The 57,671-nt window shown below is 43.8% G+C and carries 53 protein-coding genes (1 of these 53 running past the window's edge); 20 read left to right on the top strand and 33 right to left on the bottom strand.

Annotation, left to right across the window (positions count from 1 at the left end):
* Positions 1–348: the 5' end (the start) of a ZIP family metal transporter gene (locus GLV98_RS13320; RefSeq protein WP_160916339.1), read on the bottom strand. 363 nt of this gene lie to the left of the window's left edge; only the first 348 of its 711 coding nucleotides appear in the window; it begins with the start codon at positions 346–348; its stop codon lies off the left edge, out of view.
* Between the two features lie 287 nt (positions 349–635).
* Here GLV98_RS13320 and GLV98_RS13315 point away from each other — a divergent pair, with 287 nt between their 5' ends.
* Positions 636–1,433: a CsxC family protein gene (locus GLV98_RS13315; RefSeq protein ID WP_202410056.1), complete on the top strand. Its 798-nt coding sequence runs from the start codon at positions 636–638 to the stop codon at positions 1,431–1,433.
* 51 nt (positions 1,434–1,484) lie between these two features.
* Here GLV98_RS13315 and GLV98_RS13310 read toward each other — a convergent pair whose 3' ends face one another.
* The 3 genes from GLV98_RS13310 to GLV98_RS13300 all read right to left on the bottom strand — a co-directional run bounded on the left by GLV98_RS13310 (position 1,485) and on the right by GLV98_RS13300 (position 4,631).
* The gene (locus GLV98_RS13310) at positions 1,485–2,882 is read right to left on the bottom strand and encodes a hypothetical protein (protein ID WP_160916001.1); all 1,398 of its coding nucleotides are present in this window, start codon (positions 2,880–2,882) and stop codon (positions 1,485–1,487) included.
* A gap of 66 nt (positions 2,883–2,948) precedes the next feature.
* Complete coding sequence (locus GLV98_RS13305) at positions 2,949–3,683, bottom strand: CsxC family protein (protein ID WP_160915999.1); 735 nt, start codon at positions 3,681–3,683, stop codon at positions 2,949–2,951.
* 186 nt (positions 3,684–3,869) lie between these two features.
* Positions 3,870–4,631: a CsxC family protein gene (locus GLV98_RS13300; protein WP_160915997.1), complete on the bottom strand. Its 762-nt coding sequence runs from the start codon at positions 4,629–4,631 to the stop codon at positions 3,870–3,872.
* 772 nt (positions 4,632–5,403) lie between these two features.
* Between GLV98_RS13300 and GLV98_RS13295 the strand changes: the two genes are divergently transcribed.
* Both GLV98_RS13295 and GLV98_RS13290 read left to right on the top strand, forming a co-directional pair.
* A complete protein-coding gene (locus tag GLV98_RS13295; RefSeq protein WP_160915995.1) occupies positions 5,404–6,594 on the top strand; it encodes a ParM/StbA family protein in 1,191 nt (396 codons plus the stop codon).
* An 11-nt stretch (positions 6,595–6,605) separates the two neighbouring features.
* A complete protein-coding gene (locus tag GLV98_RS13290; protein ID WP_160915993.1) occupies positions 6,606–6,974 on the top strand; it encodes a hypothetical protein in 369 nt (122 codons plus the stop codon).
* A gap of 110 nt (positions 6,975–7,084) precedes the next feature.
* On the opposite strand, the gene GLV98_RS13285 is transcribed toward GLV98_RS13290, so the two are convergent.
* Positions 7,085–7,642 carry a CotY/CotZ family spore coat protein gene (locus tag GLV98_RS13285; RefSeq protein ID WP_237417142.1) on the bottom strand — a complete coding sequence of 186 codons (558 nt, stop codon included), beginning with the start codon at positions 7,640–7,642 and terminating at the stop codon, positions 7,085–7,087.
* A 243-nt stretch (positions 7,643–7,885) separates the two neighbouring features.
* On the opposite strand from GLV98_RS13285, the gene GLV98_RS13280 reads away from it, so the two are divergent.
* Positions 7,886–8,311, top strand: coding sequence for a hypothetical protein (locus GLV98_RS13280; protein ID WP_160915991.1), 426 nt, complete (start codon positions 7,886–7,888; stop codon positions 8,309–8,311).
* A gap of 116 nt (positions 8,312–8,427) precedes the next feature.
* Entirely contained in the window at positions 8,428–8,928 is a 501-nt protein-coding gene (locus tag GLV98_RS13275; RefSeq protein WP_160915989.1) for a hypothetical protein, read from the top strand.
* A gap of 160 nt (positions 8,929–9,088) precedes the next feature.
* On the opposite strand, the gene GLV98_RS13270 is transcribed toward GLV98_RS13275, so the two are convergent.
* From GLV98_RS13270 to GLV98_RS13255, 4 genes are all read right to left on the bottom strand, one after another.
* The gene (locus GLV98_RS13270; protein WP_237417141.1) at positions 9,089–9,637 is read right to left on the bottom strand and encodes a CBO0543 family protein; all 549 of its coding nucleotides are present in this window, start codon (positions 9,635–9,637) and stop codon (positions 9,089–9,091) included.
* A 193-nt stretch (positions 9,638–9,830) separates the two neighbouring features.
* The gene (locus GLV98_RS13265) at positions 9,831–11,012 is read right to left on the bottom strand and encodes an NAD(P)/FAD-dependent oxidoreductase (protein WP_160915987.1); all 1,182 of its coding nucleotides are present in this window, start codon (positions 11,010–11,012) and stop codon (positions 9,831–9,833) included.
* 17 nt (positions 11,013–11,029) lie between these two features.
* On the bottom strand, positions 11,030–11,461 hold the full coding sequence (locus GLV98_RS13260; RefSeq protein WP_160915985.1) for a DUF1641 domain-containing protein: 432 nt from the start codon (positions 11,459–11,461) through the stop codon (positions 11,030–11,032).
* Positions 11,462–11,828: 367 nt separating this feature from the next.
* Positions 11,829–12,746 carry an aldo/keto reductase gene (locus tag GLV98_RS13255; protein WP_160915983.1) on the bottom strand — a complete coding sequence of 306 codons (918 nt, stop codon included), beginning with the start codon at positions 12,744–12,746 and terminating at the stop codon, positions 11,829–11,831.
* 196 nt (positions 12,747–12,942) lie between these two features.
* On the opposite strand from GLV98_RS13255, the gene GLV98_RS13250 reads away from it, so the two are divergent.
* Positions 12,943–14,139 (top strand): cytochrome P450 family protein, encoded by a 1,197-nt coding sequence (locus tag GLV98_RS13250; protein WP_160915981.1) that lies wholly within the window; start codon positions 12,943–12,945, stop codon positions 14,137–14,139.
* 26 nt (positions 14,140–14,165) lie between these two features.
* Here GLV98_RS13250 and GLV98_RS13245 read toward each other — a convergent pair whose 3' ends face one another.
* Complete coding sequence (locus GLV98_RS13245; protein WP_160915979.1) at positions 14,166–14,897, bottom strand: TspO/MBR family protein; 732 nt, start codon at positions 14,895–14,897, stop codon at positions 14,166–14,168.
* A 174-nt stretch (positions 14,898–15,071) separates the two neighbouring features.
* On the opposite strand from GLV98_RS13245, the gene GLV98_RS13240 reads away from it, so the two are divergent.
* Positions 15,072–15,962, top strand: coding sequence for a fructose bisphosphate aldolase (locus GLV98_RS13240; protein WP_160915977.1), 891 nt, complete (start codon positions 15,072–15,074; stop codon positions 15,960–15,962).
* 39 nt (positions 15,963–16,001) lie between these two features.
* On the opposite strand, the gene GLV98_RS13235 is transcribed toward GLV98_RS13240, so the two are convergent.
* The 5 genes from GLV98_RS13235 to GLV98_RS13215 form a co-directional block, all read right to left on the bottom strand.
* Positions 16,002–18,302 (bottom strand): heavy metal translocating P-type ATPase, encoded by a 2,301-nt coding sequence (locus GLV98_RS13235; protein ID WP_237417140.1) that lies wholly within the window; start codon positions 18,300–18,302, stop codon positions 16,002–16,004.
* Between the two features lie 339 nt (positions 18,303–18,641).
* Positions 18,642–19,013 carry an ArsR/SmtB family transcription factor gene (locus GLV98_RS13230; protein WP_237417139.1) on the bottom strand — a complete coding sequence of 124 codons (372 nt, stop codon included), beginning with the start codon at positions 19,011–19,013 and terminating at the stop codon, positions 18,642–18,644.
* A gap of 174 nt (positions 19,014–19,187) precedes the next feature.
* Positions 19,188–20,207, bottom strand: coding sequence for a DUF3231 family protein (locus tag GLV98_RS13225; protein ID WP_160915971.1), 1,020 nt, complete (start codon positions 20,205–20,207; stop codon positions 19,188–19,190).
* A gap of 166 nt (positions 20,208–20,373) precedes the next feature.
* Positions 20,374–22,182 carry a YhgE/Pip domain-containing protein gene (locus tag GLV98_RS13220; RefSeq protein WP_160915969.1) on the bottom strand — a complete coding sequence of 603 codons (1,809 nt, stop codon included), beginning with the start codon at positions 22,180–22,182 and terminating at the stop codon, positions 20,374–20,376.
* 2 nt (positions 22,183–22,184) lie between these two features.
* Positions 22,185–24,185, bottom strand: coding sequence for an efflux RND transporter permease subunit (locus GLV98_RS13215; protein ID WP_160915967.1), 2,001 nt, complete (start codon positions 24,183–24,185; stop codon positions 22,185–22,187).
* Between the two features lie 215 nt (positions 24,186–24,400).
* On the opposite strand from GLV98_RS13215, the gene GLV98_RS13210 reads away from it, so the two are divergent.
* The 4 genes from GLV98_RS13210 (at position 24,401) to GLV98_RS13195 (ending at position 27,934) form a co-directional block, all read left to right on the top strand.
* Complete coding sequence (locus GLV98_RS13210) at positions 24,401–24,967, top strand: TetR/AcrR family transcriptional regulator (RefSeq protein ID WP_160915965.1); 567 nt, start codon at positions 24,401–24,403, stop codon at positions 24,965–24,967.
* A gap of 384 nt (positions 24,968–25,351) precedes the next feature.
* Positions 25,352–26,092, top strand: a complete 741-nt coding sequence (locus tag GLV98_RS13205) for a metal ABC transporter ATP-binding protein (RefSeq protein ID WP_160915963.1) — start codon at positions 25,352–25,354, stop codon at positions 26,090–26,092.
* Positions 26,093–26,095: 3 nt separating this feature from the next.
* Positions 26,096–26,953: a metal ABC transporter permease gene (locus tag GLV98_RS13200; RefSeq protein WP_160915961.1), complete on the top strand. Its 858-nt coding sequence runs from the start codon at positions 26,096–26,098 to the stop codon at positions 26,951–26,953.
* 39 nt (positions 26,954–26,992) lie between these two features.
* Positions 26,993–27,934, top strand: coding sequence for a metal ABC transporter solute-binding protein, Zn/Mn family (locus tag GLV98_RS13195; RefSeq protein ID WP_202410061.1), 942 nt, complete (start codon positions 26,993–26,995; stop codon positions 27,932–27,934).
* Between the two features lie 167 nt (positions 27,935–28,101).
* Here the strand turns inward: GLV98_RS13195 and GLV98_RS13190 are convergent, their stop codons facing one another.
* Positions 28,102–28,452 carry a hypothetical protein gene (locus GLV98_RS13190; protein ID WP_160915957.1) on the bottom strand — a complete coding sequence of 117 codons (351 nt, stop codon included), beginning with the start codon at positions 28,450–28,452 and terminating at the stop codon, positions 28,102–28,104.
* Positions 28,453–28,598: 146 nt separating this feature from the next.
* On the opposite strand from GLV98_RS13190, the gene GLV98_RS13185 reads away from it, so the two are divergent.
* Complete coding sequence (locus tag GLV98_RS13185) at positions 28,599–29,093, top strand: GNAT family N-acetyltransferase (protein WP_160915955.1); 495 nt, start codon at positions 28,599–28,601, stop codon at positions 29,091–29,093.
* A gap of 18 nt (positions 29,094–29,111) precedes the next feature.
* Here the strand turns inward: GLV98_RS13185 and GLV98_RS13180 are convergent, their stop codons facing one another.
* The 6 genes from GLV98_RS13180 to GLV98_RS13155 form a co-directional block, all read right to left on the bottom strand.
* Positions 29,112–29,507: a VOC family protein gene (locus GLV98_RS13180; RefSeq protein ID WP_160915953.1), complete on the bottom strand. Its 396-nt coding sequence runs from the start codon at positions 29,505–29,507 to the stop codon at positions 29,112–29,114.
* Positions 29,508–30,177: 670 nt separating this feature from the next.
* On the bottom strand, positions 30,178–32,100 hold the full coding sequence (locus GLV98_RS13175; protein WP_160915951.1) for an LTA synthase family protein: 1,923 nt from the start codon (positions 32,098–32,100) through the stop codon (positions 30,178–30,180).
* A gap of 274 nt (positions 32,101–32,374) precedes the next feature.
* The gene (locus GLV98_RS13170) at positions 32,375–33,388 is read right to left on the bottom strand and encodes an ABC transporter permease subunit (protein ID WP_160915949.1); all 1,014 of its coding nucleotides are present in this window, start codon (positions 33,386–33,388) and stop codon (positions 32,375–32,377) included.
* Positions 33,389–34,258 (bottom strand): ABC transporter permease subunit, encoded by an 870-nt coding sequence (locus GLV98_RS13165; protein ID WP_160915947.1) that lies wholly within the window; start codon positions 34,256–34,258, stop codon positions 33,389–33,391.
* Between the two features lie 193 nt (positions 34,259–34,451).
* Positions 34,452–36,071, bottom strand: coding sequence for an FAD-dependent monooxygenase (locus GLV98_RS13160; protein WP_160915945.1), 1,620 nt, complete (start codon positions 36,069–36,071; stop codon positions 34,452–34,454).
* 240 nt (positions 36,072–36,311) lie between these two features.
* Positions 36,312–36,962 (bottom strand): SDR family oxidoreductase, encoded by a 651-nt coding sequence (locus GLV98_RS13155; RefSeq protein WP_160915942.1) that lies wholly within the window; start codon positions 36,960–36,962, stop codon positions 36,312–36,314.
* A gap of 215 nt (positions 36,963–37,177) precedes the next feature.
* Here GLV98_RS13155 and GLV98_RS13150 point away from each other — a divergent pair, with 215 nt between their 5' ends.
* Positions 37,178–38,017, top strand: coding sequence for a general stress protein (locus GLV98_RS13150; RefSeq protein ID WP_160915941.1), 840 nt, complete (start codon positions 37,178–37,180; stop codon positions 38,015–38,017).
* Positions 38,018–38,112: 95 nt separating this feature from the next.
* A complete protein-coding gene (locus tag GLV98_RS13145; protein ID WP_160915939.1) occupies positions 38,113–38,874 on the top strand; it encodes a sporulation protein in 762 nt (253 codons plus the stop codon).
* Positions 38,875–38,947: 73 nt separating this feature from the next.
* Here GLV98_RS13145 and GLV98_RS13140 read toward each other — a convergent pair whose 3' ends face one another.
* Positions 38,948–39,337: a YbaN family protein gene (locus tag GLV98_RS13140; protein ID WP_160915937.1), complete on the bottom strand. Its 390-nt coding sequence runs from the start codon at positions 39,335–39,337 to the stop codon at positions 38,948–38,950.
* A gap of 251 nt (positions 39,338–39,588) precedes the next feature.
* Here GLV98_RS13140 and GLV98_RS13135 point away from each other — a divergent pair, with 251 nt between their 5' ends.
* Complete coding sequence (locus GLV98_RS13135) at positions 39,589–39,786, top strand: hypothetical protein (RefSeq protein WP_160915935.1); 198 nt, start codon at positions 39,589–39,591, stop codon at positions 39,784–39,786.
* Between the two features lie 59 nt (positions 39,787–39,845).
* On the opposite strand, the gene GLV98_RS13130 is transcribed toward GLV98_RS13135, so the two are convergent.
* Both GLV98_RS13130 and GLV98_RS13125 read right to left on the bottom strand, forming a co-directional pair.
* On the bottom strand, positions 39,846–40,364 hold the full coding sequence (locus tag GLV98_RS13130) for a DUF1456 family protein (protein ID WP_160915933.1): 519 nt from the start codon (positions 40,362–40,364) through the stop codon (positions 39,846–39,848).
* A gap of 234 nt (positions 40,365–40,598) precedes the next feature.
* On the bottom strand, positions 40,599–41,783 hold the full coding sequence (locus tag GLV98_RS13125; RefSeq protein WP_202410054.1) for an alanyl-tRNA editing protein: 1,185 nt from the start codon (positions 41,781–41,783) through the stop codon (positions 40,599–40,601).
* Between the two features lie 511 nt (positions 41,784–42,294).
* Between GLV98_RS13125 and GLV98_RS13120 the strand changes: the two genes are divergently transcribed.
* A complete protein-coding gene (locus GLV98_RS13120) occupies positions 42,295–43,809 on the top strand; it encodes a BCCT family transporter (protein WP_160915931.1) in 1,515 nt (504 codons plus the stop codon).
* 167 nt (positions 43,810–43,976) lie between these two features.
* On the opposite strand, the gene GLV98_RS13115 is transcribed toward GLV98_RS13120, so the two are convergent.
* The gene (locus GLV98_RS13115; RefSeq protein ID WP_160915929.1) at positions 43,977–44,288 is read right to left on the bottom strand and encodes a hypothetical protein; all 312 of its coding nucleotides are present in this window, start codon (positions 44,286–44,288) and stop codon (positions 43,977–43,979) included.
* Between the two features lie 120 nt (positions 44,289–44,408).
* Positions 44,409–45,371 (bottom strand): ATP-dependent 6-phosphofructokinase, encoded by a 963-nt coding sequence (locus GLV98_RS13110; RefSeq protein WP_160916331.1) that lies wholly within the window; start codon positions 45,369–45,371, stop codon positions 44,409–44,411.
* A gap of 193 nt (positions 45,372–45,564) precedes the next feature.
* Between GLV98_RS13110 and GLV98_RS20290 the strand changes: the two genes are divergently transcribed.
* Entirely contained in the window at positions 45,565–45,687 is a 123-nt protein-coding gene (locus tag GLV98_RS20290; RefSeq protein ID WP_160915927.1) for a YfhE family protein, read from the top strand.
* Positions 45,688–45,807: 120 nt separating this feature from the next.
* Here the strand turns inward: GLV98_RS20290 and GLV98_RS13100 are convergent, their stop codons facing one another.
* The 4 genes from GLV98_RS13100 to GLV98_RS13085 all read right to left on the bottom strand — a co-directional run bounded on the left by GLV98_RS13100 (position 45,808) and on the right by GLV98_RS13085 (position 51,367).
* A complete protein-coding gene (locus GLV98_RS13100; RefSeq protein WP_160916328.1) occupies positions 45,808–46,389 on the bottom strand; it encodes a 2OG-Fe(II) oxygenase in 582 nt (193 codons plus the stop codon).
* A gap of 387 nt (positions 46,390–46,776) precedes the next feature.
* Positions 46,777–47,565 (bottom strand): cupin domain-containing protein, encoded by a 789-nt coding sequence (locus GLV98_RS13095; RefSeq protein WP_160915925.1) that lies wholly within the window; start codon positions 47,563–47,565, stop codon positions 46,777–46,779.
* Between the two features lie 239 nt (positions 47,566–47,804).
* Positions 47,805–49,952, bottom strand: coding sequence for a type IA DNA topoisomerase (locus GLV98_RS13090; RefSeq protein ID WP_160915923.1), 2,148 nt, complete (start codon positions 49,950–49,952; stop codon positions 47,805–47,807).
* A 248-nt stretch (positions 49,953–50,200) separates the two neighbouring features.
* Entirely contained in the window at positions 50,201–51,367 is a 1,167-nt protein-coding gene (locus GLV98_RS13085) for an iron-containing alcohol dehydrogenase (RefSeq protein WP_160915921.1), read from the bottom strand.
* A 287-nt stretch (positions 51,368–51,654) separates the two neighbouring features.
* Between GLV98_RS13085 and GLV98_RS13080 the strand changes: the two genes are divergently transcribed.
* The 3 genes from GLV98_RS13080 to GLV98_RS13070 all read left to right on the top strand — a co-directional run bounded on the left by GLV98_RS13080 (position 51,655) and on the right by GLV98_RS13070 (position 54,649).
* Complete coding sequence (locus tag GLV98_RS13080; RefSeq protein WP_160915919.1) at positions 51,655–53,070, top strand: hypothetical protein; 1,416 nt, start codon at positions 51,655–51,657, stop codon at positions 53,068–53,070.
* Between the two features lie 227 nt (positions 53,071–53,297).
* Positions 53,298–54,122: an alpha/beta fold hydrolase gene (locus GLV98_RS13075; protein WP_160915916.1), complete on the top strand. Its 825-nt coding sequence runs from the start codon at positions 53,298–53,300 to the stop codon at positions 54,120–54,122.
* An 80-nt stretch (positions 54,123–54,202) separates the two neighbouring features.
* Positions 54,203–54,649 (top strand): staygreen family protein, encoded by a 447-nt coding sequence (locus GLV98_RS13070; protein ID WP_160915914.1) that lies wholly within the window; start codon positions 54,203–54,205, stop codon positions 54,647–54,649.
* Between the two features lie 95 nt (positions 54,650–54,744).
* Here the strand turns inward: GLV98_RS13070 and rlmD are convergent, their stop codons facing one another.
* Together rlmD and GLV98_RS13060 are read right to left on the bottom strand one after the other, a co-directional pair.
* Positions 54,745–56,205, bottom strand: a complete 1,461-nt coding sequence (rlmD, locus tag GLV98_RS13065) for a 23S rRNA (uracil(1939)-C(5))-methyltransferase RlmD (RefSeq protein WP_160915912.1) — start codon at positions 56,203–56,205, stop codon at positions 54,745–54,747.
* A 110-nt stretch (positions 56,206–56,315) separates the two neighbouring features.
* Complete coding sequence (locus GLV98_RS13060) at positions 56,316–57,500, bottom strand: MFS transporter (protein WP_160915910.1); 1,185 nt, start codon at positions 57,498–57,500, stop codon at positions 56,316–56,318.
* Between the last annotated feature and the right edge of the window lie 171 nt (positions 57,501–57,671).

The raw sequence follows: 57,671 nt of genomic DNA, 5'->3' as shown, positions 1-57,671 counted from the left end.
CAAGCTTGCCCCAACGGATAACCCTTCAGGAATGTTGTGGAGAGTCATAGCCGCAACAAACATAAGCGCCTCTTGAGGAAGTTTCACATCACTTCGTTCATGATCAAGGTCGATGTGAGGAATGATGTATTCCAATACATTCAATAACAGTGCTCCCACAAGAACGCCACAACACAGCACATACAAATTGGTGAGCTTAAGCGAAGCAGGAATTAATCCATACGTTGAAGCGGCCACCATGATCCCCGCTGTATAGGCAAGAATGCTGTCCATCCGCCTGTGGGATATGGAACGTATGAATAATACAGGAAGGGCTCCGACACTAGTCGCAAACGCGGACATCACCATCACCCACAAACTCCATTCCACAGCATCCCCCCCTGTCAGAGCCAAAGCTCACCGTTTCTTTTTTTACCATATGACCAAGCTGCCCGAATTAGACGCCCCAAATAGGCCGGTCCATACTTCCCCAAAGCTTCCGCTCATAGATTTTGAGGGAAAGCACCTATTTTTAAAGCCTATCGTCACTCGTCCATTCACCTTCCTTCATAGAGACATATAGTATTAATGAGTCAAAAGGAACTTGTCTGAAAGAAAGGTAGACTTTTGACAAAAATATAGAAGGAGTGAACAATATGAGGAAAAACACAGGATGCGGAAATGGGTATGGACACGGTAAAAAATGTCCACCTCTATCCAGCGATGTAGCCAAATCAAAGAGTCTCTTCACTGCATCAGAAGAGTTTTCTTCGGATGATACAGAAGAAACAATCATTCTTGGTGATGTGTTGATTCAGTCTCTTACTGAGGCGGACTTCGAACTACCATCGTATGCTAGAGCCATTAAAAACATCGAGAAAAACGTTTCCTTGACGCAGTGTAAAGCGATTCCTGTCGTCGGAAACCCTGGGTACGTGAAATTGTTTGTTGAAGGGGTTGTACACAAAAACATCCAGTATGTGGAAGATGGGTATGGATATGTTAAAGATTACAGCATCGATATCCCGTTCAAAGCCTACGATCAGGTTGAACTTGCAAACGACGTCCAGTATCCATTCGACTTCCCATACAGCGTGAAAGACAACGTCCTCCAACGCCGTGAACTTGCCAAAGACGGCATGGGCGCTGACCGTTGCGAATTCGGTTCTTTGACGTTCGAAATCTACAACCAGCCAATCAAATGTAAGCTGCTTGCTTCTGCTGTAAACCAGTGGGACATCGTGCATCATTTTGATAACTGGGGACGTTTCAACAAAGTAACGGAAAAAATGGACATCAACCTTGTCATCAAGTTGACCCAGAAACAACAAGATCTCGGATTCCCATCAGTTCCGCCAAATGGCGATAACGGTGGAGAAGAAGATGCTCAGGCTGCAACAACTCAACAACAAGAAACAGTTTACAGCCGCTTCCGAAAAATCATCGGTCAATAACAAATAAGAGATGCTCCTTGACGGGGCATCTCTTTTTTCTTGTGAAAAGAATTATATGTGTACATACTGCTTTTGTAAAAGGTCATAGACGATTTGAGCGGACCCTTGAATGTAGAGTTTCCCATCCTTGATAGAGGCATCACTGTGACTGACGAAACGCACACTTTGCTCTTCTACTTCTACCGGAGCAACGAAAGTTTCAACGAACTCATAATGTACGTTTCCTAACTCTTCGCAGTCAAAAGTGTATTCTTTTCGATCTGAGCAAGGGAGCTGCGGCTCTTTCTTCCAATACACACATACTGTCTCTTCCCACGGCACCGTCTGTTTAAGCTGCTGCAATGATTCTCCATTGTCATAAACGACCTCCACCACGAGTACGCCACTAAGAAAAACATAGGAAGATGGCAGAACAACGGTTTCCTTTTGAGAGTGAATAGATAATCCAATATCAATGATTTCGCATAGATCATCAGGAATGTTCAAGTTTTCCATCAGATTCACTTCGACCTTTTGAGTAGATAATAAGACAGGGACTTTCACAGTCATGTTCCATGCCGTGTGTGAAGATTCTTCTTCCTCTTCACAAAAGTCTTCCAAAGATGAAGAACTACTCTCGCTCTCTTCCTGTTCTAGCTCACAAAAAGACTCTTCCTCCATACAGTTGTGTTCTTCATCGAAAGAAGTTGCGATAAGCTCTGATGATTCTTCTTCATCATAGGACCATTCAATTCTTTCTGACCAAGAACTGGATTCATCCAGCATGGAGCAAACCTCATGAAATAGGTCTTCAGATGAGCCTTTGGCTATTACCTTTTCATCTGATTTTTCTTCCTCCAGAAACATGGAAGATTCGTCATCCAAAACGATATTCTTTTGAGCCTGGTAGTGATCTTTAAAACCTTGACGATCGTCCGAGGACTCCCCCATGGAAGAAACGATATCCGTCAAAATCGAATAGTTAAAATCCTCGTCTTCCATTTCTTGAGAGTCATTCATGGAACTCCAGTCTGGGCAGGGTTCCTCTTTTAATAACGCTAGTAATTCTGGCAAGAACGGGTTGTTTTTCCTCCATCCCCTTCTGGTTCCCACCTGAGGACGATCCAATGATTCATCAAAGAAATCTTCCTCTTTACGGGGATCTTCGATTATGGACATCGAGTCTTTCCGGAACGAAGACATTCGCTTCCGGTTCTCTGCTAACACATGTTCTTCTGTTTCATTATCCAAAATTTTTGAAGGTGGGGAAATGACGGGTCGAGGCATTTCTCCACCTGAGTCGTAAGGAGAATAGATGTCATGGTGATCTTCTGAAACAGACGGATTTTCCTCAAATTGAAAATCATAGGAATGATTTTCTTTTCTACGCTCTTCCTTTGCTTTCTGTGGTTTCGGATGTGACCGCTTCGTCCAGCGTGTTTGATTAAACTTGATTTCATCCCTCTTCATATTACTCAGAAAGGTGCTTGCCCTTCAGCATCCTTTCTCCCCTCCTTTCTGTCCTATACTTGTCACTCAGCAATCATCATTGGAAGCTGAAGCTACGCGGATTTGTTGATCCTGGAGAACTTTAAGGCAAATGTCGAGCACCATTTTTTCTTCGACCTGCGTGAAGTAGCCTTCATTGAATGGTGAAGATCCTGGAAGTGGTTGGCGATCGATCGCTTCATCCCATTCAATGATTTTACTAGCAAGCAATTCACAATAAGGAAGCTCGTTGTAATATTGGCTGCTCTCCTGGTGATATTGAGAAAGATCACTGCTCAACAATTCATCCTTTTCAGGGAATCCGGAAGGTAAGGATTGAGATACGGCAAAATCAAATTCTTCCCGCTTATTATTTTTCGGCATGACTGGCATGGATAAGAAATCTTTGATTTCAATGATCGTATCGAATGGAATATCCACCGTGAACGAATGGAGATCTGAAGCGACCGTCGTATCTGTGCTCATTTCGATTTCGTTCGATGGGCTTGCATATTGGATATTTTTACGGACGAATCCTTTAAGGAACAATTTTTTTGTAGGGAGAAGCAATCGACATTGAGTTAACGCGACTCTTTTCTTAATATCTTTAATTTCAAGAACAGGCTCTGGGAAAGTGATGGTTTCATTTATGTTCAGCTGGACATTGAGTTCGGCGAGAACGACTGGCACCTTTGTGACGATCTTGCCAATACTTACATGAGGCTTACACGGCTTGCAATACCCTTTTTCACACTCATAGGAATCGTTATGTTTATCAGACATTCGATGGCCTCCTAAACGAAAGATATCCCCATGGTATGTAGAAGAACTGACAATGTCTGGGCTCTTATCTCGATTTTGAGATACGTTCAAGCCAACACGCTCATGAAAGATGAACCATCAGACGCCTATGGAATAAAATAAAAAACACGATCCCTTCTATAAGGAACCGTGTTTTTGTCTTATCGATTAGCCATTCAATTCGACTTGTTGTTTTTGCAAAACTTTGACGCGGAATCTGACCATCATTTTTTCAACGATGTGGTGGAAGTAGCCTTCGTCAACCGGACTGTATGATTGACGGTCTGTTGCTTCATCCCACTCGATGATGTCACTTGCGATAAGCTCACAGTATGGGAGCTCGTTGTACGCTTGTGTGCTCTCCTGGTGATACTGAGAAAGATCGCTAGATAGAAGTTGATCTTTTTCAGGGAATCCTTCACCGAGGTCTTGAGCACGGAAGAAGTCGAATTCTCTTCTTGTGTTCGCTACAGGGAGCTGGACCAAACCTTCAAGATCTACTGTCGTCATGCAGTCGAAGTGGACCTTAGTTGTCAATGACTTCATATCAGATGAGATACATTCTCCGGAAGCACCATAAACCGGGCTCGCATATTGAATGTTTTTGCGGACATATCCTTTGATGAACAATGGGAATTCTCCATCTGTGAATAAGTCGTCGGTTCCTGTTGAAGTACGGGTCATCAAACGACACTGAGTGATTACCACTCTTTTCTTAATGTCCTTGATTTCTAGTACAGGGTGCGGGAACTTGATATTTGCTACAAGGTGAGTTGTAACATCATACGCGCCCAATTCCACAGGAACTTTGATAGTAAGTTCATCTGCAGGGTTTACTGGAGTATCCACAGGACCTCCGTTTGTGCAATTGTCAACTGAGGCTGACGCATTAAGGTTTACACAATTATCGTGACAATTATCTTTTTTCATCACTTTTTCCTCCTTTATATTAACCTCACTGTATTCTATGCAATCTACTCTATTAAGCATGGTCAGATGAAGGAGTATAAACGTGGAATTTGACCAAGTCCTCCATTTTTAATAGAAACTTTTCCTTTTCTATCAATTAAACAAAAGCTCCCTATTCTTGAAGACTCAGTTTCAGAGATGTTTTCGGGGTTCGTTGCCGTGTTGGGCGTCAGGGGTGGCTAGGAAGCTACTCGCTTTCCTGTGGGGATGACGGCAAGCCTCCTCGAGCTTCGGTCTGTGGGGTCTCGCCAGCCAATCCATTCCCACGGGAGTCTCGCAGCTTCCTAACCACCCCATTCGATGTAGAGAGACGAACCCCTTTACCAAGGTGGGGAACGTGTTCACCCCGACCCAAAAACATACATAAAGTGCTCTGTCAGGCCTTTCTCGCTGAGAATCACCACTGAAGAGGACTTTATATGATTCACTTCGATTAAGCATCCTAGCGGAGTTGCCGAGAAGTGGTTTCGAGAAACTGATATAGCCTAGGGGCGGAGGGGAATGGGGAGACTCCTGCGGGAAGAGAGTGCTTGGTGAGACCCCACAGGACGCGGAGTCCGAGGAGGCTCACCGCGCTCCCGCGGAAAGCGAGTCACTCCCCGCAGCCCCACCCACTCAACAAAAGTCTCGAAACGGAGTCTTACACAACCCTGCCATATACTTTAATAAGGGAAATGGGTATTCGCACAGGGACGGCCTCTTCTACATAGGTTGTAGAATGAGGAGGTAGAAAATGAACAGAAATAATTTTCTTGCCGTAGATGTCGGAAATAGCTGGTACAAAGCTTTGGTATCCGATCAAGGAGAAACATTTGATTATCAGATGCCAAACGCGATCGCCTTGTTTGATGAAGAATTTTACGAAAAACCGTACGATGAGGAAGATGTGGAGCTTGAAGAAAATTTGATTGTTGAAATCAAAAGCCCTTCGATCCAGGATCGACGTGAGATTTTTTATATCGGTAAGTCAGCGATGCAGCAGAAAAACGTCAGCTTAACATCATTCAATAATCAAAAAGTTGACGAAGAGCGCACCTACATTCTGCTTTTTGCTACCGCTGCGTATCATGCCTTATTGACCAATCCTGCTGAAGAGGATTTCCAGTTCACGATCGACCAGCTGGCCGTATCGTTACCAACGACCCAATACAAAGAAAAGAAGGATATCTTTAAACAGCGCTTGATTGGAAATCATACGGTCATTTTTCATAAAGTGCCTGGGATAAGAGAACCGAAGGAAGTGGCAGTCAAAATACAAATTGAGGATGTCATCGTAGGAGCGGAAGGAGCCCTTGCCTACTTAGCTTTGACGAGAGATCAGGATACGCTCATGATCTCAGACGATTCACTCGTTAAGGATTCTTCGAAAGGTATTCTCATTGGTGATCTAGGCGGAGATTCGGTTGACTTTGTAGGGATCAAGAAGAATAAACCGGTCGCATCTGTCGAAGGCGAGCCGTTCGGCATCAATCAATACCTCGACCATATCATACAAAAAGTAAGTAAAAATGAAATGTACAGCTTTAATTCACGTTCGGAGCTTGAAGAAAAACTCGTGGCCGGTCAATCCGAATGGTACGTGGAGCCATTCGCAGGAGTAAGAAAAGATATTAGTAAATACATCACTCCACAGCTGCGTTTGATGGCAATCAAGTATCTCGAACATTTTGACAGAGTGAGAAGCCGTTCCAATGAGATCAAGGGAGCCTCCCGATACATCGCGGTCGGCGGAGCCGCTGAAATCGCTGAAAAACAAATCAAAGAAGCAGCCGTGAAATGGAATGAACGCGGACGTCCGATTGAATTACTTTTCCCTGAAAACATGTCGCAATTGAATGTGCAGGGATTGATGATTCTTGCTAAGATGCAGTGGATAAGCAAAAACAAAGAATACGCGGACGATTACGCCTATACTAAAAGTTAGAGGGTGAAGGAATGTCAAACGTATATCACGATTATTTTAAACAAACCGTGCTTACGATCCCTGATTCCTTCATTGATATAAAAACAGGAGACCATCACAAGGTCTCCCCTGAAATGAGAGAGGAAATTGCCTATCACTCAGAGAATAACACCCTGAATCATTTGATCTTCTCTGCCTTGAACCACTACTTTCATAAGGCTGCTACTTCTCAGCAAGAGGGTACAAATGGGGTGTTGTCTGAATTACTGGAAATAAAGAGGTTGCTTGCGGCAGGTTCATATCAGAAGGAAAGGGCCCCATCCTCCTTCAAGAAACCACTTGTTTCACAGGAGATGAACATTCAGGAAATCGAGGATCTGTTAGAAGCTTTCGGTGGGTAAACACGTATGTACAGAAGGTAGGCTCCTTTAGTCTACCTTCTTTTCTTTTACCGGTTTATACGCATAGGAAAGGTCAATCGGTGTTTCGCCATGTCAGATTCAGCGATTTTTTACAAATGAACGGCTGGCAGACAGGTAATCGCACAAAAACATGATAAATCCACAGTGATGCAAATGCCAGTACCTACAAGATCATCCAAATCCTTATGATCCAGTTGGTGACAGGCGGATCCGTGCTTGCTGTGGCATTGTTTCGGGTGTTTATCTTTCAGGTCTGATTTAAAGTCCAGAAGTTCGAGAACGGCACAATCTTTGTTTAATTCTTTTATTTTAAAAATGTGAGTATGGATACACTTGATTTTCTCTTTCTTAGAGTGACAGGAATATGTGGCTACTCCTGTGCCTTTAAAAGGTTCACATCCGCAATACAAAAGAAAAGGAATCGTGTTTTTCTTTACACGTTTTTCTCCGATCAGATCATTGATCGACTGCTGGCAAGACGTGTGACAATCATCCTTCTTCGCTTTCTTCTGCGCAAAAAGGATGGCTTCCAATACTTCTTCCACGCAGTTTTTATAATGTTTCATTTTATGGTGTTTATCTTTTTTTCCACAGCATCCATCTTTATGGTCGTAATCATAGTCATAATCATACGCTCGATAACTCATTTTTTTCACTCCTTAATCATTCAGTTATCGTATTATACGTGAGGAGACGATTTTCGTTTGATGTGTGCGCCCATCGCAAGGGAATTTTCTTCCCCCTAAGAAACAGAGAGATCGCCTCTGGCCCTCGAACTCCTACAAATGTCCCAGGATAGGACTTTTTAATTATGATCGTATCGTACCTTGGTTCACCTCTTCCCTTCACTTATACTGAGAATAATAGAAAGGAAAGGTCAGTGATTTTTCATGCTTTACATACGGCAGGTTGAAGAAATTATTAAGGATACACTGCTTGAACATCAACTGGACATCAATTATGAAATCAATAATAAACTTCCAGCACCTATGAGTTATAATGTATCCACAAATACAGTGAATTTTAACTATCTACAAATCAATGGATATATGAGTAAAATAAAAGTAAATGAACCTGAAGAAAATATTGTTAAAATCATTCTCTACCACGAAATAGGCTACTACCTGACATTCAAAAAACATAAACACGATTTGCGTACACTTATGTACGGAGAAGATGAGGAGATCGAAGAGCTGAAGTCCGTCATTGAAACCAATGCGTGGAACTATGGACGTGCATTCGTCCCCGACCATTTACTCGAAACATACGACCTCGTTCGTGAGAAGGACGAGAGTCTTCTGCAAGGATTGAGATGAAAATTCCTTTATTCTACAATTTATCCTTGAAAATGGAAGGTCATCGCATCGATCTTGTAGAAATAGTTATACAGTCACTACATGATTAGGCTTAATAAAAAAGGAAGGTGAATGGCATGTTCAAGAATCGTTTATTCAAGAATGTTCTATTCCGATGGATGCCACATAAAGAGCAAAGCATTTGTGAAAAAAGATTGATCAAAGTGGTCAAACGCCTGAAGGTTGAGAATTTCAATTTTAATTGGGACCGTAACAGTTGTTTTGTGGAGTTTACATATCAAGGGGAGAGCTATCGTCTCGAGCATTCCGTTGATAAAGCCAAAGAAAAAGGCATTATTTTAAGGAACGGTTTGGATTGCTTGAACGAATTGACACAGTCACTTGAAGATTTGGGCTTGATTATCGACCGTGGTATGTATGACTTCGACACGTGGATCGCCGGCATGAGACAGTCACCTTCCGTGGAAGAAACGCCTGAAGTACAAGATGAGTTCCAGCTCAAGTATAAGTCTCTGGGAAAACAAGCGGGAGAAGAAACGATTGCGCTTAAACCAGAAACTTCGTTCAAAAAATTCGACGACAATCATCCAACATCAAAACGGACGCAAATCAAATAAAAGAATGACCTGCCTCTTTATCCTAAGGAGCAGGTCATTTTTTGTTGATTTTTTTCTTACCGATATAGGTCCACATAGCTATATAAGTAGTAAAAAGCAGGATTAAAAACATAGGGGCAGACAGCACATCGCGTATCATCACTGGTTCATGACATCCTTTCTATTTTAAACTGTCCAAGGGAAACGGAAAGAATACGTAGAAAAGGACAACAATCGGCAGGGATATGATGAGAGCCCGGACAGGGTTTCGGTAATGAATATAAAGCACGATGAATAAGACCGCATTCAACGGAATGTTGAGCCAGTTGTTCCATCCATGATCATAGACGAACATCCCTTTCATAGAAAACAGCCACTCCAAGATCGTGTAAAATGCAACCCAGACTGTGATATAGATGAACTGGTTTTTCTTCATTTTGGGAAAACGCTGCAAGTAAATGATTAAGCCGACAGGACAGATGAAAAAAGTGAACGCCATATTAATGATGGAATGGTTCAGCCACTCCAGTGTCACCCCACGGAATGCCCACAGCGTGTGATTATAATAGAGGAAATTATAGGTCATGTTCACAGTAATAAAAAACAGGATCGTCGGGTATTGCTTCTCTACCTGCTTCCAATCAACGAAACGATAAGCAAAAAGAATCCACACCACGATGACTAATAATAAATACATTTCCCACCACTCCAAGAAATTGATTATCTCCATTCTGCACTCCCCTATTCCCCTTTATACACAAGCGTTCCACTCCCATAAATAGCCACACCAGGTCATCCAATATCTGGATGACCTGGTGTGGCAAATAATGTAAATACAGCACAAAAAAACGCCTGCTTCGTCTTCGCTTGGGAGCGGTTGGAAGCAGGCGTTTGTTAAGGGTATTTCACCTTAGCATATGTTCTTAATAGGCAAGTGCGAATAGCCCCTTGATGTGGGAAAGGTAACGTACATTACTTGCTTCTTTCATGACAGAAGCCGGAAGACCTTTCAATGGTGTCTGGTTGGCACCGATGAAAGCGACCGCGTCTTTACGGCCAAGGCTTGCGAGCGTACCTGAGTTGACAGGTTCAAACTCTTCAAAGCTCTTGTCTTCAAGGAAGGCATATAGGTTATAACCGACGGTATCACCCATCTGCCAAGCGATTTGCGCTGTCGGTGGTTGTGGGCGTTCATCACCTGGTTTGAAGTAAACCGCACTGTCACCGACGACAAATACGTCTTTGTGGGAAACGGACTGAAGATAGTTGTTCACAGACGCGCGTCCGCGATTTACTTCAATACCAGATTCACCGACAAGTGGGTTGCCTGCAACTCCACCGGTCCAAACGAACGTATTCGCTGTCAGTTTACGGCCGTCTTTCAACTCGATGACGTTTCCTTCTACATTCGTGACAGGAAGTTCTGTCAGGAATTCAACGCCGCGTTTTTCAAGGCTCTTCGTTGCTCTTTCAATCAAGTGATCAGGAAGCATCGGCAAAATCTTCGGCATCGCTTCTACGAGTGTCAGCTTGATTTCTTCAGGATTAACTCCGTACTTTTTAGCCATAGCTGGTGTTTCATCAGCCAATTCACCGACAAGCTCAACACCAGTCAAGCCACCACCGCCGATGACGATGTGTGCATCTGCTTCGTTATTCGTTGCTGCATAATCACGAATGCGTGCTTCCACATGTTCACGGATTTTATTTGCATCTTCCGCAGATTTAAGGACCATGCTGTGTTCCTGCAGTCCTGGGATGCCGAAGTAGTTCGTTACACTACCCAGTGCCACGACCAAAGCATCATAGAACAGTTCAGAACCATCTTCCAGTGAAATCTTCTTGTCATTGACAGAAAAGGACTCGATCGTCGCAACCTTAAGGTTGATGTCTTTTCCTTTCAACAACTTCTCAAGAGGAAGCGCTGCCGCCTGCTCAGAAATGTTTCCTGCTGCCAAACGGTGCAATTCTGTAATGATTTGGTGTGTCGGGGTTTTGTTAATGATTGTCACGTTCGCTTCAGAAGCGTCCATGTATTGGCGCACAGACAAAGCGGCAAGAAGCCCGCCATAACCGCCGCCTAGAATGACGATTTCTTTTGACATGTTGATTCCTCCATTTCCTACTCTTTGTGATTGCGTTCAGCGGATACTTTTAAGTATGCGTTGACGAAACGGAACATTTTTTGAGCTTGAGGGTCTTTCAACATCTTCATCAAGCCGAATAGTCCGATGACTTCTGAGCTGCTTTCCGCATGATCTTTCGCTTCGATTGCGTTCTGCGCTACTTCTTTCACGGTATGTTTGAGAGGCTCAGCCACTTCTGACATGAACTCAACCGTGTCTTTTTTCAGAACTTCATCCGTCGCAAGCGATTGAACGGTATCGTAGGAGCTTGAAAGAATCTTCACCAATTCGGTAAGCTTCGGAAGCTCTTTCACAAGAACAGTCAAAGATTCCTGTACTTCAGGTTCCAGTAGTTGGTCGAGCAGTTCACGCTCGTCACGAGCAACGTTTGTCTGCCCGTCTTTTTCTGTTGTGAATGAATCTGCCATATCCACTTCTCCTTTTTTGAGCCCGGGGCTCATTTTTTTATAAGTAAATAACTAGTACAAGCAACGAAAGCTCTACCTGTTATAAAACAGTAAGAGTGCTATTTTATAGCTAACGTTACTAGAGTAAAATATAATCTTGTGAAGCACAACACATTCTTACAAAATAAACGCTTACAATCGTGATTTTTTTCAAAATCCCCGTTCTTTTTACAGCATTTTCAATCAAAAAGACGGATTTATCGCTGTTATTATCATTCGCTAAAGACATTTTCTCATTCCGGATTCTACCTATTTTATATGAGGAAAGGTTCTCCATACGAGAAGAAGGCTAACCGCAAACCCGATTAGCCCCCTACTTCAACAGATGTTACGGTAAATCGTTACCAGCAGCCCGGTAAAGCTCGTACCATTCTTCTCTGGACAAGACAATATGAGAAGCTTTGGCAATGTCCTGCATCCGCTGCGTATTCATAGTCCCCACAACAGGTTGAATGTTCGCAGGGTGACGAAGAATCCAGGCAATTGCGATGGCAGAATCCGTCACATCATACTTTTCAGCCAGTTCCTGAAGCTTGGCATTCACTTCTGGGAACGCGTCATTGCCTACAAAAGGACCTTCAATCATCCCGTGCTGGAATGGTGACCATGCTTGAATCGTGATGTCGTTCAGGCGGCAGTACTCCAATACATTGCTGTCCCTGACGACGGCCGGATCGTTTTGCATGTTCACATTAAAACCAGCATCAATCATCGGTGTATGGACGATGCTGAGTTGCAGCTGATTGACGATCAAGCTTTCTCCCATGTATTTCTTCAGGAGTTCCATTTGCATCGGGTTTTGGTTACTGACACCAAAGTATCGTACCTTTCCGCTTTCTTTCAATGTGGCAAATGCTTCCGCTACTTCTTCCGGCTCCATCAAAGCATCTGGACGGTGCAGCAAAAAGCTGTCCACATAATCTGTATTCAACCGCTTCAGACTGCCATCCACAGACTCCAGAATATGCTCTTTAGAAAAATCGAAGAAACCTTTACGAATGCCGCATTTCGTTTGCAGCTTGATGTCCTCACGTGACACGCCGGTCTCCTTCAGAGCTTCCGCAAATACAGAATCCGATTCTCCTTTACCATAAATATCGGCGTGATCAAATAAGTCGACCCCATTCTCGACTGCGTTCGTGATCACTCCAGATGCATCCTTCGTGCTCAGCTCACTCATTCTCATACAGCCAAGAGATATTTCTCCGACTTCTAAATCACTGTTCCCTAATTGAATTTTCTTCACAATGTTTCCACCTTTCTTTCCAAGCCTACCCTTATCCTATCACTTTCCCTCAAAACCGAAAGGAATAACGCTTACAATAAAAGGGAGTACCAGGTCATCCAGAATCTGGATGACCTGGTACTCCTTTTATTTCCATTTATCTGCATTCCCTTATATAATCCAAGGGAGACAGATCATTTCAGAGGAGGAACGTTGAATGGGAAACATGGAAACACTCCAGCAGTCGAATTTTAAAAATGGAGCTTATCCGTTCTATGAAAAGTTAAGAAAGGATCGACCTATTTTCCCCATGAACAGTGATGGGAAGAACCACTCCTGGATGATTACGAAATACGAGCACGTGAAAGAACTCTTGAAATCACCCAGTTTCATTAAGGACCAAAGCAAATTATTCGCTTCTTCATCTCAAGACGCCGAACAAAATGAATTCAACATCTTCCAAAACATGATGCTCGACGTTGATCCACCTGACCATTCACGCCTGCGCAAACTCGTCCAACCTTACTTCAACCCTAAAACCATTAAGCAGCTGGAACCAAGAATCCGTGAAATTGCGGATGATCTATTAAACCAAATGAAGCAAAAAGAAACAACGGTTGATTTAATTGATGATTATGCTTTTCCCCTGCCTATTATCGTTATCAGTGAGATGCTTGGCGTTCCCGCAGAGGACCGGGATAAATTCAGAAAATGGTCCAACACCATTGTCTCTGCATCCAATGAAATGGACCCTGACTTCATGGGTGATGTAGAAGCTTTCACTACCTACCTGACAGAGCTTTTTGAACGACGAAAATACGAACCTCAGGATGACTTGGTTTCCCATCTCATCCAAACCGAAGAAGACGGGGAACAGCTGACTAGAAACGAACTTTATTCCATGATCGTCCTTTTGATCATCGCCGGCCACGAAACGACGGTTAACTTGATTGGGAATACGCTGTATGCCCTATTTGAACACCCTGACCAGCTTGAAAAAGTAAAGGCTGATCCTACTCTCATTTCTGGTGCGATCGAAGAAGGACTTCGCTATTACAGTCCTGTCGATTTCTCGACGGCCCGATGGGCAGATGAGAACATCGATTTCCACGGCCAGTCCATCCGGCGTGGGGATTTCATTGTCGCATCGCTCAGCTCAGCTAACCGTGATGAAGAAAAATTTGAACATGCCTCTCAATTTGATGTGACAAGAGAAAGAAATGCACATGTCGCGTTTGGGTTCGGGATCCATTTTTGTCTCGGCGCGCCTCTCGCTCGACTCGAAGGGAAAATTGCGCTGGAAAAGTTACTAACCACATTCCCTGACATTGACCTGAATCGTGATGTAACTCAGCCCGAATGGCGGTCCGTTTTCCTATTAAGAGGGCTTGATTCCCTTCCTGTTTCTTTGTAAGCAAAAAAATCCACTTGATGAACGCATCAAGTGGATTTTCCTCTAAATGCATATAAAAGGGTGACCACAAGGAGGAGTCCTGCAAGAATAAAAGCGGAGTTTACAACAAGAGGGACATCACTCCCCTGATTTTTAACTCCGATACCGATAAACGCCCAGACAAAAACGAGCGGGTATACCCAGTCATCCTGGCTCTTCATAAAGAAAACCGCAAGCAGTGTACCCACAATCATTAACAGTACCGTCCAAACCGAGGCGGAAATTCCGAATCCATCCCACCCAATATAAGTCAAATAGTAGCTGATATTCGCGATTGTTGCGACACTGATCCAGCCAAGATAAACAGAGAACGGAAGCCGGTCGAAAAAAGAAGCATCATTCTTCTGTAAGGTTTGATATAAGCGGATCAATGTTAGCAGCAACGCAATCATCACCAATACCGAAACTCCAAAAAACTCATAGTGCCACATAAAGATCCAAAGACTATTCAGCACGCTGCTTAAGACGAAGAGTCCGCTTGTTTCTTGGTAGATTGGCAAATCCCGTCTGCTCTTCGGAAACTGCCGGATCACCCAGATTCCTAGTAAAATATAAATAAGACCCCATATGCTGAACACATACCCTGCAGGAGTGAATAACACGTTCAGACGGTTGGATATTTCACCTGTGGTCTGACCATTCAGAGGCAAAGCATTGGCAAGCCCATTCACAGTGACCACAAGAATGAACGCCAGAACGTTCATAATCCACTTCCCCATAAAAACTCCTCCTCTAAACTCTGATTGATACATAGTATTCCTTTTCATGCTCTAATAAAACACCATCCCCCACATCCATACCCAAAACTCTTCCCCCATAATGTGTTATGCAAGTCCAATTTAAGGGAAGAGTATAAAGGGAAATTTTCACACTACGAAAAAGGAGTGGAAAACATGAACAACAAGCAATTTGAAAAAATGAAGAACGGCAATGGGTTTATCGCAGCGCTTGACCAAAGTGGCGGAAGTACACCGAAAGCACTGGCCGCTTATGGCGTCCCGGAAGATTCCTATTCAGGTGAGGATGAGATGTTCGACCTTGTCCACCAAATGCGCACAAGAATCATCACCTCTCCTTCTTTTGATGCCGATCACATCCTTGGAGCCATCCTCTTCGAGCAAACGATGGACAGGGAGATTGAAGGTCAATTCACGGCTGATTATTTAGCCAGCAAAGGGGTTGTCCCTTTCCTTAAAGTCGACAAAGGGCTCGCAGAAAAAGAAAACGGCGTCCAGCTTATGAAACCGTTTGATAATCTTGATGAAACATTGCGCCGTGCCAATGAACGCAATATTTTCGGCACAAAAATGCGTTCCGTCATCCATGAGCCAAATCCTAGCGGAATTAAAGAAGTCGTTCAACAGCAGTTCGACATTGGAAAAAGAATCATCGCTTCTGACCTTGTACCGATCATTGAACCAGAAGTCGATATTCACAGCAGTGATAAAGAAAAATGCGAGGAACTTCTCCGAGATGAAATTTTGAAACACTTAAATGAGCTATCTGATGATGAAAACGTAATGCTGAAGCTGACAATCCCTACGCAGCCGAACGCTTACAAAGAACTCGTCGATCACCCTCGAGTGGTACGTGTCGTTGCCCTTTCCGGTGGTTATTCCCGTGAGGAAGCGAACGAGAAGCTCAAAGAAAACGATGGTGTCATCGCAAGTTTCTCACGTGCTCTGGCCGCAGACTTGAATGCTAATCAGTCTGATGAGGAATTCAATGCAGAGCTGAAGAAAGCGGTCGACTCGATCTATGATGCTTCGGTCTATAAAAAATAACACAAGAAAAAGGGGCGATCTTTGAGTCGCCCCTTTTCTTTATGATTTATTTCTTAATAGTCTCATACTGTTGAGAATGACGAGTAAAGCTGCCCCTGTGTCACTTAACACAGCCATCCATAAGGTCAGGAAACCTGGGAAAATGAGCAACAGGGCCGCAAGCTTCGTCACTAAGGAAAACCACACATTCTGTTTGATAACTTTCAACGCTTTTCTGCTCAAACGAATCGTGTGCGGAAGCTTTTCCAGATTATCGGCCATCAGCACAATATCTGCGGTTTCCATAGCCGTATCTGTTCCTGCTCCCCCCATAGCGATTCCTAGGTCAGAGGTCGCTAAAGCTGGAGCATCATTGATCCCATCTCCAACCATCGCCACACTCTTTCCTTCCTTCTGCAGTTTCTTCACAGCTGAAACTTTATCATCAGGTAAAAGCTCAGCGAAATAGCGATCAACGCCTGTTTCCCTTGCAATCTTATCCGCTGTTCCTTTGTTATCCCCTGTGAGCATCACCATTTCCTGCATCCCTACCTGCTTCAGCTTTTGAATCGATTGAACGGTAATGTCGCGAATGGTATCAGCAACAGCGATGAGGCCAAGTACTTTGTCTGATGTCCCTACAACGACAATGGTATGCCCCTCATTTTGCAACTGTTGAATCCGTTCTTTTATATCAGAAAGAGACACCTGTATCTCCTCAAACAACTTCGGACTTCCAGCAAAATATTCCACACCAGCCAACTTCGCTTTCGCACCTTTTCCTGCAATTGCTTGGAAATCTTCGCCTTCGATCGCCGTCATATTTCGTTCTGATGCATACGTGATAATTGCCTGAGCAATCGGGTGAGTGGAATGTTCTTCAATGGTTCTCGTCACACGGATCAATTCATCTTCGCTTACGCCTAGTGCGTGCACTTCCGAAACCTTTGGACGCCCTTCTGTAAGGGTACCTGTTTTATCAAAAGCGATGGCTTTGATGGTTCCGGCCTTTTCAAGAAACGTACCGCCCTTGATGAGCACACCATTCTTAGCTGCATTTCCGATGGCTGAAACAATCGCGACCGGTGTAGAAATAACAAGAGCACACGGACAGGCGACCACAAGTAAAGCGAGCCCTTTATACAGCCAATCTCCCCACGTGCCAAAACCGAAGAGAGGTGGAACGACCATAACCAACAGAGCGAGAGTGAATACAATCGGTGTATAGACACGCGCAAACCGATCCACGAAAGCCTGGGTAGGAGCTCTCTTCTCTTGAGCCTCTTCCACAAGGTGGATGATTTTAGCGATTGTTGTATCTTCCACGAGCTTTGTGACTTCGATTTCTAACGATCCACTTTCATTTACTGTCCCTGCATAAACGATATCTCCCATTTGCTTATCTACAGGCAAAGATTCTCCAGTGATCGGTGCTTGGTTGACACTGGATATGCCGGTAATCACATCACCATCCAAGGGAATCTTTTCCCCAGGTTTAACGACGATGACTTCGCCAATCCCCACCTCTTCTACCGCTTTACGGACGAGTTGGTTCCCTGATTTGACCGTAGCTTCTTTTGGCGTAAGGTTAATTAAACTTCTGATCGATTCCCGCGTCCTTTCAATGGACCGGTTTTGGAGTGTATTGCCTAATGCAAACAGCCAGACGACCATGGCACCCTCAAACCACTCTCCGATAAGGGCAGCCCCGATAGCTGCCGATGCCATGAGGACGTTCATATCCAAAGAACCGCTCTTGATTGCATAAAAAGCACTTCTCGCAGGCTTGAACCCGCCGATAAGAATGGCTGCCGCATAAAAAGCCGTGATGAATTCAGCTGGAATATTCACGAATGAACCGATAAAACCTAGACCAAGGAAGACCCCTGATAAAGTCGTCGTTGATATCCCATCACCTTTGGCAGCTTTCCGGTTTTGATCGTCATTTTTCCCTTCCATGGAAGCTTGAAATCCGGCCCTGCCTACTTCTTTTATTATTTCTTTTGGAGAAGTCGTATGCTGAATATGCATCTTCCCTGTCGAAAATTGGACTTGAACGTCTTGAACGGCAGGATTTCTGCTCAAATGCTTTTCAATCGTCATCGCACAAGAGCCGCAATCCATTCCCTCTATTTTGTAGGTTTGTTTATTCTTATGACGATCCACTGGCTCTGCTTCAAATCCTAATTTACGAATATGTTTCGGGACCTGATCATAAAGGGTTTCATCCTCAGCAGCTACCGTCATCTTGCCGGTCCCATACTTAACGCTGACCGATTGGACGCCGCTAATCTTCTGCAGCCCTTTTTCAATGGTGGCCGCGCAAGAAGGACAGTCCATACCTTTGACATTAAATTTCATCCCGTTTGAACTTTGAGCACTTCCAACATCCGCGCCTGAGCTACAACACGAAACCTCTTCTTGCTCATTTCCACAACAATGGTCTTGGGGTGCTTCATTGCTGGTTGTATCACTAGAACAACAAGTCGAGTTCGCCTCCACTTCTTCCGTAGCATTTGAGCAACAAGTTGCTTCCGGCTCCTTTTCCTTCTTAACGGTCGAACAACAACTTGTTTCCGTCTTCTCTTTTTCCTTAGCGCTAGAGCAACAAGACACCGCTTCATCTTTCAAAATCTCTTCCGAACTTGAACAGCAACTCGCTTTTTTCTCCTCACTCAATCCTCTCACCTCAGTTTTTCTCTATACTTCATTCGAATGTTGAATCGCAATAGAAACCAACTGGTGGACATGCTCGTCAGCCAAAGAATAGAAAACGAGCTTCCCTTCCTTCCGGTATTTGGCCAATTTCATATTGCGCAGTAACCGGAGGTGGTGCGAAGCAGTGGCTGTCGTTGAACCGATGATGTTCGCTACATCACACACACAAAGCTCGTTTTCAAGTGTCAGGGCATACGCGATTTTTAAGCGCGTGGCATCGGAAAGCGCTTTGAAAATCAGCTCCACACCAAGGACTTCATCCACCTTCGGCTGGACTCTTTGGACAAGTTCTTCATCATAACAAAAAGTATCGCACGTATCTTTCGGTGCTTTCTTCACAACGTTTTCACTCAATGTAGTCACCTTCATTCAAATAGTCGTTTTAATGTTTAAATATAGTGTATGCCCTCTTTTCCCACTTCGTCAATGATAATAATCAAATAGTCATTTGAATATAAAAATGACCTGATATCCATGTGCTCGAACACGGAGCACTTGGACAACAGGTCTGATCTTTTTTCTATCCCCTTATTTCCTTTTCAATCCTTTGCCCAGCTGGTCACGATCAGGGGCCGAAGGAGGCTCTTCCAACCACTTGTTCTTAATCATGATTTCTGCCCCGTCATGGGCATATTGGCCAATTTCTGCTGAAAGTCTTTCATAATTCAATGTGAGGTCACTTCTCTGGCTGGCAGCGGCTGCCGTAGCATAATTTCCGAAACCGGCTGAATTCAGAAGGCTCACTTGGAACATCATCAATTTATCCGAGAAGACGGGCGTCGTACTATCTGTAATCGCATGATTAGCAGAAATCGGCGCCTGAATATCATCTTTCAATAATGTCTTTGAAAGAACATCGATATGTTTCTTTGAAATTTCTTTCCCACGTTTCATGTATTTGCTCACTTCTTGGGATTGCGATGACTGCATAAAGCTTGAAGTGAGCATGATTCCAATTTGATTTGTCTCGATATTCAAGCTCAAATGAGTGATTTCAATAGCATTGAGAATCCGGTGATTTTTTAGTGGATTGATTCCTTTCAAGTACCCGGTATCATTAACAAAAGAAAATTGCTTCGGATAGGGAATATAAGGTCTCTTTAAAAACAACCCTTTTTCCAAGGCCGTTTCGGATGCCGACCGATACAAGTTCTGTACCTGGTTCAAGGCATGCCCGTAAAAATCCTGTACGTCTCTCCTTGAAGCCACAGATAAATTACCTGTGTGTACGATCATCCCGACTCGTCCCATGTGTAACATGTACGTAAGTTTAAACGTATCCGTGTAAAGATCAGGGGCTTGAAGTTCCACATCCTTCTCCGAAAACCCATAAGGTATCGGGATATTTTCCTTTTTGAATATCGATTCGATTTTATGAACGTGCTGCTCTGAAATTTTGACCGCTTTTTTTATAAGAGGTTTGACATCCTCATCCCGTACTTTTTCATACATGTATTTAACGAACTGGAGACTCATGCTGTCATAAAGATACGAAGTCCATAGGCTTCCTAGTTCAGCTGCCGTTAAATCAACCTTTTTATTGCTCATAATTAAACCCCTTTTTCTTTCTCCTGAATCTTCAAATTTCTACCCTTAATTTGAGCGTCGAGCTAAGAATTCATACATCTTGGGAGGAGGACGGCCTGCACGGGGCTCCTTCTCTTTGGCAATAAAAAAAGCCCCCCCTCAACCAAAGTTGAGAGAAGACTCCTTCTTACCTGAACAAATCCAACAACCGATCCCAGAAGCTCTTTTCCTCTTCCTTCTTTGGAGCTTCTTCTTGTTCTTCGTCCTTTTTGATGCTTTCGGTTTTAATGACGAACTGCACCGATCCGACTTTTTTATTCTTCTCGGAAACAAATGATGTTGGTTCGAAATCGGATTTATCGTATTCTTCAACCATTTGTTCAATCTCTGAATCCATCTGACCAGGCAAATCACTGGTACTGGAAGCTAATTCAGATGTGCCTTCGTGGAGTTCTGTGGCTCCATTTTCAAGTTCAGAAGTTCCGTTCGTCAAACCTCCAATGCCGCTGTGAATGTCTGCATAGGATCCTGCCAACTGGTCAACCCCACCCGTGTACTCCTTGAGTCCAGAATGGAATTCACCATATTTCGATAATAGAGACTGTAACCCTTCCTGCAACTGTTCCACTGACTCACCGATATCTAAATTTTCCATACTGGTACCGATTTGGTCTGCCACCGTATTCAAGTTGGTACTCATTTCATTCAAGGATCCGGCACTCTGTTCTAAAGCAGGTCCGACCGCTTGATAGGCTTCTTTCACATTCGCGAACGTACCTTTGGCCGTTTGAGCTGCCTGATATGTTTCAATCAGCTTGTTGACGACTTCCGGGTTCGCCCCGCTTTCACGCAAAGCCTGGATTTCCCGTTCAGAGATCTGATACTCAGGAATCGCTTCAATGGACTGCGTCAGTGCCTGATGGGCCTGCCCATACTGTTCCTTCAAATTCGTCAATCCTTTTTCGACCTCATTCAAACCTGTAGAAAGCTGACGCAACCCATCTTCCATTTTGGTAATATCGCTCACGTTCACGTCACCAGATCCAGAAGCGACCGCCTCGTTCATCTGTTGCAAAGCGTTATGAATAGAAGCTGATCCTTCAACAAGCTCTGAAGAACCATTGCTCAATCCCTGGATGCCGCTTTTAAACTGTTCTGAACCGTTATAAAGGTTAGCAACGCCATCATTCAGTTCAGCGATTCCATTTTTGAGTTCACCAACACCATTGTTAATTTCAGCCGTCGCATTTGACAACGAGCCCATGTCGTTCCTCATTCCACCGATATCCGGGGCATCTATGGACATGGAGGATGGAATCGCTGCAAATTCAATGCTTTCCATCTCCAAGTCGGTGACGTCCGCGGTCATAGTGAAGCTGCCTTCTTTTTCAGGCATGACAGTGAAAGTCACTTGCCGGTCTTTACCAGCATTTGCGATTGTCCCTTCAGGAGCTTGAATGTTTTCATAAATCATGGAATCCAGCTTCATCGTAATTTGCATCAAGTAATTATTGAAAAAGCTCTCGTCCGCCTTTTCATTTTTCGTTGTATCCACGCTCACTTTGAGTTTGCCATCTTTTCCGACCAGCTCTTCAGGTTTCATGGATTCTCCATCTAATACATAAGAAATGTTGATATTCCAAGGCAGTGGCTTGCCTTCCAGATTGCCTTGATAGTAATACTCTTCTTCTTTTGCAGTCATTTCGACTCTTTCTTCCTGATGCTCAATTTCTGTGACATCTGTCAGATTTTGAACACTGGTATAGGGTCCGTAATCGACGATTTTTCCTGTCTCTTCGATTGTAAAATTGTTGACGACGTACATTTCTTCTTGATCGCCGGAAGCATCAAGCGTGGTGTACACCACTTCATGCTTTTTCGAGTAGGAGCCTCCCGTTTCCGGCTCTGTTTTTCCATTGTCCTCTGCCGAAACAGGAACGGTCGGCAAGACGAGAAGAAATGCTGTGAACATCGCTGTCGCACGTTTGAATCTCATCCTCACTTCTCCTCCTTATAAAAGTTAGCTTTCCAAGTCGTTCTTTTTATCACACGGTCAAAGATGACGAGCAGGGCCGGAAGCACAAACACGACCATAAGGAAGGCAAGCAGGGCTCCACGTCCTAACAGCAGTCCGATAGAAGATACAATCGGATTTGAGGATGTGATCCATAAAATGAATCCGACACTCGACAAAATGGCCGCTGATACAAAAATGGCAAAAATCTTATCATCAATCGTCTTCTTGATTGCCTTCAAGGCAGGCATTTCTTTTCTTAAATGATTATAGTTTTCCGTAAACAAAATGGCGTAGTCCACCGTCGCCGCGAGCTGGATCGTACTGATTAAGAGATAACCCACGTAGACAAGCGAGGTATCCATAAAGTACGGGAACGACAAGTTGATCCATACGGAAGCCTGAATGGTCACAAGCAGGACGACAGGGATGGAAATTGAACGGAACGTGAGCAGCAGGACGAGGGCCACCGTCACCACTGTCAAAATATTGACGAGCCGGTTATCCTCCTGGACAATATTTTTCATATCATACAAGGTAACACTTTCACCGAGCATATGTGTTTCATCATAATAGCTGTTGGTGGTCTCCTTGATTTTCTCTATAAGAGAAAAAGCTTCCTCCCCCTCTGCATCCGTTTCGGTGTAAAGAGTGATTCGTGCATAGTTCTCTGAATAAAACGATTCCGTGATCGACTCTTCCAGATAAGCGGGCGGGATCGCCGGGCTGACCATGTTGACGTAGGAGATGACACTTGAAACAAGCGGGAGGTTTTCCAGCTCACGTACAAGCTCCTCTTCCTTGGCTCTGTCACCTTCAGGTACGAGCAGGACCATCGGCATGTTCTTTCCGAACTCCTCCTGAATCGCTCTCGCATCTTGCCCTGCCCTTGTGTTTTCAGGGTGCTCACCCGTTCCATATATGAAAGAAGTTTCACTTTGCGCCAAAAAGGCAGGAACGATAATCAAGAGGACGAAAATCAAACTTGGAATACGGAATTTCATGACACGTTTTCCGATCCCTTTAAAATCCGGAACGAATGGACGGTGCTGCGTGCGGTCAATCCAGTGATAGAACATCAGCGTCAACGCTGGAAGGAAAATCATCACACTGAGGAAGCTCAGCAGGATTCCCTTCAGCAGGTTGAGACCTAAGTCTGCCCCAATACCGAAGTCCATGAACGTGAGAGCCGTAAACCCGAAGAAGGTCGTCGATGCACTGGCAATGATCGCCGGGAACGACCTTTTCATCGCAAGTTGCATGGCTTCCTTAGGGTCGGACACTTCTTTTCGATAATCCGAAAAACTATGCAATAGGAAGATCGCATAGTCGAGCGACACCGCGAGTTGTAAAATCGGTGCGACCGATTGGGTGACAAATGATACCTCTCCGATGAAGATATTCGTCCCCAAGTTAATCAGGACAGAAACACCGATTGCCGTTAAAAAGAAGACTGGTTCCATCCACGATGTCGTGGACAAAATCAATATGAGGATAATGATCGGAACAAGTAGTGCTGCCGCATACATCGACTCGCTACCCGCCATCTTCTGCGAAACCGCTGTGTTGACCGCTTCACCTGCGACTGCATTTTCTTCACCGATCAAATCATAAATGGCATCGGTCGCTTCCACTTCGTACCCTTCTTCAATTGTCACAGAAAAAAGAGCCGCCCGTTCCTGGTAATACGTTTCAACAGTATCTGAGTCTGCCATTTCCAGCGGAACTTTCAAATCGATGACATCATCGAGCCACATTACATTGGTGACACCTTCGATCGAATCGAGGTCTTCTTTATAACTTAATGCCTCGGTAACGGAGATGTCCCGAATCAGGACCCGGGTATTTTCCACCGGTTCATCAAACTCTTCCTCCATCAACTCCATCGCCTGCATGGACGGAGAATTTTCCGGCAGGTAATCGACCATATTGTAATTGACCGATACCCCGAACTGCGCTACCGTACTGAGAATGGTTAAAATCATAAAAATGATGACAATGCTTTTCTTACGTTTAATGATTCTTGATGCCCAGCCAATAAGGCCTCACCTCTCTTGCAAATGACATTCATACATTGTATCATTTTATTAACACCGTGTTGGATATTCAACAAACAGTTTCCTAACTACCGTCAGTTTCCCAACATAACTTTATTTTGTGTTGGATTGTCACAGAAATGTAACAAAAAGGGGCCAGAACGATGAACGAAAAACTCGACCGCCGAAAAAAATATACAAGAAAAGTATTAAAGGAAAGTTTGATCAGCTTGCTTGCGGATAAGCCCATCTCCGATATTACTGTAAAAGAATTGTGTGGGCTTGCTGATATTAACCGCTCGACCTTCTACACCCATTATTCCGACCATTACGACCTGCTCAGTAAGATCGAAGAAGAAATCACCGACGATATGAACCGCTACCTGCACAGCTATAACTACGAACATGAAGAAGAATCCATTCAGATGACTGAAAAGATTTTGGAATATGTCATTGAAAACAAACTCATGTTCCAGACGTTGCTCAATAAAGAAGCGGCTCCGACTTTTGAAAAACGAATGATGGACCTGACACGGGGATTCATGAGGAACAATTGGATGGACGAGCATGTGGCGAACAAACAGGAATCCGAGTATTTGAGCTCATTTGTAATCAGTGGAGCCATTCATGTCATCAAAGATTGGATTGAAAGAGATATGGATCAGTCGCCGAGAGAGATGGCGGTCATGATCAACCACTTCATTAATTATGGTTTTTCTTATTTAGATTGACGCAGAGCCATACGTTACTTCAGGACTTCATGGAATAGAATGTTCAAAAAAATAGACGCACAGAAGGACCTATTCCCATTGAAGTCCCTCCTTTTCTAGCTATATACTTATTATTCATTTAGCAGACAATTAGAATAAAGGTTGACTTTTATTGGCTGCACCTATATATTTTGCATTAAGGAAACTTTTTAAACGAACTTCAATTTTTGTCAACTTTCTTTAGTTGCACCCATATAGTAAAAGGACTATTTTTTTACCCAAAAAGTTGCACTAAGGAAAATTAAATGAACAGAACAAATTTTTATGAATATACGACAAAACTATGCCGATATCTAAACCTTATAAGTAAGGAATGAGGATATTCATGTCAAAGGAGGAGAAAAGATGGCGAATGCTGCCCTATCCATTAAAGACCTGCACGTTTCGTACTATGGGAATGAAGCGGTGAAAGAAGTCAGCTTAACGGTCAACCCCGGGAACCTTGTGGGAATCATCGGTCCTAACGGTGCCGGTAAATCCACGTTTTTAAAAGCCATGTTGAACTTGATTCCACGCGATAAAGGGGAAATCAAACTTCTTGGAAAAACGGTGAAAGAAGTGCGGAAGAAGATCGCGTATGTCCCTCAGCGCAATGATATCGACTGGGATTTTCCAATCACTGTTCTTGATGCTGTTCTGATCGGCACCTACCCCAACTTGAAATTATTCAGACGACCGAAAAAGAAAGACAAAGAATGGGCCATGGAATGCCTGGACCGGGTCGGTATGGGAGATTTCAGCAATAGGCAAATCGGCGAATTATCCGGTGGTCAACAGCAACGCGTCTTTTTAGCCAGAGCACTTGCACAAAAAGCTGAGATGTTCTTTCTTGATGAACCGTTCGTCGGGGTGGATGTATCGAGTGAAGAAACGATCGTACGGATTTTGAAAGAATTGTGTTGGCAGGGAAAGACAGTCATTGTCGTCCATCACGACTTGAGCAAAGCCAACGATTACTTCAACCAACTGATTCTTCTTAACAAAGAATTAATCGGTTTCGGATCCGTTCAGGAAGTCTTCCAAACAGAAATCATACAAAAAGCCTACCAAGGACAGTTTGCTTTCATGAAAGAGATAGGAGTGTAAGTCATGGCTTTTATTGAAGCAGTTATGCAATATGGATTTTTACAAAAAGCGTTATTAACATCGGTTATGGTCGGAATCATTTGTGGAGTGATCGGTTGTTTCATCATTCTCCGCGGAATGGCCCTCATGGGAGATGCCATCTCTCATGCGGTCTTGCCCGGAGTCGCCATTTCTTACATGTTCGGAATCAACTTTTTCTTTGGGGCTGTTTTCAGTGGTGTCATTACAGCGATTGCCATCGGATTCGTCACGCAGAACAGCCGGATCAAACACGATACATCGATCGGCATCATGTTCACGGCGGCCTTCGCAGCAGGAATTATCATCATCACCATGTTGAAGAGCAGCACGGACCTCTATCATATTCTGTTTGGAAATGTCCTCGCAGTAAGAGCCTCCGATATGTGGATTACGCTCGGGATCGGTGTTGTCATCCTAGCAGCCGTGTACCTTTTTTATAAAGAGCTACTGGTCACCTCCTTCGATGAAACGATGGGAGCTGCTTACGGATTGCCCGTCCGACTGATTCATTATTTCCTGATGACCCTGCTTACGATGGGGACTGTCGCTTCTTTACAAACCGTAGGAATTGTTCTCGTTGTTGCGATGTTGATCACCCCGGCAGCGGCTGCCTACCTTTTGACGGACCGTTTATGGGTTATGATTTTCCTTGCTTCTGGTATCGGTGTCCTTTCGTCTGTCATCGGTCTCTACTTCAGCTTCACCTATAACCTGGCTTCAGGAGCGACAATCGTTATGGCAGCAACAGCGATTTTTGTCCTTGTCTTCCTGTTCTCGCCTAAACACGGATGGTTATGGAAGATGTTGAAAGTCAGAAAGAAAAAAGCATCCCTTGTTTAAATAGAAAGCTTTCATATAAAAGAGGAGGAATTTTTCATGATGAAGAAAAAGTTTTTATTGTTAGCAGCCACTCTTTTCACCCTGCTCATGCTAGCCGCTTGTGGTGGAGAAGAAGCGAACGGAAACAGTAGTCAAGATGAAGGGAAAGTCCAGGTCGTAACGACGTACTCGATCGTGTATGACATTGTAAAAAACGTCGGCGGTGATCTGGTCGACATTCACAGCTTAGCCCCTATTGGTTCTAATCCGCACGAGTATGACCCGCTACCGGAAGACGTGAAAAAGACCACGGATGCGGATGCTGTGTTTTACAATGGCTTAAACCTTGAAGCTGGTAACGCCTGGTTCAATAAGTTGATGGAAACGGCCGGAAAAGACGGTGAAGAGGCGCCTGTATTCCTTATGAGTAATGGTGTTGAAGCGATGTACTTGACGTCAGAAGGTAACGAAGGCGAAGAAGACCCTCACGCATGGCTGGATATACGGAATGGAATTAAATATGCCGAAAACGCGAGAGATGGCCTCATCAAAGTCGACCCTGAAAACAAAGAAGTTTATGAGGAGAATGCCGAGGAATACATTGCTGAGCTGCAAGCGTTGCACGACAAAGCCGTAAAGCAATTCAATGAAATCCCAGAAGAAGAACGTGTACTCGTAACAAGTGAAGGAGCATTCAAATACTTCAGTGATGCCTATGGGTTCCAAGCGGAATACATTTGGGAGATCAACCAGGAAAATCAAGGGACACCAGACCAAATCACAAGAATTGTAGATATCATCAATGAAAAACAAATCACAGGGTTATTCTTAGAGACGAGTATCGATGCGCGCAGCATGGAAGCCGTCTCGGAAGAAACCGATGTTCCAATCATGGGCGATGTTTTCACTGATTCTTTAGCTGAACCTGGTGAAGAAGGCGATACGTACATTTCTATGATGGAGTCCAACATCAATACAATTAAAGAAGGATTGAGCAAGTAACTCAAAAGCTGCCAACATCGCATCATGTTGGCAGCCTTTTATATTTTCACTTGGGGACTTCTCATGTTTAGATGGTTTAAAATCGGTATCTTCTGCGGATTCAAATCATACTTTTTCTCACCAATGAAAAGAGCCTCCACATGCGGAAACATGCAGAGACTACCCTGCTATTGCTGCTTTCTTGCTTCTCTTTCCTCCGAAACTTGAACGACGGGTTCGTCCCACGGATGATTCGGATAGATTCCTTCCTCAATCACCCTTGTTAATAAGGATTCATCCCTTGGAATAGAAAATTCGATCCGAAGCGAAGTGAGGGTCGTTTTCTCTCCGGCCGCCCCCTCTGTTGGAACGGCTTCTTCCCCCGGGACAAACTGCTCCATCCCATCCTTCGTCTGCCACATGACGTTTTTGTAATTTCCTACTCTCAAGTCGTCAATGCTCAGTACTCCCTGTACCACTGCATCCACATATTCTGGAACAACAAAGGTTTTAACACGATATATATCGACTAATTTCATCTGACACACCTTCCTGAATAATGATTTATGTATAGTATCTTCCATGATGAAGAACTTACCCTGTACTAAGATGATCTCGAATGGAAATGCAACTTTTCCTATTCTTAACCGTATGTAGAAGTATAACTTAAAAAGGAGATCATTAAATGACGACTTTACGCAGGATGTCCGAAGACGAATTTGGGGAATACAACGATTTTTCGATCGCTGCCTATGCAAAGGAAAAGGTAGCGGCGGGAAATTGGACAGAAGAAGAAGCGCTTGAAAAAGCCAAAACCACCCAAGCAGAACTGCTCCCTGAGGGAAGACATACAAAGGATCATTATCTTTATACCATCCTTAATGAAAAGGGTGAAAATGTAGGGGCTATCTGGATTTGTAAACAATCCTCTGAAAAAGCCTTCATCTATGACATTCGAGTTTCAGATGATCATCAAGGTCAAGGGCATGGAAAGAAAGCGATGATCCTGGCAGAAGAGGAGGCCAGAATCATCGGGGTGCAGAAAATCGGTCTTCACGTCTTTGGCCATAACACGGTCGCACGAAAATTGTACGAGAGCCTATCATACAAAACGACAAACGTAGTGATGGAAAAAAACGTCCCATCCAAAAATGAAGAATATACAAAAAAGAACCCCTAATCAAGGGTTCTTTTATTGCTATTTTGCATTTTCATCGGGTTGGTGAAGGCCGAATATATTGCCTTCTGGATCCAAATAATACCCCTGCCAAGCCATTCCCGGCAGTGCGTATTTAGGCAATGCGACTTTCCCCCCGCCTTCTAGGACTTTAGCTTCAACCGCATCGTAATCTTCCACTCCCATGGTACAGGCATAGGCATTCACAGCCTGGTTCAATTCTGGCGGTGCACTTTGGCGTTGCATTAATGCTCCGTTGATCCCAAGCTCGTCGTCTCCACCTGTCACCACTCCGAAATAAGGCATCCCGGCGTACTCACTCCAGTCTTCGAATTTCCAATCAAAGACCTCTCCGTAAAACTTCTTTGCTCGTTCCATGTCATCGACATGAACTTCAAAATGAACGACTCTCCCCATCATTTCCACCTGCTTTTTCATAGATTTTGATCAATAATAATGACTCTATGCTTACATATTCGCCTAACAATCACCTACTCCTTCTTATTTTTCTAGCGTTCTTAAACTAACTGGCAGGATTGTTGTAGACTCAGTTTCGAGACTTTTATTGAGTGGGTGGGGATACGGGGAATAGCTCGCTTTCCGCGGGAGCGCCATTCCCCTCCGCCCCTTTGCCATGTGAGTGTCTCGAAACCGATTCTGGAATCAGCTCATTTTCAACTAACGGAGACAGGTAGTTTTAAGAACACGGGTCAAGTATTTGAATTCACAATGCTTGATATGGAGAGCTTCCTGCGTACACCACAAGGACAGTGGGAGACTGTACTACTGTACGAAGGGGTTCGTTTCTCTGCTATATCGAATGGGGTGGTTGGGAAGCTGCGAGACTCCCGTGGGAATGGATTGGCTGGCAAGACCCCACAGAGCGAAGCTCGAGGAGGCTTGCCGTCATCCCCACAGGAAAGCGAGTAGCTTCCCAGCCACCCCTGACGCCCAACACGGCAACGAACCCCGAAAACACCTCGAAACTGAGAATTGAAAAATGGGGAGCTTATATGTAAGAGGAATCGTGGTGCTTAACATAAAAAAGCATGCAGAGAAACGGAAGGTCTCTCTGCATGCTAATGATCTATTCCTTACCTTTTGAAGAATCCTTTTCTTCAATCATTTCAATCTCATCAAGGTAACGCAGCAGGTCTCCGTACACGACGGAATCAGATAAGGCAAGCTCTTCTTCTGCCTGCTTGAAGCTAGGTGCACAAGCCTCTCCTTCTACGGGTTCCCCTGATTCTCTGTCATAACAATTTCCATTCACACCGACATACTTTTCATTGGCGAAGTTTCCATCTCGTGTGATCATCATTTCGCGACGATCTTCACTGAAGAGGTCCTGTCCGAATTGAACAGGGTTTTCATCTTCGACGCCGAGAAGGTTCATAAGCGTCGGGCGTAAATCGATTTGTCCACCAACGGTGTCGTTTTCCTGCGGTTCAATGCCTTCTCCTAGAATAAGGAGCGGCACACGCTGCAATTGGAACTGTTCATATTCATTGATGTCTTTATCAAGATACTCTCCCATCGCTTGCTTATGGTTTTCGGAAATACCGAAGTGGTCCCCATAAATGACGAGAATCGTATCATCATAAAGCTCGGACTTTTTGAATTCCTCGACGAACTGTTTCAGCGCTTCATCCTGATAACGGATCGTTTGGAAATAGCGATTCAATGTTTCACTGGACGTATTTCCTTCCTCAATGAATTTCTTATCTTCAGGCAATGTGAACGGATGGTGGTTCGTCAACGTGATCATTTTGTTGTAGAACGGCTGCTCCATCTGTTCCATTTTATCCAAGGAATCACTGAAGAAATACTCATCCAGGTAGCCCCAACCATAGGACTTTTCTTCAGTCACATTGTAATCTTTTTTAGAGTAGTACTCATCATAACCAAGAGAATCATACATGACGTTACGGTTCCAGAATGTTTCATCATTGGCGTGCATCGTTGAGGAGAAGTATCCTTTTTCACCCAGTACTTCAGGAGTCGCTTGATATTCGTTTCCTGAATGGGTAAAGAAGGCCGCTCCACGGTTCAGTCCATACAATGAATTATCAAGTAAGAACTCAGAGTCGGATGTACGCCCTTGTTTGACCTGGTGGTAGAAGTTGCTGAAGTAAGCTCCTTCCTCTTTCAGATCGTTGAAATACGGAGTCAATTCTTTTCCGTTTACCGAATTATCAACAACAAAGGTCTGTGTACTTTCAAGGGACAAGGCAATCACATTTTTCCCTTCCGCGACTCCCGTCATCTCAGAGTTCGGTTCAGTTTTGTGTTCATTGATATAGTTCAAGACCGGTGACAATTCGTTACTGTCCGCAAAGGTCTTCTTCGCTTCTGTCTGACCTTGCAGGACGATATCATAGGCGTGGAAGTTCAGAACTCCGATGTACTTCACGAGCATGTTACGGTCAAAAGCACGTTCCAGTAGTTCTGTACGCTCGGTTGTCGCCCAGCCTAAGTTCACGAGGAACAGAGGAATCGCAAGGACAGCCAAAATCAAGCCTTCTTTACGCTTAGGCATGAAACTTTGGAAGCGTTCCGGCTTCAAATAGAATAGTAGGAACGCAGCAATCAATACATCGACGAATAAGAAAATGTCTGTCACTGATAGAATTTTAGTGATACTTCCACCCATACCAGCCAAGTTCGCGGCTTGCCCTAACATCGGGATTGTCAGGAAGTCACTGTACTCTCTATAGAACAGAACGTTTACGTATAATAAAAGGGATCCTAATATATACGTGGCAAGCATCCCTCTTCGACCTGCCAGCATAATCCCCACTCCGAATAAGAGGAAAATACTGCTCAATGGGTTAAAAGCCAAAATAGCCGCTTCATTGGCGTTTTCAATATCAAGGGTGAAAATACCGCCTTGAATGAAGTACATCTTCGCCCAGAAGATCGCCATCACTGCAGCATAAATCATACTTTTCTTCTTAAACGCAGGGTCTTTCATTTTCATTTTCATTTTTAATTTTAGTTTTGAAAACATGATCAAACCTCCGTTGATTTAACCTTTATCTAATTTCCATCAGTCTTTCCATCATTAAGTCTCGTATACTATCACTTTTTGAAATCATTGTAAATGACGACGAAACTTATCATAACACATGTTTGATAGAAATTACCTATTATCATAAAACTGTTAAACTTATTTAAAGAGATGACATACCCGTCACATAAAAGTTATATAACATACAAAAAATCCCACCAACAAAGATAAAAGGTCGGTAGGATTTCCTAATAAGTTCTTATAAACTCTGCTTTTATGCGTCCTTCTTCAATAGTTCAAACCACTTTTCATCGCTTGGATCTGCATTCTCTACATCCAAACTCTCAGATGACTGATCTTTTTTCGGCATGGATGCTCGTACACTTTTTTGAATGCCATTGGCAATAGCAATCAAAGATAATACGAACAAGACGAGGAAAAGCAGCGGCACCCCAATCAGCCACGCCATGTTCGTCATGATCGCGTCGTAGTACATGCCAATAATCGAAGCCCAGTCAAAAGTAATCGGCGATGGAGGTTCAGCCCCAAGTCCATAAAATACGCGTGTCCCTCCGAAGAACATCTCAAACACCCCCAAATGAGTGAGAATTAAAACAGCCTGGATGGACTGCATTAAGAGCAGACGAATCCAACTTTCCTTCAACTGAGGTGTCAAATGTTTTTTGAAAAGGTGCCACCCACGGCCTCCAAGCACACGACTTGAGGTGACATATTCCTTTTTCAGGATTTCACTCGTTTCGTTGGCCATCAAGATTGCTGCAGGTGGAACGAGCAACAAGGCTAAAACAATGACCTCTATCGTAATTCGAAAAGCTAAGGTCGTAGGAAACCCATCATAAGGTTCCATCATCATCGGCTTAAGAAATTTATAGGCAATCAATGAAGCTGGAATGAAATACATGACAGAAATCACTTGTTCAAACCCTTGGAAGAATTTCGCTTTTTGCACGAACCCTAAAGGAATCCCAATGACAAACGCTAGACCAAAGCTGAGAAAGGCAACCGCCAGCGTCCCGAGCATCGTATACTTAGCCCCCATTAGAATGTAAAAAAACAAATGGTTCCCTGCCATATCCGTACCTAAAAATGAATGCTCAAACGGGGCAAAAGGTGGTGCTCCTTCCAATTGACCATTCTCATCATAGGTGAAAGGAGTCTTCGGGATGATCGAATCGAAGAAAATGGCATGTACGAAGCTCCCGATGAGCATCACCATAATAAACACAAACCCTAACAAAAACATCGGCTGTTTCCAAATGCGCTTCATTTAGAGAGATACCTCCTGCTGTGTCGTTAAGTAGAGCACCCATTCTATGACTTTCAGACCTACATAGATAGGGAGAAAGAACAAAATCGCTGTCACAAAAAACACAGGAGGCTGAGTGTAATTCAATAAGAAGACAGTCATACCAAAGTTATTGAATAAATATTCGACAATCAGCAAGTTACTGATCATCAAACTGATAATGAATTTACTTTGATAGGCAAGACGGACCAACATATTCCTAAGCATATGTACGCAAATGACCCGTAGTTTATGGAGACCTTTGCTTGTCGCTAAATCCACATAAGGTTCCCCTTCTTCTTCCTTCATCATAGCAAGGATGGTTTTCAAAAAGTAGATGAAAGGCAAGATGGATAGGACCAGCCCCGGTACCAATAAGGCTTCTTCTGTGCCTGTTCCTGTAAACTTGGCAAATTTCACACCTGTTTGAATGTAAACCCAAACCAGGACCATTTGTGAAACAAGCACATAAACGACATCAGGAATTGTTTGGAAAACCGAGGCGACCGACATGATTCCCTTGTACCATTTCCCCGAAGCAAACTTTAACAAAATGCTGAGCAACAACGCCGAAGCCAAGGAAACAATTAGTGCGATCCCCATGACAGACAGAGAGCTCCAAAAAGGCTTGAAGATGATAGGAAACAAATCGCGCTCTACCCCTGACGTCGGGTTGGTGTAAATCAAGGAACCCGGTCGCAGAATTTTCTCTACGACCTCTCTGATTGCTGATAAACCTGGCCACTGCAGTCCAGTAACGGAGGTAAACATCGGGGAGATGCTCACGAGGAAGATACCGACCAACAAATAAAAAGGTCGGAGTACCTCACGGAATATGTAGGATAAAGACATCAGACTCTCCTCCTGAAAATATGAACTTAACGGTATGTGTTTAGGTATAAAGACTCCTCAATGGATTTACATCATATCCTACCATTCCATTTTTAAATTGTAAAAAAATTCTAACTTATATTACGAGTTTTCTTCCTATCCCTTCATTAGACATAAAAAAATACCGCCTCACCAGACGGTATTTTCTCATCACTTAACTAAAGAAACGTTTAACTTTTTCTAGTGTTTTTTCAAGGTCTGAAGATGATTCATGGAAAGCTACATGACCATCCGGGCGGATCAGCAGGGTGTGCCCTTTCTCCATACCGAGCTTATTGCCCAGATGCCGGTGCACGTCGTAAATGATCGGAAGCTCATCTCCATCCGTTCTCACCGTCCCACCTTTAGCCACGAGAAAAACCTTGATGAGGCCTGCATACGTTTCGTCAACCTTTTGGGAGAAAGAATACGCTTCATCAATGAATGATTCGTCCTGTGCGTCTATATAAATGAAGCAGACGTATCCATACGTCCGGATTAAAGGATACACACTTTTATCGTTGGAACCATCAAAGAATAAAAGGTGATCCGGGACCCGTTCGCCTGGTCGTATCGCTTCCTTAGAAAGAGAAGAATCTTGCAATGACTTATTTTTGGACGTCTCTTCATACTCGTTATAGATATTGGACAAGTGGTTCGCAATCTTCTTTTGAACCCAGTCCTGCGTCAATGCCGCTTTTCCCGTCCAGTTCCGTATTTTCCCCTGCATGCCTTGGAGTTCAATGATTTTAAGCATGCGAGAGGTATCTTTCAATACATCCAGTCCAATCGGCGCCCGTTCGTGATGGTAGCTATCGAGGAAAGAATCATCAGCATAGCCGTTAAGCACCACCTCCAGCTTCCAGACAATATTCGCTGCATCCTGTAAACCAAGATTCATCCCCTGCCCCCCAATCGGATTATGGATATGCGCCGCATCCCCAACGAAGAACACCTTCCCTTTCCTGTAGTTGGGCACCTGCCGATGAGCGGTCCCAAAGTAAGAGAGCCATTTGGGGTTCTCTACTTGGTAAGGCTCGGATAAAACTGTATTCATGCTTTCTTGCAAATCCTCCAAAGACAATTCATCTTTGTGAGGCAACCCTTGTTTGGTTCGGTTCATTCCAACCACGCGGTAACTGCCGTCTTTATATGGAAAGAAAGCGACCGCTCCCCGCTCATTCAGATGCATGTTAATGTAAATTTCATTCAGGTCAGGAACGTCAACGTCACCAAGGAAAAACGTATACCCTTCGTCCTCTCCTTCAAAAGGCACATTCAAATCCTGGCGAACCTTACTATGAGCACCATCACAAGCGAGAAGGTATTTGGCGACATATCTCTTAAGCTCGCCGTGATGTTTCACAGTGACATATACCCCCTCATCGGTTTCCATCACTTCCACAACTTCGTGTTCCCTGTTGATCCTCCCCCCTAATGAGGAAAGGTGTTCTTCTAATATACTTTCGGTCTCACTCTGAGGAATAATAAGTAGATACGGATATTGACTATCGATATGATAGAGTTCAACCACAGAAGGGTTTTCCCCTCCGAGATGCAGCTTCGAACCAGGCCCAGGATAGCCTTTTTTCAAAAATTCCTGATGGACGCCTAAGAGTTCGAACATTTCAAGCGTCCTCGCCTGGATGCCAAGAGCTTTCGAGAGTTCTGACGGGCTAGAGCGCTGCTCCAGGCAGATAAAATCCATTTCCCGTTTCTGCAATTCATTGGCAGCCATCAACCCAGCCGGTCCTGCTCCGATAATCAGTACGTCTGTTTCAATAACAGATGTCACCCCATACACCCCTTTCGAGATATAAATAACCAATGGATTTACTCTTAAAAATAGAACCTAAGTTACCTTACCCTTCTCCCTTTTACTCAACCATAGATAGACACATTACTAAAGCTGGCCTATGCGCTGGAATCGCTCCTAAGCATCCTTTTTACACACCTGGGACTTTATATTTCCAGAACATAAGAAAGGCAGCCTGAATGATAAGCAGGCTGCCATTTCTATCTGATCACACATTTTTTATAGAGACTTGATCGCTTCTTTCACCATTTTCGAACCACCAACGACCTGAAACTCTTTTCCGATGGTTGCCTCATTCTCCAAGGTAGCCAGGATGACGTGAGCCACATCTTCTCGCGGAATTTCACCTCTTTCCACCGTTTCAGCAGCCTCGACTTGTCCACTTCCTTCATCATTGGTAAGCATACCAGGATGGATGATTGTATAATCCAAATCCGTTCTTCTCAGCCAATCATCCGCGTAGTGTTTCGCTACGACATACGGAGCGAATGACGAAGGAGCACCCTGGATCGCTTCACGTGTCGTATCAAACGAACTGATCATGACGTAGCGGTCCACGCCTTTTAGTTTCGCAGCTTCTATCGTTTTTACTGCAGCATCCAAATCGATCAGAACGGTCTTATCAGGTCCCGTATTCGGCCCGGACCCAGCCGTGAATACAACGGCATCCACACCATGATAAGCTTCGGCTATTGTGTTTGTATCATCTTCAAGGTCGACCAAGACCGTTTCTGCCCCGAGTTTCTTGAAATAGGACGCTTGTTCTTCTTTGCGGATCATCGCTTTGGCTTCCATCCCATCGGTTTCCTGGATAAACTTGACGAGATGTTTCCCCACTTGGCCATTTGCCCCTACAACGAGTACCTTCATTTTCTTCATCCTTTCTATGCCTTTTCGATTGAATCATATTTCTACATTAAAAGTTCCCCCATTCGAAAGAAAGAAAACCGCCTTACGCTTACAAGGACTATGCAAGACCTATTTTTCAGAAGCACAACTAAGAGACTATTTTACCCAGAGAAAGGTTACAGGTGGCTAGAACGGGTATGAAACTACTAATGCAAAATTAAAGGAGGATACTCATCATGGATAGAAGAATCATAGGCGGTGTTTTTTCAAAAGTCGGACAGGCAGAACAAGCGATTACGGATTTACAGCACCACGGATATGGATCGAACGACATCTCTGTTTTTGCAAGAGACAAAAGCAAAGTGAACGTGCTGGAAGAAGAAATGGATACATCGGTCACATCTAATCACAGCAGCCGAGGCAAGAAAGCTGGAAAAGGAGCAGGACTAGGGGCTTTATCTGGAGGGGCGCTAGGAGGTATTGGTGGATTAATTGCAGGCTTAGGACTTCTCGCCATTCCTGGAATAGGACAAATCGCTGCCGCTGGGCCCATCGCTGCCGCTCTTACAGGAGCAGGTGTCGGAGCTGGTGGCGGCGGAATCGTCGGGGCGCTCGTTGGAGCAGGCATGTCTGAGAAAGATGCTCATCAGTATGAGAATCATCTGAAAGACGGAAAAATCATTGTCATCGTTGAAGCGACAGAAAAATTACAAGACAAAGTTTACCGGACATTCCTTTCCAATAAGACCGAAAACTCATCCATGTACCCGAACCATTATCAGAACCATGATCACGCTACTGGTCATGATTCAGTTTCGAGAGACCATGAACACTCTGATCGGCATGATGCGGTTTCGAGAGAACATGAACACTCCGATCGGCATGATGCGGTTTCGAGAAAACATGAACACTCCGATCGGCATGATGCGGTTTCGAGAGAACATGACCATCAAAACAAGACAGATGTAGTGAAAGAAAGATCGTATGCCGGCCGTTCCTCTGAGGATTCTACAACGAACTCAAACGAAACGCGTTCACGAAAGGCCGAGAGACATCGTTCCACGAAGCACACCTGATTCACAGCTCAACCCTTGGTCAAAGAGATTTCTCATTAAAATTTTGAACCTTTTCCTTCGATTCGTTCGTATAATCAAGAGAAGGAGGAGATCCCATGTTCAAAAAATTATTAGCAAGTGTAGGCGTAGGCGCTGCCAAAGTTGATACACAATTAGAAAAAGATCAATTCATCCCAGGTGAAACCGTCCACGGAAAAGTGGTCATCCAGGGAGGAGACGTCGAACAATCCATCGACTCCATCCATATCTTCCTCATGACCGAAGCCATCCGTGAAGTGGATGACAAGAAAGTAAAAGACAAAGTGGCCTTGCAAAAGTATCCGATCGCAAATCAGGAGACCATTAAGGAAGGCGAAACGAAAGAAATTCCGTTCTCCATCCAGCTTCCTTATCACGTCCCCGCTTCTCACGGTAGACTTCCAATCTGGTTCGAAACAGGCCTCGATATCCCTATGGCTCTCGACCCGGAGGATCGTGATCCAATTAAAATCGCACCACATCCATACATCGCCAAAGTGTTGGAAGCCTTAGAAAGCCACCTGGGTTTCCATTTAAGGAAAGTCGAAATGGAATACTCCAAGCGCTACGGATATGTACAGGAATTTGAATTCGCCCCTGGAGGAGAATACCGTTCCTATTTGGATGAACTGGAAGCCATTTTCTTCCTACATGAAGATCGCATCGATGTCATGCTTGAAGTCGACCGCCGCGCGCGTGGACTTGGAGGATTGTTTGCCGAAGCATTAGAAATGGACGAAAGCCGCGCGAACGTGACGTTCACCGACCGAGAGCTGAGCGGTTCGTTAGAGACAGTTTCCCGGAAGTTGCAGCAGACCATCGATCAATATAAAAAGTAAAAAAAGCGGGTCCTCTCCATTCTTGAGTGAGGATCCGCTTTTTTTAGTTCAGTCGAAAAAAGAGAGCTTGTATTTAGGACGGTTCATTTTCAGGATGGTAGGTTTTTGTTCTAAGAATAAGGACCGTGAAGAAAAATCCGCCAAAGATGAAACCAGCTCTCAACAACGGATGTGATGTAATAAAAATAGCTGAAAACAGAAAGGAAAACCAAATCATGATGAGAAGCGAAACCTTTGCCCGGACAGGGATTCCACGGCCAGCTTTGTAATTTTTGATATAAGACCCGAACCACTTATTCGACATGAGCCAGTTATACAAACGATCCGAACTTCGTACGTAACAAGCCCCTGTCAAAAGTAAAAAGGGCGTCGTTGGAACAAGAGGAAGCACGATTCCCAACACCCCCAGGACCAGGGATATACTCCCGACCACGATTAATAATACTCTTACCATTTGCTTCATAGATAAACTCCTCAGTGCATCTTTACTCTTTTAAACTACCTCAAACCATTACAGATGATAGACACAGGCAGCAAAGATCTTTCCCTCTTTTTCAGCTTACTCTAGATTCTGCTCATTGTTCAACCGGTTGGAATTTTATGATCGTAATTATGATGTTTAATAGCGAAATCCGAAGGGTAAACATCATCAGCTTGTCTGCTTGTCATGAAAAAATAACCCTTCCAAAAGATAAGTAAAAGGAAGATGTGCACATGGTCGTATCTGGAAAAGTTCACTATAAGCATCATCAGATTGACTTTGAAGTAAGAATGAACCACGAAGACATAAAAGAAGGCGAAATCGCCTCTGAAGAAGCAAAGCATGAATTGATCCATGCCATCAACCGCAAATTCCGAGTGAAATATCCGCTCTCAAGTACCATCGATCCCGTTCATGTAAGGACATTTTGAATGAACCCTTATTGCTAATGAAAAAGAGGTCGAACCAGCAAATGGTCTGACCTCTTTCTTTAACCTCTATATTTAATCGTTAATCCTTTTAAGAAGTTTCTGGCATATTGATCACCGAACTGCCTATAATTTTTATGACCTTCTTTTCTCAATAAGCCACTCAATTCCCCTTTAGTGATCTTCACATCCGCAGCCTCCAAGATATCAATGACATCCTCGTTCGTCAGCTTCAGGGCGATTTTCACTTTCTTCAGCATGACATTATTCACACTGGAATAATTCTTGATCGAACGATCTGGTTTATTCGGTTGACCAGGCTTCGACGGTTGAGGTCCTCGCTTGAATGTGATGAATCCATTCAAAAAGGACTCCAGCATGCTGTTCGTGCATTTAATGTGATCTTCGTCTTCATAAGCTTCATCGTCATACTCTTCATCTTCGTCCACTGACTTTGTGAGGACCTTTTGAACTTCTTCTTTCGTCATATCGACTCCGCCCAGCTTAAAAATCTCAATCATATCTTGATCTTTAATATCGAGAGCGTACCTTAGTCGAATCAGTATATCATTATTATCCATATATAAACCTCCAAACTATAGCCTTCACACTACAGCATTTTCAGAAAAACTTTCAAGTCCTAATCATAACATGTTCACCTACTCGTTAGTGTAACCGAACGATATTATTCCTAAGCGAATTACAGATAAGCAAAATAGACGCTTGAGGAAACTTGTTATTCACGAAGAACGTGTCTCAAACAAAAAAGACAACCTGTGCCACCAACAGATTGTCTTTTTCCCTGGCAGGCCAGGTTATAATAGATTCTGGATTCGACCAGCAAAAGACTGCCCGTCCATCAGCCTCCTGCCTCCTCCTTGAACAAAGTTCGGTTTACCTCCGCCTTTTCCTTCAATGAGGGGCATCGCTTGTTTCGCTATGTCGTTCATATTACGATCGATGTCCGCTCCGCGAGCAAGCACAAACTGTAACTGTTCTTCTTGTTCACTAATCAGAATTACATACGCTTCTGGAGCTTCTTCAGTGATAGCTTTCCCAAGAGACTGGAGCGCCTTGATTGGACGATTTTTGAAAACGCGCTGGATTACTGCCTGTTCCTTGGATAGGGAAAGGATCTCCTGCGCTTCATAGTGAAGGAGTTGTTCCTCCAGTTCAGCGATTTTTTTATCTTTCTCCTTGCTTGCCTTAATTAGTTCTCCGACTTCTTCGACAAGTTGTTGTTCCGGCTTTGGAACGATCCGCTTCATTTCAGTCAGCACCTGGTGCTTCTGACCAAGCTTTTTCAAGACACGATGACCGCAGACGAACTCCAACCGCACCTGTTTTTTATTTTTTGTCCATCCCAGAAACTTGGCAGCCATGACTTCCCCTGTCGAACGAGGATGGGTGCCACCGCAACCGTTGTAATCGACCTCTGGAATGACGACTAGGCGAACGTCTCCTAGAACGGCAAGCGGTTTGCGGAGCGGATAATTACCCGCTTCCTGCACAGACATCCACTTCGTTTCCACCGGGGAGTTGGCACGAATAATCCGGTTTACCCGCTCCTCCACCTTTGCCAAAAGATCTTCGGATAGCTGTTCTGTATCCAAATCGATGGTCACTGTATCTTTTCCTAAATGAAAACTCGTGGTCGGGATATCGAACTGATCGTCGAAAACAGCCGAAATGATATGTTGTCCACAGTGCTGCTGCATGTGATCCATCCGTCGGACTGGATTGACGCTTCCGTGTACTTCTTTTGTATCTTCAGGAAGGTGTCCTTCTATGTAATGTCGAACCTCTCCTTCAACTTCTTCAACGCCAAACACGGCCACTCCATTCAATGTCCCTTCATCGTGCGGCTGCCCGCCTCCTGTAGGGTAAAACGCCGTTTCTTCAAGCACAACAAACAAGCCATGTTCATCTTCATCTATTCTGATTACATTCGAATCAAATTCCATCTGGTAAGCATCTTCATAGTACAGCTTTCTCGTCATTATCCGTTCCTCCTCTAAATTCCTAAAGGTATCGTAACATTTTTCATTAAGTGGAGCGCTCCTTTTTCATCTACGAATTCGTACCTATTCCTCTCATGTCATTATACCAAAGCCTAGTCCCCGGTCAGGTTTTGTGATTATTGGTATAGGGAATGGGAAATCGTTGAGGAAAGTCCGTCGTCAAACATTTATTCCATTCGTTACATAGGTGCCACCAAATGTGCGCCCTTCCTGAAAGTTGTGCCCAGTACAAACTTTTATTCATGTTCAGGAAAGTATAAAAACACGAATCGCTTATTCGTATAGCTCACTGAAAATCCGTTTCCGTTTTTCTACATAATCGCTCTTACATTCCACACTCAGCTCCAGTTACTTTGTACTTTATGGCCCTCCTAATAAAGTGTGAAGAAGGAATGTAAGCCCATGGTTTTGGAAAGGAACCCATTTGCAGTAAGCCTATGGAAGTGTTGTCGGACACCCTCCGGAAACCTTACATAAGGAGAGAAAAGGAATGAAGAATGTTTCATGGGTGTTTTGGTATGGTCTCGGCATTTGTGGGATTTTTGTCCTCTGGGGCGTCTTAGGTCCTAATCATTTAAAAACAGTAACCTCATCTGCCACCGGTTTCATATCCAGCCGATTTGGCTGGTATTACTTATTGATTATCATGGTTATGCTGGCGTTTTGTATCTATTTGATTTTTTCACGATTCAATAAAATCAAATTGGGCAAAGATGATGAGAAACCTGAATTCAGCCTTACTTCATGGTTTGCCATGCTATTCAGCGCTGGAATGGGTATGGGATTAGTGTTTTGGACAACAGCTGAACCTATATCTCATGCTTTCAAAAGCAGTCCAAACGCAGAGGAAGGCAGTGCTCAAGCTATTAAAGAGTCGCTTCGGTTCTCCTTCTTCCACTGGGGGATTCATGCTTGGGCGGTCTATGCTCTGGTTGCCTTAGTCCTTGCCTATTTCAAATTTCATAAAGGATACGCCGGGTTAATCAGCGCAACCCTCATCCCGTTATTCGGAAAAGAACGCATGGAGGGGATACCGGGAAGGATCATTGATACGCTTGCTGTCGTTGCTACCGTGGTTGGTGTCGCTGCAACCCTCGGTTTCGGTTCTGCCCAAATCAATGAAGGACTTGCCTTTCTGTTTAACACCCCGAGCAATTATGGCGTTCAATTAACCATTCTGATCGTTTCTACGGTTCTATTTATCTTTTCAGCCTGGTCAGGGGTAAGTAAAGGGATTAAATACTTAAGTAATATCAATTTAGTGCTTGGTTTTCTGCTTATGATTCTTCTTTTAATCGTAGGTCCAACCCTGTATATTTTAAATATGTTCACTGATTCCATAGGGGGGTACATTCAAAACTTTTTTAATATGAGTTTTCGTCTTGCCCCTAATAATCAGGACGCCCGGACGTGGATCAATAGCTGGACAATATTCTACTGGGCATGGTGGATCTCTTGGTCACCTTTCGTAGGGATTTTTATAGCCAGAATTTCAAGAGGACGAACGATAAAGGAGTTTATGCTTGGGGTCTTGTTTGTCCCTTCCATCATCTGTTTTATCTTCTTTGCCGTATTCGGCGTCTCAGCCTTGGACCTTGAGCAGCAAGGGCTTGCTACCATATCGGATTACCCGATGGAAACCGCCACTTTTGCCATGTTGGAACAATACCCTCTCGGCACATTAATGTCTTTTATCACGCTTTTCGTCATTGCCATTTTCTTTATTACGTCAGCAGATTCAGCTACTTTTGTTTTAGGTATGTTATCAACGGATGGTTCGCTCAATCCAACAGGTTCAGTGAAAATCCTCTGGGGCTTATGCTTATCTGCAACAGCTGCCATCATTGTGTATTTCGGTGGTACCCAAGGGTTACAAAACGTCTTAATTATCGCCGCCTTACCGTTTTCAGTCATCGTTCTATTGATGGGATTCTCGTTTTATAAAACGGCCAATGCAGAAATATGGTCCGAAAAGCGAAAGAAGAAACAGACAAAGGTTAGCTAAGTTTTCCACCATTCCTGTTGAACGTGGACTACAGCTATCCTAATCCCCTTATAACCATATAGAAGCAAAGGAAAGAAGCCTCATTCCAGTTTACCTTGGGTGAGGCTTCTTCTGTTTAAGCCGTCATTTAATGACAATAATAAGGCGACCATACATATAACCCTTATTCACCCATCATACTCGTCCTTTGCTTTAGCGTAACGTATGACATTTTCGCTGTAGGTATCCAGTTTGTCTCCGAACCACTTCTGTACGGTGTGTCGCAGCAAACGCAGGAGAATCCATACCGCTAAAAATGCGATTAACTGCCAATATTCCAGTCCAAACGTTCCTTTGAATACGAAAAACAAGATAGGGACCACAAACAAGGAAGAAGACAAAATGATATCAAAAAAACCGACGACAAAATTTAAAATGAATAATAGAATACTTTCAATAAGTACCGAGATATAGGTAGCTATGATCTTGAGTATTTTCACGTTCTCACCTCTGTTTGATTACGTGCAAATGGAGGAAAACGTTTCAATGGAATAAGAAATACCTGACATCTTCATAAAAAAAGAAGGACCAACGTCTGTGGCGCTGGCCTTCCTTCTCATTTAGATCGACATTCTCCCTAACAATTCATACATACCTTCATCAATTTGGGACATTTGTGAAAAGACATCATCAAATGAATAGCTCTCAAGGATATTATTTTTCAAACCGACGACTGTTCCTGATTCCTCTGCCAGTAGAAGGTCAACAGCGTAAGCGCCTAACCGACTGGCCAGCACACGATCTCTCGCCGTCGGAGCTCCCCCGCGCTGCGTATGACCTAAAACGGTGACACGCGATTCAATCCCTGCTTCTTCTTTCAATTTGGCGTTGAGATCGATTCCACTTACACCACTACCTTCGGCTACAATAATGATACTGTACCTTTTGTCCCTGGAAGGTCCACTTTTAATTTGTTCTATAATAGTGTTCATGTCTTCTTTCTTCTCAGGGATCAAAATATTCTCTGCGCCACCGGCGAGCCCTGACCACAACGCCAGGTTCCCTGTATCTCTTCCCATCACTTCAATAATCGAAGATTTTTCATGAGAAGATGCTGTATCACGAATGCGATCAATATAATCAATGATTGTATTCAACCCTGTATCAAAGCCAATGGCCTCAGCTACGCCCGGGATATCGTTATCTATCGTGGCCGGAATGCCGATACATGGAAAACTCTTTTTTTGTAACGAAGCAGCGATTGCTAAGTCTTCTTTTCCACCAATCACAACTAAGGAATCGATTCCTTGTTTATGTAGGTTTTCAATGGCTTTCTTCTGACCATCATCCGTGTGAATTTCATCACATGTGTAGGATTGCAGGACCGTCCCTCCGCGTTGAATAATCGAGCCTACGGATGATGCATCCATTTTCTCCACCGTTTCATTCAACAGGCCTTGAAAACCATACTTAATTCCAACCATTTCAACGCCGTAATAGATTCCAGACCTTACGACTGACCGTATGGCTGCGTTCATTCCGGGAGCATCCGCTCCACTCGTTAACACACCAATTCTATCCATCGTCATCACTCACTTTCCTACGAATCAACACTGTATATTCTATACCCTTCCAATGACTGCCACAAGTGTACCTCCTTGAACAGGGAAGCAATAATGTACTGAACTTAGAGAATTTCTACCCATGCAGCTATAGAATAACCTTATCCTAAACCGTTCATAATGAAACTAATGACAGGCAAAGGAGGGATCAGGAATGAAATCGAAGGCCCAAGTTTCCAAAGAAAAAAGAAGTACATTAACGAAAACACAAGAAGTAAGATTCCAGAAAGAATTTAAACGCGCAAATAAGATAGTAGAAAACACAAGAATGAAGTAATCGTGTTTCAAACGGCTTCTCCTTTCTGTCATAAGAAAAACACCCAGTAGTGCCACACTTAAGGCACTACTGGGTGTTTCATTATGTTAATGATTGTCATTCCTCTACGTTGCTATCTTTTTATCTATATTGTTTTCTCCGCACCCACATCGTCGCTGCCCACTTTTCTCCGATGGTAACTGGAGATCCGCCATGCAAAGTCCGTTCATTGATCACAGGGTCGGAATAAAAATATTCGAAATAGACGCCCATGCCTTTTTGAGGAGACACGGATAAGTTCATGTGTGGAAAGTACGTTTCCCCACCCTCTTCAACATCATTCAAATAAAGAACAAGCGTACTGATTCTCGGATTGTTCTTTGCCTGGACCTTTGATTTGAAGTAGTCATAATGCGCTTTATATTCTTGGCCTTGTTTATAATTCAAAATGTGAAGTCCTTCTCCATGTTCAACAGGTACATTCATGATTTGCGCCAATCGCCTTTCAATCCGGGTAGTGATATCATCCTCAGGCAAGAATGTACTGCTGCTTGTCCGGATGTCACTCACTTCATGTCGCGAACCAATCTTCGACCGGTTCATCCGATCTTGAGAAAGACGGATCAACTCATCACATTCAGCATCACTGACGACATTTCCCACTATAGCAATCTTAGGGTCTTCCGTTTTGGCAATGATCGAAATTTCACGGTCTTCGGTCATAATCCTGTTGCCCTTGTGGTCAAAAATGGAAGCTTCTTTCACTGTTAATGTCAACTTTTCATCAACCTCTTCATAATTTGATAAAACGCTTTCAAATAAACGTGTATCCTAGAAGGAATAGGATATGAAAAATATCTTACCACCTTTTTATGATTTATTCCTGAGTTTTTATAAAAATTACAAAATTGTTCACAAATGATAAAAAGTTTACTATTTTTGTTGGTCCAACCCCCTAATATTTTTGATTCTATAAAAAACCCTAGATCCTCACGTTTTCAAATCGTAAGGATCTAGGGTTTTCACCTATCCGAGATTAACCGGAAGAAAGGAGTTCCTTTTGTTACTAGGGAAAGCTGCTTTTTGCAACCACGAAAGGCATCCTTTCGTCTACTGCATGTTTTTACTTTGTTGAAGAAGTTTGGATTTTCCTGTCCTTTCCCATTCCTCTACTGTTTCATAGGCTTTTTCAGGAGTATATCCCTTCCCGACCAGCAATCCCATTAAGATGAATTCTTGAAGGATGTGTGTTGCATTGATTCCTCTCTTCACATCTTCCAATCCTTCATTCACTAGGTATTCTGTGTACTTCACCCATTCATCTGGAGTCTTACCATAAACAAGGGTATCTCCATCCCCTTGACCGTTGCCTTCTTCCGCCGCCATGGCATCTGCTTTGGTCGCGTGAACCGTCCCAAATGGATGATTAGGTGGGGCGTAGATCGAGTAAAGTTTTAGTGGCATATTCCCAGTATTGGTTACATTGTGCCATGTTCCAGCAGGGATCATGATGGCGTCATCGTCATAGACGTTTCTTTGGAAACTTAAATTGTTTTGACTCTTGCCCATTTGAACAACCCCCTGCCCCTGTTCAATACGGAGGAACTGATCGACATTTGGATGCACTTCTAACCCAATATCTCCCCCGGGAGGAATACTCATTAAGGTTACTTGTAAGTTTGATCCCGTCCACAGTGCAGTGCGATAGTTTTGATTCTGCTTTGTCGCTTTATTGATATTTATGACGAATGGATTGGATCCGTAATCTTTTACCGTCACCCTGTGATCATTATAAAATCCATAGGTTTGGTTAGGAACAGACCAATATCCTGTAGGATTTCTATAGCCATACACCGGATGGTTCACATAATATGGATAGGTATAGGGTCCAACATACATTTTCTCAAATCCTTTCCCATTTGTTGATTTATCCTATGTATGGAAGGAAAAGAGTGTCCTTAATGTATTCTTTTGTGCTGAATGACATCATTTCTTTTGGTAAACTCTTGCACTCCCTGCCTTTCCCTTTGAGATGAAGGTAAAATTAAATGGATATCCTACATCACTCCACAAAAAAAGCCTGCCTCCTTGTGCTGATAATGGGTTCACACCAAGAGAGGCAAGCAGGAATCATATATCTACTTTTTTTCTTCCGCTTTCTTTTTAAAATCGAATTTGATTTTGAAATCTTCATCCAAAGTTAAAGCCGTACTAAACGTTTTCTTTCCCTTAAATCCTTTCAAAACCTTCGTCCGCTTCTTCTCGCAAAGCGTTTTAATCATATTTGCACTCAGCGACTTCCCTGCCAACCTTTTCGGAAAACTTACCTTGCACCCTTTTTTGTACTCAGAACACGCGTAAAACTTGTAACGGTCCATAATGGACCCCGTCTGACATGCCGGGCATTTGGCAATCGGTTGATTCCACTTTTTCTTTTCACCAGTATTTCGGATTTGAACCTGTTGAATCGAATTAGGAGTCTCCTGGATCAGCTTTTCAATAAACTGGCTCGTCTGCTTGATGAACATCTGTTTCGATCCTTCGCCACTTCCGATCTTCTTCAAATACGATTCCCACTTGGCCGTCATGGAAGGGCTCGATAACAGCGTTCCTTCAATGGCTTCACAAAGCGTGATGCCCTTAGCTGTGACGTAGACATTGTTCTTTTTCACTTCAATGTATTTTTGCGCCTTGATCGTTTCAATGATGCTTGAGCGGGTCGCTTCCGTCCCGAGGCCTTCGACTTCTTTCAAAATTTCCACGTCTTCCTCATCATCCATGAGCTTTCCACATGTTTTCATCATGTTAATGAGCTGGCCTTCGGTGTAGGGTTTTGGCGGCTGTGTCATGCTTTCCTTTATGTGAAGACGTGCGCCCACCTCTTCCCCTTTTTGGACATTCGGAAGAAGCGCGTCTTTTTCCTGTTTCGCTTTCGATGGCTTAGGAAAAAGTTCTTTCCATCCTTGATGCACATCACGCCGTCCTGTCGATTTGAAAGGCAGGTCATGAACATGTGTGAAAATCGCCGTCTCTTCATAGACGTAATCACTATGGAACATCGCAAGCGTTGTTGCCATGACCTCGGTATAGATGTTGCGTTCCTCATGACTCAGCCCATTCAGCTTTTTCTCGGTCGGTACCGTCTTTGTCGGGATAATGGCATAGTGCTCCTGAACTTTCTTGCTATCGACATACCGCTTTCTCGGTTTTAAAGACAGTGGCTTGAAAGAAACGTTCAAGGTATCCTGGTAGGCCTTCAAGTTGTTCACTAGGTAGGAGAACTCGCTTTCCGTGATGTAATTACAGTCGGTCCTAGGATAGGAGACCAGTTTTTTCTCATAGAGTTTCTGCATTGTCTTCAGTACCCGCGACGGTGTGTACTTCCAGCGTCTGTTCGCAACACTTTGCAAGGTGGACAATGAATGCAGCTTCGGTGATTTTTGGTGTTTCGTCTTCTTGTCTACACGCTCGACCGTTCCGTCGTGGTCTACCTTTTCTTTCAGCCCGTGCTTGTCCATCAGCGCCTGCACCTTGGCTTTATCCTTTTCCTTAATTTCAGCTAAACCCTTATAGGAACCAGTCTCTGATTGAAAAAGACCCTCGATTTGGTAAAAAGGCTCGGATACAAAGTTCTCAATCTCCTTATGCCTCTGGTAAATCAAGTAGACGGTTGGCGATTGCACACGACCGATCGTTAAGTAGCTTCCGAAGCCTTTCTTCTGCAAATGCAGCGTGAACAGACGACTCGCGTTGATCCCTACCATCCAATCACTGATCTGACGGGCTTTCGCTTCATCAAACATACGTAAATCTTTTTCATTGTTTCGTAGATTGTTAAATCCTTTACGCACTTCGTCCTTCTCAAGAGAATTGATCCACAAACGGCGAACCGGTTTCCCCTTCACACCTGTTAAACGGAGAATGCTGTAAAAGATATTCGAACCTTCCCGATCGACATCAGCCGCATTCACAAGTACGTCTGCTTGTTGGAACAACCGCTTGACCTCTTTAAACTGCTCCCACTTTCCTTTCGAAACTTTTTCAAGAAATCGATCCGGAACAATCGGCAGCTGATCAAGCTTCCATCGTTTCCACTCCGGCTTATAGTCATGCGGTTCTTTCAATTCCACCAGGTGACCGACGCCCCACGTGATCGTCGCCCCATTCGGAAAAGTATCATCCGGTTTTAAAACAATATACGTTTTCGTTTTTTCCTGTATTGTAAAAGCCTCTGCATATGCTTTTGCCTGAGAGGGTTTTTCGGCTAAGATGACCACTCGTGTCATGGTCTCCCACTCCCTTCATTGAACCCCAAGAGTACTATGTGATGAAGTGTAAAGCAAGGGATTGCAGCCGTTCTTTTGTGCTTGGACGTGGTGCGTACTTGCAGGTGGACAATATCAGAGAGGATGGTGCGAGGTTTTATAATCATAACATTTGCTCCTTTCCCCTCTATTAAAGTTGATGGTCACTTTCTTGTCCAGAAAAAAGAGATCCACCCAGAGCGGATGGACCTCTTTATATTTCTTCTATCTTAAAAATCTACTTTTTCTCCATAATATGCAGCGACAAAGAGTTTTTTCATTTCTTCCACGGATGTCTCACGCGGATTCGTTCCTGTACATGGATCTTCTACCGCATTTTCTGCCATCTGGTTCACGTGCTCGTTAAACAACTCTTCGGAGACCCCGAATTCTTGGAGTGTATTCGGTACGTCCATTTCACGATTCAAATCACGAACCCACTCGATGAGAGCGTCCACTAGCTCTTGATCATTCTGTCCCTCTAACCCAATTCTTTTCGCCAATACAGCGAAACGATCTTCTACAACACTTCTGTTGAATTGGATGACGTAAGGAAGATAAATCGCATTGGCACAACCGTGCGGTACTCCGAAGGTCGGTCCACTCTTATGGGCTAAGCTGTGTACGTTCCCTAATACAGCGTTGGAGAAGGCCATCCCAGCCATCGCCTGGGCATAGTGGACTTTTTCACGGCTCTCTTTATCTCCTTTATAAGAAGAGAGAAGATGTTCCTTCAAAATCTCAGCCGCTTCTTTTGCAAGGGCATCTGTAAATGTCGTGCGTGGTTTCGCTACATAGGCTTCAATGCTGTGGGTTACAGCATCCATACCGCTGTAAGCTGTCACTTGTTTCGGCATGGATTCGACCATGACGGGATCGATGATGGCTAAATCAGGAGTTAGTTCAAAGCTTGCCAGTGGATATTTCACCCCTGTCTCTGAATCTGTAATGACAGATAGATTGGAGATCTCCGACGCTGTTCCACTTGTTGTTGGAATACCGATAAATTTCGCTTTAGAACGAAGTTCAGGCAGCTCAAAAGGTTTGGTCGCGTCTTCGAAACTAAGATCAGGATGTTCATAGAACAACCAGAAAGCCTTGGCAGCATCCATCGGTGAACCGCCGCCAATTCCTATGATCCAGTCCGGTTCAAAATTTTTGACCGTCTCCAGGTGTTCCTGCACAAGATTTGTTGAAGGTTCCTCTTTGATTCCTTCAATAAGCTTTGTCTCTATATTCGCTTCTGATAGATTATTTTCAATCGTTTCAAGGTTGCCATTTTCTTTGACAGATCCTCCACCAATCACTAGCAAGGCTTTTTTACCTTCTAAAGATTTCAATATATCAAGGGCATTTTCACTAAAATAAATATCGCGCGGAATTGTAAAACGGTTCATGTAATCTCCTCCCACTTTTTGGTTACAGTCGGGAATATTGCCGCTTTCCTTATTCACCAAACCATCCAGTAGGCTGAATCTATGAATTCAGTTCATTTGTAACCCCTCACTTAGTGAGAAAGCACTAAATTTTCATGAGCGATTTCACACCCCGAGGTTCCTTCTCATTCTATAACCCTGGAGTTAAAGATTCAGGGAATCACCCCGTGCACGATTTAAGCTAATGGATATGGCTTATGATAAGATATGTAAGGTTAACACTTTGAATTAAGAATGGAGCATCCATCATGGTACAAATCGCAAAACGAGGGTACACCTTATTTATCAGCTTATATGTCCTCATGCATTTTGTCGTTTATTTTATAGGTGGAGAAATGCTTTCCACCACCCTTTCCTTATTCGGTTTAGCGGCCTTTGTACTCGGGTACTTTTTCTTGCCAATGAAACAGGCAGCGATTTCCCTTCTCCTGCTCATCATTGCATTGATTGTTCACATATCCGCAGGAACGTCGCTCATAGAAGGAACGGTATCTGGATTTACAGTGATGAGCGGTTTGATCGCGCTTTTACTTATCGTTCCTACAATCAGCTGGGTACTGGAAGAAAAGCCATACATCGAATCTGTCATTAACTTCGCTCAAAACTTACTTAACACTAGCCGGAAGTTTTATTTCGGGATGATGGTGATCACCCAAATCATTTCCTATTTCTTATTATTTGGATCGATTCCGATGGTCTATAGCATGATCAACGACTTTTTAAACAATCAAAAAGGAGAGGCATGGGAGAATTATAAAGGAACGGCCCTCTTACGTGCGTTCTCCTTAACAACGATGTGGGTCGTCAGCATCCCCAGCTTTATTTTTGCCGTCGATGCACTGGGGGCTTCGTTAGGGTTATCGATTCTGCAAGGATTCTTTATCTCATTCGCAGGGATCTTGTTATCTGTGTTGTTTTCCTATTACCAAGAGCGTCATTACGGCGTGGATCTCACGGCAGGCATCCAGGAACAACTTAAGAAAATTGCTGAACAAAAGAAACAGGATACGGAAGGGAACGGTGATGCCCTGGAATTCGCCTTTCTTTTTGTGACATTATTCGGTTCCATATTTCTTCTGAATGCCCTTTGGGATGTTCAACTCCTGCTTATTATCCCAATCGTAATCGTGGCCTGGGTCATTCTCTACTTCATCATTCGTAAAAGAAGCAGCGCGATTACGGAGAATGGAAAAATCTATGTCGCCAAAAGCATCCCGAACAAAGCCCAGCAGTTCTCCATCCTGCTGGCCGCTGGATTTTTAATTAACGCTGTGAATCAGTCAGGATATGGCGAGTACATTATCGATGGTCTCTTTTATGTGACGGATGCCGTCCCGTTCCTGAACTTCTTATGGGTCCTTCCATTTGTCGTGATCATCCTTGGGTTTATCGGGCTCGGTCCATTGACGGTCATCGTCCTCGTCTCAGGAATTTTGCAAGGCGTGGACCTTCCCTACCCGCCAGAAATTGTTGTGCTTGGGATTACATCAGGGAGCGTCATTTCGATCATGTTATCTCCACTGATTTTACCATCTATTATCTTGAGTTCGGTGAACAAGTTGAGCATCATTAAGAACGGACTGATGTTCAACTATAAATACGCCATTACCTTTTATGTCATGGTGCAAATCTACCTTCAACTGTTTGTGCTGTTTTTCTTATAGGAAAATAAATGGAAACCCACAAAAAGGTGAGCTTGTTTTCAAGGCTCACCTTTCCTATTTTAAGCTACCTGATTGGAGCCTGTAATAAACATCCTCTTCCGTTACCTTCCCTTATAAATAGAATGAATCAACCTTTCCCAAGAAAAAGAAATGGCACGAAGACCTTTTGAATATGATTTAAAAGGGTTGATATGCTTTTAAATCATAAAAAAATAAGGAGGGAAAGCATGAAAACGAAGGAAGCATACATTGAAGTCGAACCAGGCATCGAATTATTCGTCCAAGAAACCGGAGTAGGAAACCCCCTTGTATTGATCCCTGGTTTTACTTTCACGACAGAAGTCTTTTCTGCACAGGTCCGACATTTCTCAAAAACGCACCGTACAATTGTCATTGATCCCAGAAGTCACGGCCGATCGACAATGACCGTACACGGAAATGATTACATCACACATGGCACGGATTTACAAAAAGTGTTGAAGGAATTGAACGTGGAGAATCCCACGCTTCTTGGCTGGTCTTTCGGTTGCTTGACCGTATGGGAATACATCCGTCAGTTCGGTACCGACAAGATCAAGTCCCTCATTTTGATTGATATGCCACCAAAGTCTTTATCCTTGAAGGAAGTTGAGGATTGGGTGGAAGGACCACTCGATGACCTGGCTGCCGCCTATACGAACTACCTTCGTCATCCTAAAGGTCAACGAGAGTTCATTTCGGCCTATGCCACCGGTGTCATGGTTCAACGGAATTTAAAAAAAGAAGAATTGACTTGGATCGTAGAGCAATCCTTGAAAACCCCGTATTATATCGCCGCCAATTTGTTCTCTTCCGGTCTGTTTTCCGATTATCGAAAAGAGGCATCCCTAAGCAGTGAGTCCGTTCCAACACTCTTCGTTGTCGCCGAACATTGGGCAGAGACAGCAACCACTTACCTAAACAAGCTGACGCCAGCCGCTACAGTCGAGACTCTTGGGGGCCATCTCATGTTTTGGGAGCATAGTGAGAAATTTAATGAGATAGTTGCGGATTTTTTGAGAGGTCATCCGTAACGGTCTTACGACTGTGAATGGATCACAAAAGGTTGCACCCGTTTGAAGGACTATGAATGTCTTTTATAAGGAGGTTCCCTTTGAAAAGACTTAATCCTGATAAACTTTTCGTTGAGTTCAGGCATGGTGTTACAAAAACCGCTCCCTTGTTAGGTCGCAGGTACACATTGACCCACTCAGACATGACAGCAGAGCTTTTTCTTACGCTCGGATTGTCGTATGCCTATGACAAGATTACCCCAATGAGAGATGAAGTGCTTGCTGAATGGAGGATAGAAAACGGTTGCCCCTACCTCTTTGTCTATGTTTATGTGGATGGACAATTTGGATCGAACCAATCAGCTCTTCGCAATACTATTTTCAGGCGGGAACTACCCTTAGCCCTTGAAGCCATCAGGTATGGAGACCGACATTTTTTTGAATCCTATCCTGAATTGGATCATGCGCCCATCTTCATCCGTTTTGATTCCACAGATCCTCGTTACAATCGATATGAGTACTGGGGTAGCCCAAAGGATTACCGGTAGATATGGGTCACCTGCCCAAGTCACGGAGAATTAGAAAAAGGTTCATCCACTGGTCTGGATGAACCTTTTTTCTAGTTAAGGTGTTTAAGTAGTGACTACCTTTTCAGCACTAACTTCGCCACGGATTCCACATGATACGTCTGTGGAAACATATCCACCGGCTGAATCCCTTCAACCTCGTAACCGTTCTTGACCAAGTACTTCATGTCCCGCGCCTGCGTTTCCGGGTTACAGGACACATACACGACACGCTTCGGCTTAAGTTTCACAACACTTGATAAGAATGCTTCATCACTTCCGCTTCTCGGTGGATCCATAATGACGACATCCGCCTTCTCCCCGCGTGCAGCCATATCGACCATGAATTCGCCAGCGTCGCCTTGATAGAACCGTGCGTTGGTCACGCCGTTGCGCTTGGAATTACGGATGGCATCCCGTACGGCGTCCTTATTCACTTCTACACCGATGACTTTCCCAGCTTTGCGGCTGGCTACGAGCCCGATCGTACCAATCCCGCAGTACGCATCAATCACAGTCTCGTTTCCACTGAGCTCGGCCATTTCAATCGCTTTTCCGTACAACTTTTCTGTCTGGACTGGATTTATTTGATAAAAGGACTTCGCCGAAATCTCGAATTCAAGCCCGCACAACGTGTCTGTGATTGTGCCCTTGCCGAACAGTACTTTTTCCTGTTCGCCGAGAACAACACTCGTATCCCGTTTATTCACATTCAATAGCATGGTCGTAATATCTGGGTGAGCTTTCCTCAGGGCTTTCACAAAATTGTTTTTCCCCTTGAACTCAGAGGAGGCTGCGACGAGCACGACCATGATCTCTCCACTGACTTTGCCGACTTTGATTAACACATGCCGCAAAAAGCCGCGTCCCGTATCTTCGTCATACGGCTGCATTTTTGAGTTCTTGAGATAGTCCTTGATGGTATCGATGATTTCATCCGCCTTAGGGTCATGAATAAGACAACGATCCATCGGGATGATTTCGTGTGTATGCTGGGCGTACAACCCGCCAATGACCTGACGCTTGTGATTCAGACCGAATGTATTATGGTTCTTATTCCGGTAATCATACGGATGGTCCATCGTGAAAATAGGATCCGGCTTTCCGAACGGTTTCATCAATTGATTGATTGTATCCTGTTTGAAACGCGCTTGCGCATCGTTGCTCATATGCTGAAGCTGACATCCACCGCACTCGTAATAATACGGGCAAGGCGGATCGACTCTTTCTTCAGCTGAAGTTATCACATTCTTCACCTCTGCGTCCAAAAACTTTCCCTTTTGAACGATGTTTACCTCCGCCTTTTCTCCAGGTAACAGAAGAGGAACTTCCAAACGCTTGCCCTTCCATTCGGCAATCCCCTTTCCTTCATCCGTCAGTCCTGAGCACGTGACCTCTGCGGTTATGGGTTTCTGCCCACGTGGAGGTTTACCCTTAGAAGGTCTATTCTGTGAAAAGTTCTGTTTCCCAAATGGTTTCCCAGACTTGTTCGTTTTCTTATTCACCTTTTTATTTCCTTGACTCTTTCGTTTACTCATAGGCACTTCCTGTCTTTGCTTATTTGCCCCTCATTATAAACTACCGGAAGCCGGCGGTAAAACAGAGGGAAGAAAAAAGAGCCTCCCCTTTGATTGGGAAGCTCCTTGCATCAACTCTTTCTAAATTTTTGAGCGATAAGGAATCCCGCCGCCACAGTGAAAAAGATAAGCAGCAGACCCGCAAAACCGTTGGTAAAACCGGTACGCTCAATGGCAAATCCGAATAACGGAAAGCTGATCATAATGATGAAGCTTTCCATTAAACCAATTAATGAAAAGAAGGTAGACCTGACATTACTATTTAATAAGTTTTGCACAAACGAGCTGAAGATGGGTTCGAAAAGACTCAACAGCTGCGCCAGGAATAGGAAGGATAGGAGAATGGCCCAGTCCATGGCAAAGATAAACAGGATGAAAAACAAAAGGAAAAGTCCTAAACCATAATATAAGATATTGAAGAACTCAAATCGTTTTTCGACCTTGTAGGCGATTTTCGCCATGACGACACCCAATAGTCCCTCAATTGTAAATACAGCACCTACAACTACAGAAGAGTAACCTAACTGGATAAAGTATTCCTGGCCATAAAAAACGAGTATCACCATAACCGCACTCGCCAGAATAAATAACACCACAGGCTGGTGGAGGACCGAATTCCGCTTCCATACATCGATACCTGATTTAAATTGATGGACCCACTGGTTATACCATCGTCCGCCGATGTCCTCTGTCTTTTCTCGTTCCGGTTCTTTCAATAAAAACAGGGGAATCAAGGCAAGGATATGGGTGAAGATGGTTGAGCCATAGACCAACTCCCAGCTGATCTCTGCCATGAATCCTCCGAGGAACTTAGCAAGGCTCAAGGATAATAGAGCAAGAGCCGTCATGCTTCCGATCACCTTCGTATAATCTTTCTCCCTGTTTTCATTTTTCAACGTATCATAAGCAAAGGCCTGCTCAGCACCGGAATGGAAAGTAACCATGATTCCCATCGATAAAAAGGCGAGTGTGAACATCGAAAAAGTACCGCTGATCAACATGAACAGGCCATAAAAAAGACTGAACACATTCCCGATGACTAAGCTCACTTTCCTCCCGTACAAATCAGCAATCATTCCTGTCGGTACCTCAAACAGGACAATCGCTAAGTGAAGAAAAGCTTCCAGCAAACCAATCTGACCGAACGTCATCCCTCTGTCTCCGAGGTAGATGACCCACAAGGCCCGGTCAAAAAACAACTGAGCAAAAAAGATATAGAAATAAAGCATATAGATATTGCGTTTTGTTTTAAACATCATCATTCGTCCTCTCTTATACATAAAAAAAGCCACACGTAATCTAGAGTGACCTAATAAAATGAGACTTAATAAAACACCTTCAAAGTTGTAATACTACTTACACTTGGAGGTGTTTTTCTTATGGGTAAAAAAGTTCATTATCCTGAAGAAGTTAAGAAGAAAGTTGTT

The sequence above is a fragment of the Halobacillus litoralis genome, from assembly GCF_009856415.1.
In the GTDB taxonomy this organism is placed as follows: domain Bacteria; phylum Bacillota; class Bacilli; order Bacillales; family Halobacillaceae; genus Halobacillus; species Halobacillus litoralis_C.
The sequence above is the reverse complement of the archived record's forward strand: the minus strand, read 5'-3'. Positions and strand labels throughout refer to the sequence as shown.

Excerpts from the sequence above, each read along its gene's own strand:
- GLV98_RS13315 (WP_202410056.1), top strand. The coding sequence starts at position 636 with ATGAGGAAAAACACAGGATGCGGAAATGGGTATGGACACGGTAAAAAA.
- GLV98_RS13310 (WP_160916001.1), bottom strand. The coding sequence starts at position 2,882 with ATGAAGAGGGATGAAATCAAGTTTAATCAAACACGCTGGACGAAGCGG.
- GLV98_RS13305 (WP_160915999.1), bottom strand. The coding sequence starts at position 3,683 with ATGTCTGATAAACATAACGATTCCTATGAGTGTGAAAAAGGGTATTGC.
- GLV98_RS13300 (WP_160915997.1), bottom strand. The coding sequence starts at position 4,631 with ATGAAAAAAGATAATTGTCACGATAATTGTGTAAACCTTAATGCGTCA.
- GLV98_RS13295 (WP_160915995.1), top strand. The coding sequence starts at position 5,404 with ATGAACAGAAATAATTTTCTTGCCGTAGATGTCGGAAATAGCTGGTAC.
- GLV98_RS13290 (WP_160915993.1), top strand. The coding sequence starts at position 6,606 with ATGTCAAACGTATATCACGATTATTTTAAACAAACCGTGCTTACGATC.
- GLV98_RS13285 (WP_237417142.1), bottom strand. The coding sequence starts at position 7,642 with ATGAGTTATCGAGCGTATGATTATGACTATGATTACGACCATAAAGAT.
- GLV98_RS13280 (WP_160915991.1), top strand. The coding sequence starts at position 7,886 with ATGCTTTACATACGGCAGGTTGAAGAAATTATTAAGGATACACTGCTT.
- GLV98_RS13275 (WP_160915989.1), top strand. The coding sequence starts at position 8,428 with ATGTTCAAGAATCGTTTATTCAAGAATGTTCTATTCCGATGGATGCCA.
- GLV98_RS13270 (WP_237417141.1), bottom strand. The coding sequence starts at position 9,637 with ATGGAGATAATCAATTTCTTGGAGTGGTGGGAAATGTATTTATTATTA.
- GLV98_RS13265 (WP_160915987.1), bottom strand. The coding sequence starts at position 11,012 with ATGTCAAAAGAAATCGTCATTCTAGGCGGCGGTTATGGCGGGCTTCTT.
- GLV98_RS13260 (WP_160915985.1), bottom strand. The coding sequence starts at position 11,461 with ATGGCAGATTCATTCACAACAGAAAAAGACGGGCAGACAAACGTTGCT.
- GLV98_RS13250 (WP_160915981.1), top strand. The coding sequence starts at position 12,943 with ATGGGAAACATGGAAACACTCCAGCAGTCGAATTTTAAAAATGGAGCT.
- GLV98_RS13245 (WP_160915979.1), bottom strand. The coding sequence starts at position 14,897 with ATGGGGAAGTGGATTATGAACGTTCTGGCGTTCATTCTTGTGGTCACT.
- GLV98_RS13240 (WP_160915977.1), top strand. The coding sequence starts at position 15,072 with ATGAACAACAAGCAATTTGAAAAAATGAAGAACGGCAATGGGTTTATC.
- GLV98_RS13235 (WP_237417140.1), bottom strand. The coding sequence starts at position 18,302 with ATGAAATTTAATGTCAAAGGTATGGACTGTCCTTCTTGCGCGGCCACC.
- GLV98_RS13225 (WP_160915971.1), bottom strand. The coding sequence starts at position 20,207 with ATGAGCAATAAAAAGGTTGATTTAACGGCAGCTGAACTAGGAAGCCTA.
- GLV98_RS13220 (WP_160915969.1), bottom strand. The coding sequence starts at position 22,182 with ATGAGATTCAAACGTGCGACAGCGATGTTCACAGCATTTCTTCTCGTC.
- GLV98_RS13215 (WP_160915967.1), bottom strand. The coding sequence starts at position 24,185 with ATGATTTTAACCATTCTCAGTACGGTAGCGCAGTTCGGGGTATCGGTC.
- GLV98_RS13210 (WP_160915965.1), top strand. The coding sequence starts at position 24,401 with ATGAACGAAAAACTCGACCGCCGAAAAAAATATACAAGAAAAGTATTA.
- GLV98_RS13205 (WP_160915963.1), top strand. The coding sequence starts at position 25,352 with ATGGCGAATGCTGCCCTATCCATTAAAGACCTGCACGTTTCGTACTAT.
- GLV98_RS13200 (WP_160915961.1), top strand. The coding sequence starts at position 26,096 with ATGGCTTTTATTGAAGCAGTTATGCAATATGGATTTTTACAAAAAGCG.
- GLV98_RS13195 (WP_202410061.1), top strand. The coding sequence starts at position 26,993 with ATGAAGAAAAAGTTTTTATTGTTAGCAGCCACTCTTTTCACCCTGCTC.
- GLV98_RS13190 (WP_160915957.1), bottom strand. The coding sequence starts at position 28,452 with ATGAAATTAGTCGATATATATCGTGTTAAAACCTTTGTTGTTCCAGAA.
- GLV98_RS13185 (WP_160915955.1), top strand. The coding sequence starts at position 28,599 with ATGACGACTTTACGCAGGATGTCCGAAGACGAATTTGGGGAATACAAC.
- GLV98_RS13180 (WP_160915953.1), bottom strand. The coding sequence starts at position 29,507 with ATGGGGAGAGTCGTTCATTTTGAAGTTCATGTCGATGACATGGAACGA.
- GLV98_RS13175 (WP_160915951.1), bottom strand. The coding sequence starts at position 32,100 with ATGTTTTCAAAACTAAAATTAAAAATGAAAATGAAAATGAAAGACCCT.
- GLV98_RS13170 (WP_160915949.1), bottom strand. The coding sequence starts at position 33,388 with ATGAAGCGCATTTGGAAACAGCCGATGTTTTTGTTAGGGTTTGTGTTT.
- GLV98_RS13165 (WP_160915947.1), bottom strand. The coding sequence starts at position 34,258 with ATGTCTTTATCCTACATATTCCGTGAGGTACTCCGACCTTTTTATTTG.
- GLV98_RS13155 (WP_160915942.1), bottom strand. The coding sequence starts at position 36,962 with ATGAAGGTACTCGTTGTAGGGGCAAATGGCCAAGTGGGGAAACATCTC.
- GLV98_RS13150 (WP_160915941.1), top strand. The coding sequence starts at position 37,178 with ATGGATAGAAGAATCATAGGCGGTGTTTTTTCAAAAGTCGGACAGGCA.
- GLV98_RS13145 (WP_160915939.1), top strand. The coding sequence starts at position 38,113 with ATGTTCAAAAAATTATTAGCAAGTGTAGGCGTAGGCGCTGCCAAAGTT.
- GLV98_RS13140 (WP_160915937.1), bottom strand. The coding sequence starts at position 39,337 with ATGAAGCAAATGGTAAGAGTATTATTAATCGTGGTCGGGAGTATATCC.
- GLV98_RS13135 (WP_160915935.1), top strand. The coding sequence starts at position 39,589 with ATGGTCGTATCTGGAAAAGTTCACTATAAGCATCATCAGATTGACTTT.
- GLV98_RS13130 (WP_160915933.1), bottom strand. The coding sequence starts at position 40,364 with ATGGATAATAATGATATACTGATTCGACTAAGGTACGCTCTCGATATT.
- GLV98_RS13125 (WP_202410054.1), bottom strand. The coding sequence starts at position 41,783 with ATGACGAGAAAGCTGTACTATGAAGATGCTTACCAGATGGAATTTGAT.
- GLV98_RS13120 (WP_160915931.1), top strand. The coding sequence starts at position 42,295 with ATGAAGAATGTTTCATGGGTGTTTTGGTATGGTCTCGGCATTTGTGGG.
- GLV98_RS13110 (WP_160916331.1), bottom strand. The coding sequence starts at position 45,371 with ATGGATAGAATTGGTGTGTTAACGAGTGGAGCGGATGCTCCCGGAATG.
- GLV98_RS20290 (WP_160915927.1), top strand. The coding sequence starts at position 45,565 with ATGAAATCGAAGGCCCAAGTTTCCAAAGAAAAAAGAAGTACATTAACG.
- GLV98_RS13100 (WP_160916328.1), bottom strand. The coding sequence starts at position 46,389 with ATGACCGAAGACCGTGAAATTTCGATCATTGCCAAAACGGAAGACCCT.
- GLV98_RS13095 (WP_160915925.1), bottom strand. The coding sequence starts at position 47,565 with ATGTATGTTGGACCCTATACCTATCCATATTATGTGAACCATCCGGTG.
- GLV98_RS13090 (WP_160915923.1), bottom strand. The coding sequence starts at position 49,952 with ATGACACGAGTGGTCATCTTAGCCGAAAAACCCTCTCAGGCAAAAGCA.
- GLV98_RS13085 (WP_160915921.1), bottom strand. The coding sequence starts at position 51,367 with ATGAACCGTTTTACAATTCCGCGCGATATTTATTTTAGTGAAAATGCC.
- GLV98_RS13080 (WP_160915919.1), top strand. The coding sequence starts at position 51,655 with ATGGTACAAATCGCAAAACGAGGGTACACCTTATTTATCAGCTTATAT.
- GLV98_RS13075 (WP_160915916.1), top strand. The coding sequence starts at position 53,298 with ATGAAAACGAAGGAAGCATACATTGAAGTCGAACCAGGCATCGAATTA.
- rlmD (WP_160915912.1), bottom strand. The coding sequence starts at position 56,205 with ATGAGTAAACGAAAGAGTCAAGGAAATAAAAAGGTGAATAAGAAAACG.
- GLV98_RS13060 (WP_160915910.1), bottom strand. The coding sequence starts at position 57,500 with ATGTTTAAAACAAAACGCAATATCTATATGCTTTATTTCTATATCTTT.